Source organism: Streptomyces nigra (genome assembly GCF_003074055.1).
GTDB classification, from domain to species: Bacteria; Actinomycetota; Actinomycetes; order Streptomycetales; family Streptomycetaceae; genus Streptomyces; species Streptomyces nigra.
This window is the reverse complement of record NZ_CP029043.1, coordinates 5,589,069-5,646,127: the sequence shown is the minus strand read 5'-3', so window position 1 is coordinate 5,646,127 and position 57,059 is coordinate 5,589,069. Positions and strand designations below refer to the sequence as shown.

Annotated in this window: 50 protein-coding genes (2 of these 50 cut by a window edge); 16 read left to right on the top strand and 34 right to left on the bottom strand. The window is 72.2% G+C overall.

What is annotated here, in order from left to right; translation table 11 throughout:
• The 4 genes from DC008_RS26185 to DC008_RS26170 all read right to left on the bottom strand — a co-directional run.
• Positions 1–1,327, bottom strand: the 5' portion of a protein-coding gene (locus tag DC008_RS26185) for an ATP-dependent DNA helicase (RefSeq protein WP_108709042.1). It extends 701 nt beyond the left edge of the window; only the first 1,327 of its 2,028 coding nucleotides appear in the window; the start codon lies at positions 1,325–1,327; its stop codon lies off the left edge, out of view.
• Positions 1,328–1,502: 175 nt separating this feature from the next.
• Positions 1,503–2,264 (bottom strand): GNAT family N-acetyltransferase, encoded by a 762-nt coding sequence (locus DC008_RS26180; RefSeq protein ID WP_108709041.1) that lies wholly within the window; start codon positions 2,262–2,264, stop codon positions 1,503–1,505.
• A gap of 26 nt (positions 2,265–2,290) precedes the next feature.
• Positions 2,291–4,180, bottom strand: a complete 1,890-nt coding sequence (locus DC008_RS26175; RefSeq protein WP_425276551.1) for an IucA/IucC family protein — start codon at positions 4,178–4,180, stop codon at positions 2,291–2,293.
• Positions 4,181–4,387: 207 nt separating this feature from the next.
• Positions 4,388–5,872 (bottom strand): diaminobutyrate--2-oxoglutarate transaminase family protein, encoded by a 1,485-nt coding sequence (locus DC008_RS26170; protein WP_108709039.1) that lies wholly within the window; start codon positions 5,870–5,872, stop codon positions 4,388–4,390.
• 472 nt (positions 5,873–6,344) lie between these two features.
• Here DC008_RS26170 and DC008_RS26165 point away from each other — a divergent pair, with 472 nt between their 5' ends.
• Positions 6,345–7,565, top strand: a complete 1,221-nt coding sequence (locus DC008_RS26165) for a trypsin-like serine peptidase (RefSeq protein ID WP_108709038.1) — start codon at positions 6,345–6,347, stop codon at positions 7,563–7,565.
• Positions 7,566–7,642: 77 nt separating this feature from the next.
• On the opposite strand, the gene hflX is transcribed toward DC008_RS26165, so the two are convergent.
• The 6 genes from hflX to miaA all read right to left on the bottom strand — a co-directional run bounded on the left by hflX (position 7,643) and on the right by miaA (position 16,000).
• A complete protein-coding gene (hflX, locus tag DC008_RS26160; protein WP_108709037.1) occupies positions 7,643–9,136 on the bottom strand; it encodes a GTPase HflX in 1,494 nt (497 codons plus the stop codon).
• Between the two features lie 188 nt (positions 9,137–9,324).
• Positions 9,325–10,908 (bottom strand): M1 family metallopeptidase, encoded by a 1,584-nt coding sequence (locus tag DC008_RS26155; RefSeq protein ID WP_108709036.1) that lies wholly within the window; start codon positions 10,906–10,908, stop codon positions 9,325–9,327.
• A 123-nt stretch (positions 10,909–11,031) separates the two neighbouring features.
• Positions 11,032–13,215, bottom strand: coding sequence for a RelA/SpoT family protein (locus DC008_RS26150; protein ID WP_108710860.1), 2,184 nt, complete (start codon positions 13,213–13,215; stop codon positions 11,032–11,034).
• A 297-nt stretch (positions 13,216–13,512) separates the two neighbouring features.
• Complete coding sequence (dapF, locus tag DC008_RS26145; RefSeq protein WP_108709035.1) at positions 13,513–14,382, bottom strand: diaminopimelate epimerase; 870 nt, start codon at positions 14,380–14,382, stop codon at positions 13,513–13,515.
• Positions 14,383–14,449: 67 nt separating this feature from the next.
• Positions 14,450–14,953, bottom strand: coding sequence for a hypothetical protein (locus tag DC008_RS26140; protein ID WP_108709034.1), 504 nt, complete (start codon positions 14,951–14,953; stop codon positions 14,450–14,452).
• 108 nt (positions 14,954–15,061) lie between these two features.
• Positions 15,062–16,000 (bottom strand): tRNA (adenosine(37)-N6)-dimethylallyltransferase MiaA, encoded by a 939-nt coding sequence (gene miaA, locus DC008_RS26135; RefSeq protein ID WP_108709033.1) that lies wholly within the window; start codon positions 15,998–16,000, stop codon positions 15,062–15,064.
• A 181-nt stretch (positions 16,001–16,181) separates the two neighbouring features.
• Between miaA and DC008_RS26130 the strand changes: the two genes are divergently transcribed.
• Together DC008_RS26130 and DC008_RS26125 are read left to right on the top strand one after the other, a co-directional pair.
• Positions 16,182–16,487 carry a hypothetical protein gene (locus tag DC008_RS26130; protein ID WP_108709032.1) on the top strand — a complete coding sequence of 102 codons (306 nt, stop codon included), beginning with the start codon at positions 16,182–16,184 and terminating at the stop codon, positions 16,485–16,487.
• 25 nt (positions 16,488–16,512) lie between these two features.
• The gene (locus DC008_RS26125) at positions 16,513–16,842 is read left to right on the top strand and encodes an antitoxin (protein ID WP_108709031.1); all 330 of its coding nucleotides are present in this window, start codon (positions 16,513–16,515) and stop codon (positions 16,840–16,842) included.
• 79 nt (positions 16,843–16,921) lie between these two features.
• Here DC008_RS26125 and DC008_RS26120 read toward each other — a convergent pair whose 3' ends face one another.
• The 3 genes from DC008_RS26120 to DC008_RS26110 are packed head-to-tail and all read right to left on the bottom strand — an operon-like array spanning position 16,922 to position 19,654.
• The gene (locus DC008_RS26120; protein WP_108710859.1) at positions 16,922–17,638 is read right to left on the bottom strand and encodes a class III extradiol dioxygenase subunit B-like domain-containing protein; all 717 of its coding nucleotides are present in this window, start codon (positions 17,636–17,638) and stop codon (positions 16,922–16,924) included.
• Between the two features lie 55 nt (positions 17,639–17,693).
• Entirely contained in the window at positions 17,694–19,208 is a 1,515-nt protein-coding gene (gene miaB / locus DC008_RS26115; protein ID WP_108709030.1) for a tRNA (N6-isopentenyl adenosine(37)-C2)-methylthiotransferase MiaB, read from the bottom strand.
• Between the two features lie 41 nt (positions 19,209–19,249).
• Positions 19,250–19,654, bottom strand: a complete 405-nt coding sequence (locus tag DC008_RS26110) for a pyrophosphohydrolase domain-containing protein (protein WP_108709029.1) — start codon at positions 19,652–19,654, stop codon at positions 19,250–19,252.
• 95 nt (positions 19,655–19,749) lie between these two features.
• Here DC008_RS26110 and DC008_RS26105 point away from each other — a divergent pair, with 95 nt between their 5' ends.
• Positions 19,750–20,745: a TAXI family TRAP transporter solute-binding subunit gene (locus DC008_RS26105; RefSeq protein WP_108709028.1), complete on the top strand. Its 996-nt coding sequence runs from the start codon at positions 19,750–19,752 to the stop codon at positions 20,743–20,745.
• Between the two features lie 17 nt (positions 20,746–20,762).
• Here DC008_RS26105 and DC008_RS26100 read toward each other — a convergent pair whose 3' ends face one another.
• Together DC008_RS26100 and DC008_RS26095 are read right to left on the bottom strand one after the other, a co-directional pair.
• Positions 20,763–22,154 carry a sensor histidine kinase gene (locus DC008_RS26100; RefSeq protein ID WP_108709027.1) on the bottom strand — a complete coding sequence of 464 codons (1,392 nt, stop codon included), beginning with the start codon at positions 22,152–22,154 and terminating at the stop codon, positions 20,763–20,765.
• Between the two features lie 3 nt (positions 22,155–22,157).
• Positions 22,158–22,844, bottom strand: a complete 687-nt coding sequence (locus DC008_RS26095) for a response regulator transcription factor (RefSeq protein WP_055622140.1) — start codon at positions 22,842–22,844, stop codon at positions 22,158–22,160.
• A 283-nt stretch (positions 22,845–23,127) separates the two neighbouring features.
• On the opposite strand from DC008_RS26095, the gene DC008_RS26090 reads away from it, so the two are divergent.
• The 8 genes from DC008_RS26090 to DC008_RS26055 all read left to right on the top strand — a co-directional run bounded on the left by DC008_RS26090 (position 23,128) and on the right by DC008_RS26055 (position 29,715).
• Positions 23,128–23,904: an amino acid ABC transporter ATP-binding protein gene (locus DC008_RS26090; protein WP_055622141.1), complete on the top strand. Its 777-nt coding sequence runs from the start codon at positions 23,128–23,130 to the stop codon at positions 23,902–23,904.
• An 88-nt stretch (positions 23,905–23,992) separates the two neighbouring features.
• Entirely contained in the window at positions 23,993–24,835 is an 843-nt protein-coding gene (locus DC008_RS26085; protein WP_108709026.1) for a glutamate ABC transporter substrate-binding protein, read from the top strand.
• Positions 24,836–24,931: 96 nt separating this feature from the next.
• Positions 24,932–25,606, top strand: coding sequence for an amino acid ABC transporter permease (locus DC008_RS26080; protein ID WP_108709025.1), 675 nt, complete (start codon positions 24,932–24,934; stop codon positions 25,604–25,606).
• Positions 25,603–26,511 carry an amino acid ABC transporter permease gene (locus DC008_RS26075; RefSeq protein WP_108709024.1) on the top strand — a complete coding sequence of 303 codons (909 nt, stop codon included), beginning with the start codon at positions 25,603–25,605 and terminating at the stop codon, positions 26,509–26,511. The genes DC008_RS26080 and DC008_RS26075 overlap by 4 nt, the downstream gene beginning before the upstream one ends.
• Positions 26,512–26,757: 246 nt before the next feature.
• Entirely contained in the window at positions 26,758–28,407 is a 1,650-nt protein-coding gene (locus DC008_RS26070) for an FAD-dependent monooxygenase (protein ID WP_108709023.1), read from the top strand.
• A gap of 31 nt (positions 28,408–28,438) precedes the next feature.
• On the top strand, positions 28,439–28,630 hold the full coding sequence (locus DC008_RS36485) for a putative leader peptide (protein WP_108709022.1): 192 nt from the start codon (positions 28,439–28,441) through the stop codon (positions 28,628–28,630).
• A gap of 91 nt (positions 28,631–28,721) precedes the next feature.
• Positions 28,722–29,267, top strand: coding sequence for a cupin domain-containing protein (locus DC008_RS26060; protein ID WP_235072130.1), 546 nt, complete (start codon positions 28,722–28,724; stop codon positions 29,265–29,267).
• Between the two features lie 28 nt (positions 29,268–29,295).
• Complete coding sequence (locus tag DC008_RS26055) at positions 29,296–29,715, top strand: rhodanese-like domain-containing protein (RefSeq protein WP_108709020.1); 420 nt, start codon at positions 29,296–29,298, stop codon at positions 29,713–29,715.
• Between the two features lie 146 nt (positions 29,716–29,861).
• On the opposite strand, the gene recX is transcribed toward DC008_RS26055, so the two are convergent.
• The 9 genes from recX to DC008_RS26010 form a co-directional block, all read right to left on the bottom strand.
• Positions 29,862–30,665: a recombination regulator RecX gene (recX, locus tag DC008_RS26050; protein WP_235072128.1), complete on the bottom strand. Its 804-nt coding sequence runs from the start codon at positions 30,663–30,665 to the stop codon at positions 29,862–29,864.
• 3 nt (positions 30,666–30,668) lie between these two features.
• Positions 30,669–31,793, bottom strand: coding sequence for a recombinase RecA (gene recA, locus DC008_RS26045; RefSeq protein ID WP_108709019.1), 1,125 nt, complete (start codon positions 31,791–31,793; stop codon positions 30,669–30,671).
• 181 nt (positions 31,794–31,974) lie between these two features.
• Positions 31,975–33,369: an AI-2E family transporter gene (locus DC008_RS26040; protein WP_244221419.1), complete on the bottom strand. Its 1,395-nt coding sequence runs from the start codon at positions 33,367–33,369 to the stop codon at positions 31,975–31,977.
• 60 nt (positions 33,370–33,429) lie between these two features.
• A complete protein-coding gene (locus DC008_RS26035; RefSeq protein WP_108709018.1) occupies positions 33,430–33,624 on the bottom strand; it encodes a DUF3046 domain-containing protein in 195 nt (64 codons plus the stop codon).
• Positions 33,625–33,846: 222 nt separating this feature from the next.
• Positions 33,847–34,929, bottom strand: coding sequence for a lytic polysaccharide monooxygenase auxiliary activity family 9 protein (locus DC008_RS26030; protein ID WP_108709017.1), 1,083 nt, complete (start codon positions 34,927–34,929; stop codon positions 33,847–33,849).
• Positions 34,930–35,030: 101 nt separating this feature from the next.
• Positions 35,031–37,244: a glycoside hydrolase family 6 protein gene (locus DC008_RS26025; protein ID WP_108709016.1), complete on the bottom strand. Its 2,214-nt coding sequence runs from the start codon at positions 37,242–37,244 to the stop codon at positions 35,031–35,033.
• A 243-nt stretch (positions 37,245–37,487) separates the two neighbouring features.
• Positions 37,488–37,700: a hypothetical protein gene (locus DC008_RS35285; RefSeq protein ID WP_123954039.1), complete on the bottom strand. Its 213-nt coding sequence runs from the start codon at positions 37,698–37,700 to the stop codon at positions 37,488–37,490.
• Positions 37,701–37,812: 112 nt separating this feature from the next.
• Complete coding sequence (locus DC008_RS26015) at positions 37,813–38,910, bottom strand: glycoside hydrolase family 12 protein (protein ID WP_108710857.1); 1,098 nt, start codon at positions 38,908–38,910, stop codon at positions 37,813–37,815.
• 514 nt (positions 38,911–39,424) lie between these two features.
• Positions 39,425–40,438 (bottom strand): LacI family DNA-binding transcriptional regulator, encoded by a 1,014-nt coding sequence (locus DC008_RS26010; RefSeq protein ID WP_108709014.1) that lies wholly within the window; start codon positions 40,436–40,438, stop codon positions 39,425–39,427.
• A gap of 206 nt (positions 40,439–40,644) precedes the next feature.
• Here DC008_RS26010 and DC008_RS26005 point away from each other — a divergent pair, with 206 nt between their 5' ends.
• Positions 40,645–41,580 (top strand): hypothetical protein, encoded by a 936-nt coding sequence (locus tag DC008_RS26005; RefSeq protein ID WP_108709013.1) that lies wholly within the window; start codon positions 40,645–40,647, stop codon positions 41,578–41,580.
• Between the two features lie 28 nt (positions 41,581–41,608).
• On the opposite strand, the gene DC008_RS26000 is transcribed toward DC008_RS26005, so the two are convergent.
• The 3 genes from DC008_RS26000 to DC008_RS25990 form a co-directional block, all read right to left on the bottom strand.
• Positions 41,609–41,917, bottom strand: a complete 309-nt coding sequence (locus DC008_RS26000) for an AzlD domain-containing protein (RefSeq protein ID WP_055622156.1) — start codon at positions 41,915–41,917, stop codon at positions 41,609–41,611.
• Positions 41,914–42,669: an AzlC family ABC transporter permease gene (locus DC008_RS25995; RefSeq protein WP_108709012.1), complete on the bottom strand. Its 756-nt coding sequence runs from the start codon at positions 42,667–42,669 to the stop codon at positions 41,914–41,916. Before DC008_RS25995 ends, DC008_RS26000 begins: the two co-directional genes overlap by 4 nt.
• A gap of 70 nt (positions 42,670–42,739) precedes the next feature.
• The gene (locus tag DC008_RS25990; RefSeq protein ID WP_108709011.1) at positions 42,740–43,591 is read right to left on the bottom strand and encodes an AraC family transcriptional regulator; all 852 of its coding nucleotides are present in this window, start codon (positions 43,589–43,591) and stop codon (positions 42,740–42,742) included.
• A gap of 139 nt (positions 43,592–43,730) precedes the next feature.
• Between DC008_RS25990 and DC008_RS25985 the strand changes: the two genes are divergently transcribed.
• From DC008_RS25985 to DC008_RS25975, 3 genes are all read left to right on the top strand, one after another.
• Positions 43,731–48,608, top strand: coding sequence for an ATP-dependent helicase (locus DC008_RS25985; RefSeq protein ID WP_108709010.1), 4,878 nt, complete (start codon positions 43,731–43,733; stop codon positions 48,606–48,608).
• A gap of 149 nt (positions 48,609–48,757) precedes the next feature.
• On the top strand, positions 48,758–49,630 hold the full coding sequence (locus DC008_RS25980; RefSeq protein WP_108709009.1) for a DNA-formamidopyrimidine glycosylase family protein: 873 nt from the start codon (positions 48,758–48,760) through the stop codon (positions 49,628–49,630).
• 32 nt (positions 49,631–49,662) lie between these two features.
• Positions 49,663–50,427, top strand: a complete 765-nt coding sequence (locus DC008_RS25975; protein ID WP_108709008.1) for an SDR family NAD(P)-dependent oxidoreductase — start codon at positions 49,663–49,665, stop codon at positions 50,425–50,427.
• A 117-nt stretch (positions 50,428–50,544) separates the two neighbouring features.
• Here the strand turns inward: DC008_RS25975 and DC008_RS25970 are convergent, their stop codons facing one another.
• The 7 genes from DC008_RS25970 to DC008_RS25940 form a co-directional block, all read right to left on the bottom strand.
• A complete protein-coding gene (locus tag DC008_RS25970; RefSeq protein ID WP_108709007.1) occupies positions 50,545–50,814 on the bottom strand; it encodes a hypothetical protein in 270 nt (89 codons plus the stop codon).
• Positions 50,815–51,091: 277 nt separating this feature from the next.
• Complete coding sequence (locus DC008_RS25965; protein ID WP_019756312.1) at positions 51,092–51,472, bottom strand: helix-turn-helix domain-containing protein; 381 nt, start codon at positions 51,470–51,472, stop codon at positions 51,092–51,094.
• Positions 51,473–51,581: 109 nt separating this feature from the next.
• Positions 51,582–52,127, bottom strand: coding sequence for a CinA family protein (locus DC008_RS25960; protein ID WP_108709006.1), 546 nt, complete (start codon positions 52,125–52,127; stop codon positions 51,582–51,584).
• A complete protein-coding gene (pgsA, locus tag DC008_RS25955) occupies positions 52,124–52,915 on the bottom strand; it encodes a CDP-diacylglycerol--glycerol-3-phosphate 3-phosphatidyltransferase (RefSeq protein WP_108709005.1) in 792 nt (263 codons plus the stop codon). The genes DC008_RS25960 and pgsA overlap by 4 nt, the downstream gene beginning before the upstream one ends.
• Positions 52,912–54,381, bottom strand: a complete 1,470-nt coding sequence (rimO, locus tag DC008_RS25950) for a 30S ribosomal protein S12 methylthiotransferase RimO (RefSeq protein WP_108709004.1) — start codon at positions 54,379–54,381, stop codon at positions 52,912–52,914. The genes pgsA and rimO overlap by 4 nt, the downstream gene beginning before the upstream one ends.
• Positions 54,382–54,474: 93 nt before the next feature.
• Positions 54,475–55,311 carry a helix-turn-helix domain-containing protein gene (locus DC008_RS25945; RefSeq protein ID WP_108709003.1) on the bottom strand — a complete coding sequence of 279 codons (837 nt, stop codon included), beginning with the start codon at positions 55,309–55,311 and terminating at the stop codon, positions 54,475–54,477.
• A gap of 276 nt (positions 55,312–55,587) precedes the next feature.
• Positions 55,588–57,059 carry the 3' portion of a DNA translocase FtsK gene (locus tag DC008_RS25940; RefSeq protein WP_244221418.1) on the bottom strand. 1,276 nt of this gene lie beyond the right edge of the window, so only the last 1,472 of its 2,748 coding nucleotides appear in the window; the start codon falls outside the window, past its right edge; its stop codon occupies positions 55,588–55,590.

Here is a 57,059-nt window from a genome sequence, read left to right as displayed (position 1 = left end):
GGTAGTCGAACGGGGAGCCGACGTCCACGCCCTTCCACTCCGGGACGTCGTCGCCCTCGGTGCCCTCCGGCGCGGGGCCCAGGGAGGCACCGACGCCGTTGAAGTCCCCGCCCAGCTTCAGCGTGGCCGACGTCAGGACGACCGAGCGGTCGGTGAAGAGCTTCTCGCGCAGCAGACCGGACACCGACATGGGCGCCACCCGCAGCGAGGCGCCGAAGCGGTCGTGGCGCTCGTACCAGACGACGTCCCACTCGGAGCCGTTCGTGATCCGCTCGGCCACGTCGTGCACGGACTCCACCGAGGCCAGCGCCTGCTTGCGGACCGCGTCCTCGTCCTGCACGGACTTGTCGCGGGTGGCGCCGATGGCCGAGATGACCGTACGGCAGGCGTCGCGCAGGGCCATGAGGGCGTACCCCAGGTCCTCGGGGATCTCCTCCAGGCGGCCCGGCAGAGCGAGCTCCATCAGCCGCTCGAAGCCCTCGGCGGCGGTCTGGAGCTGGTCGGCTGCCTTCTCGTTGACGAGCTTCGCCGCGCGGCGCACCGCCCGGTTGACCTGCCCCGGGGTGAGCTCGCCCGTCGCCACGCCGGTGACCCGGGAGACGAGCTCGTGCGCCTCGTCGACGATCAGCACCTCGTGCTGCGGAAGCACGGGGGCGCCTTCGATGGCGTCGATCGCCAGCAGAGCGTGGTTGGTGACGACGACCTCGGCGAGCTTGGCCCGCTCGCGGGCCATCTCGGCGAAGCACTCGGCTCCGTACGCGCACTTGGTCGCGCCCAGGCACTCCCGTGACGACACCGACACCTGCGCCCAGGCACGGTCCGACACACCCGGCGTCAGATCGTCCCGGTCGCCCGTCTCGGTGTCGTCCGACCAGTCGCGCAGCCGCAGGAGGTCCTGCCCGAGCTTGCTGGTGGGCGCCGCCGCCTCGAACTGGTCGAACAGGCCCTCCTCCTCGTCCTGCGGCACGCCCTCGTGCAGGCGGTGCAGACAGAGGTAGTTCGACCGGCCCTTGAGCATGGCGAACTCGGGGCGCCGGCGCAGCAACGGGTGCAGCGCGTCCACCGTGCGCGGAAGGTCCCGCTCCACGAGCTGGCGCTGCAGGGCCAGGGTGGCCGTGGCCACCACGACCCGCTCCCCGTGGGCGAGCGCGGGCACCAGATAGCCGAGCGACTTACCGGTGCCGGTGCCCGCCTGGACCAGCAGGTGGGAATTGCCGTCGATCGCCTCCGCGACGGATTCGGCCATGGTCACCTGGCCGGGGCGCTCCGTGCCGCCGACGGCGGTGACGGCGGCATGCAGGAGTTCGGGGAGTGAGGGCTTCGTCATAGCGCGACCACCTTACGGCCCGGCACTGACAATCGGGCGATCACGGTTGGGGGGGCCGGACGGGATCAGGGCAGGCACCGTCTTCGCTCGGGATCAGCTGGGATCGGAAGAGCCCGTTTCGAGTGCCCTGAGGTCCAGAGATGATCGCTCATGGTCGGGAGAACCATGACGGCCGTCACAGCAGATGGCGCAGATTCCGGTCCCTGACCATGAGGGCCGCCCGCTTGCCCGGCAGGTCGATCTCCGAGGAGAAGCGGAATCCGGCGCCGAGGAAGGCCGCGACGGACGGGATGTTCCGCAGGTCGGGTTCCGCCACGACCCGGCCGCACGCCGGCCGTCTGCCGAACGCGAGGTCGGCGACCGCCCGTAGCAGCGTCCGGCCCAGGCCCCGCCCCCGGTCGGCGGGCCCGCCGATGAGGAGGTGGACACCGATGTCGTGGGGCCGGGCGGGATAGTGGCGGGCGAGCGGGTCGAGGTCGGCCCGGTAGATCTCCCAGTAGCTCATCGGCTTGCCGTCCAGCAGGCCCACGCACGGGACGCTCCGGCCGTCGCCGGAGAGCTGGACCCGCAGATGCCTCTCCGTCGTCTCCTCGGGCCCGGCGAGATCCCAGAACTCCGCGACGACCGGATCGTTCATCCAGCGCGTGAGGAGTGGAAGATCGCGTTCGACGCGGACCGGCACCAGGTGGAACACCCCGGCGGCGGTGCTGACCGGCCCCCAGTCGGCGACATGGCCGAGGAGGTCGGACATCCCGGCGAGCAGGTCGCCGGGGTTCTCGTCCCCGGCGTCGTCCGCCTCCGGGCCCGAGGCGATGAGGGTGACGAGTTCGTCCGGGAGTTCCAGGTCCAGGGTGTCCTCGCCGTCGGTGTCGGGCGGGGGGACGGGACCGGGGCCAGGGCCGGGGCCGGTGGTGGCGCTGGTGTCGGTGGGGGGCACGACGAGGTCCTCTCGGGAGCGCTGGGTCAGGGGTGCAGCGGGTTGGGGATGCCGACGTACACGGACTGGGTGTCGACCGGGCCGACGAGTTCGTCCAGGCCGTGCAGGCGGGTCAGCAGGTTGGCCTTGCAGCGCAGCACCGGGGAGTCGAGCAGCCGTGCGGGGAACGAGCTGCGCAGCCGGGCGGGGCCGGTGGCCACGTCGCCGAGGAAGCGGCGGAGCGCGGCGAGCAGCAGCCGTTCGTCGGCGAGGCCCTGGGATCCGAACGCGCCGATGAGCCCGAGGACGTTGTTGATGCCGAGGTAGTAGGCGAACCGTTCGTCGGTGACCTCGTCGGAGACGAACGTGTCGCTGAGTTCGCCGATGCCGGGGAGTTGTGCGTCGAGTTCCGCGCGGTGGGAGGCACGGAAGTAGTAGCCCTGGTTGTCGCGGTAGCGGGCGCCCGCGGGCCAGCCGTCGGCGTCGAGGAGGAGCAGGGTGTTCTGCTGGTGGGCCTCCAGGGCGATCCCCGCCTCGGAGTCCAGCCAGAGCACGGGCCGTACGACCTGTTCGAGGTAGCGCAGGAACCACTCGGCGGCGACCGCGCCGGGCGGCCGTCCGGTCCGGGCGGCGAGCCGCGCGACGACCTCCGCCAGCCGGGACGGTGCCGGTGGCGCGTCCGGGGCGGCCGCGGGGCCGTACGGGCGGGGCGACACCAGGCCCGCCACACAGGACACGTCGTCCGAGGGCGTGAAGGGGTTGTGCCGGATCATCACGTCGAGCCCGGTCACCGGTGAGCCGTCCGGTCCGTCGACGGCGAGCCAGGCCGGGTCGCGCACGATGTCGAAGCCCGGGTGCGCGGCCTGCCACCGCGTCCCGAGGCCGCCGCGCAGGAGCCGGTGCACCTCGACGCCCCGGTGCAGTTCCTTGCGGAGGTTCTCGCGGCGGGAGTTGGTGATGCGCAGACCGAGGGAGAGCTTGAGCATGGCCGCGGCGCCGGGGCGATGGACCGTGCGGACGGACGAGGTGGGGTGCCAGGGCGGCCCGTGGGTGCCGAGGTCGCGGAGCAGACCGGCGTCGAGGAGGGCCGCCGTGCCGGGGCGCTGCCGGACCTCCCGCAGTTGCCAGGGGTGCAGCGGCAGAGCGGCGTAACCGTCCGGCAGCGGCAGTCCGGGGCCGGCGAGCCGGGCCGTGAGCTGGGCGGCGGTGACGACCCGCCCGCCCTCGGTCCACGCCGAGTCGGTGGCGAGGAGGTCCGGCGCGACCGCCAGCCAGGCGAGCGGGAAGGAGCCGCGCGTCTCCGGCGAGTAGTCCCGCGTCTCCGCCTCGGACAGTCCTTCGCGGCTCTTGGGCGTGGGGTGGAACGGGTGCCCGAGGACGAGGGCCTGCTCGGCGGCGAGGAAGCGGTCGGTGCCGTCGTCCGGGTGGGCACGCCGGTCCTGGATGAAGACGGCCGTCCGGCGGACGGAGTCGGCGACGCGCGCGACGAGGTCGATGCTCTCGGCCGCCGGGTCGGTGCTGCACGCGGCCACCGGGCCGGTGATGCGCTCGGCCCCCGACTCAGTGGTGCACTCGCTGTTGGCCGCCGAGGAGCGCACGGCCGCCGCTTCCCGGGTCAGGAGTGCGGCGAGGGTGACGGCGTCGAGCGGCGGGTTGCCCTCGAGGGTGCCGGCCGGACGCGGAAGCCCGAACCGGTGCCATCCCGTAGGCGACCAGTGCTGGACCGGCACGAGCAGCGTCGTGCCGATGGTGGGCAACGGGAGGCGCAGGACGCCGTCGGACGGCGCCGGCACCCGCGTCTCGCGGACGTGGCAGCGGAGCAGGTTCTCCACGGCGGCCGCCTGGGCCGCCTGCCACGGGTCGGGGTGGTCCAGGAGGTCGGGGGCGCGCGAGGAGCGGGCCCCGATGGCGCGGTCGGGCGCGGGAGTGATCGTCACGGTGGGTCCTCTGCGGGGACGGGGGCTCTGGGGTGCGTGGGGGCGCCTTGGGGTGAGGCCGGGCGCGGGATGCGCCCGCGGTGGTGCGGGAGGCGGGGTGAGCCGTGCCGCGTGACGTGGCTGCGGTGGCCCCGGTGGTGTGGGGCCGCCGCGGGTGGTGGGGTGATGTGCCAGTGACCTTGGAGCGCGGGGCGGGGAAGCGTGCGCCTAGTCGGTGTGCGGAGCCCGGTCGCCCTGCCGTCCGGGCCCCGGGGGCCGCTGAGGTGCGGACGCGTGCCCGGCCTGGCCGCCCGACACGGCGTCCACCGCGTCGGCGAGCCGGTCCAGCACCGCGGCCGCCTGCTCGTCGGTGATGGTCAGGGGCGGCAGCAGCCGTACGACGCTGGAGTGGCGGCCGCCGAGCTCGACGATCAGGCCGCGGCGCAGGCACTCCCGCTGGATGGCGGCCGCCAGCCGGGGAGCGGCGGGCCGGGGCTGCTCCTCCGCCGGCCGGGCCGTCTCCGCGAGGGTGACGATCGGCTCCCCGGCGCTCACGGCCGGCGCCTCCGGGTCCACCACCTCGACCCCCAGCATCAGCCCCCTCCCCCGCACATCGCCGATGCAGGCGTGCTCGCCCGCGAGCCGCCGCAGCTGCCGCATCATGTGCGCGCCCAGGTCGGCGGCCCGTTCGGCGAGCCGGTTCTCACGGACGTGGGCGAGGGTGGCGGTCCCGGCGGCCATGGCGAGCTGGTTGCCGCGGAAGGTGCCGGCGTGGGCACCCGGTTGCCAGGCGTCCAGCTCCTCCCGGTAGACGATCACCGCCAGCGGCAGGCTGCCGCCGATGGCTTTGGACAGGACCATGACGTCGGGGGTGACCCCGCTGTGCTCCACGGCCCAGAACGCGCCGGTGCGTCCGACGCCGGTCTGCACCTCGTCGGCGATCAGGGGCACGGATCGGTCGGCGGTGATCCGCCGCATGCGCCGCAGCCAGGTGTCCGGCGCGGGCAGCACGCCGCCCTCCCCCTGGACGGGTTCGAGGATCATCCCGGCCGGTTCGGGCACACCGGACTTGGGGTCGTCGAGGACGGACTCGGTCCAGCGGGCGGCGAGTTCGGCGCCGCGTTCGCCGCCGACCCCGAAGGGGCAGCGGTAGTCCTGCGGGTACGGCAGACGCGCGACCCGTACGTCGCGGGCGCCCCCGGAGGCGGCGAGGGCCCCGCTGGTCATGCCGTGGTAGGCGCCGCTGAAGGCGAGGATGCCGTCCCGTCCGGTGGCGGCCCGGACGAGCGTGAAGGCGGCCTCGACGGCGTCGGTGCCGGCCGGTCCGCAGAACTGCACGCGCGCGTGGTCGGCGAGTCCGGGCGGCAGCGTCCGGAACAGCTCGGTGACGAAGGCGTCCTTGACGGGGGTGGCGAGGTCCAGGACGTGCAGGGGTGCCCCGGAGTCGAGGACCGCGCGGATGGCCTCCAGCACCACGGGGTGGTTGTGACCGAGGGCGAGGGTGCCGGCGCCGGACAGGCAGTCGAGGTAACGGCGGCCGTCCGCGCCCTCGATGGTCATGCCCCGGGCCCGGACCGGCACGATCGGCAGGGCGCGGGCGTAGGTGCGGGCCGCGGACTCGCGGGCCGACTGCCGCCGCAGGATCCCCTCGTGCGCGCTGCGCGCGTCCTCGGTCCCGGGCACTGTCCCGCGTACGGATTCGGTTACGGCCATGGCTCCCTGTCCTCCCGCTGTCCAGGGGCGAGCGGGTCTTGCGTGTCCTCGCCCGTCCCGACATACGCAGCCCCGCGAGCGTCCACTCGAAACTGCGGGGAACCGGGGACCGGGGACCGCACACGCACGGCCGGCCCCCACCGCTAAAAAGAGCGGGACGCGCGCCGGGTTACGGGTAACCCCACAATCTCTGCGCGAGGAGGGGGCACAGGGGCGGTCGCGGTGATGGCCGGACGCCGTCCCGGCGCGCTGACCTGCCCGGCTCGGCGGGCTGTGGCTGAACCGTTGCCGTTCCGTCGGAACTCTCCCACAGCGACCGCATAGTGTGTGGTGCCGTTCCACCGGGCCGCTTGCCGTACGCGCACGCCGCAGGGCGGACGATCGGCCCGCCGGCCGGACAAGTGATCGGACGGCGGCCGGCGCACGTATGCGAGAGCGGCACAAGTACCGTCACCTCAGGGGGAGTCACACCATGCGATCCATACGGCCGTCGTTCACCGCCCGCAGGGAGAAGAGCGCGCGCCGCGGCATCTCCCCGCTGCCGGTGGTCGCGCTCGCCGCCGCCCTCGTCCTCACCGCCACCGCCTGTGAGTCCGGGGAGGCCGACGCCGGGGGCGGAGGCAAGGCCACCGCGTCCGCCGCCGCCGGCGGCGAAGGCAAGATCACCATCCCGGACGACATCAAGGACAAGCTCCGCGAGCACGGGATCGACATCGACAAGTGGCGGGACGGCGACTGGAAGAACTGGGACCGCGACGACTGGCTGCGTGAGGCCAAGGACTACATCAACCCGATCATCGAGGACCTCTGGGACCCGGACCGGATGCGGGACGCCGAGGACCCGGACCGGGGCATCGACGAGAGCGACCTGTCGGGCGACCAGGGCGTGACCGATCCGACGCCGGACCCTGTGGACGCGCAGGCCGTACCGCCGAGTTACCACGCGAGCGTGCCCGAGGCGGGCAAGGTGTTCTTCGACGCCCCCGAGGGCACGATGGTCTGCTCGGCGACCGTCGTGAAGGACCCCGCGAACCCCGGCAAGTCCAACATGGTGTGGACGGCGGGCCATTGTGTGCACGCGGGCAAGAGCGGCGGCTGGTACCGGAACATCGCGTTCGTGCCGTCGTACAACGACGCCGGGCGCAGCGCGGCCGAGTTGGAGGGTGTCGCCAAGGAGGTGGCCGCTCCGTACGGCATCTGGTGGGCCGACTGGGCGCAGACCTCGGACCAGTGGATCGCGCAGGGCGGTCCGACCGGCGGTGCCGGTGCCCCGTACGACTTCGCGGTGCTGCATGTGAAGCCGGAGAACGGGGGCGGCAAGTCCCTGGAGGAGACCGTGGGTTCCGCGCTTCCGGTGGAGTTCGCCGCCCCGGCGGTGCCCAAGGTGAAGAGCGTCAAGGCGATCGGCTACCCGGCCGCGGCGCCGTACGACGGGCAGAAGCTGTATCAGTGCCAGGACCGGCCGGGCCGGCTGTCGCTGCGCGCGTCGGACCCGACGATGTACCGCATCGGCTGCACCATGACGGGCGGTTCGTCGGGTGGTGGCTGGGTCGCCACCGGTAACGACGGCAAGCCGGCGCTGGTGTCGAACACGTCGATCGGCCCGGTCGAGTCCGGCTGGCTGGCCGGTCCGCGGCTGGGCAAGGAGGCCAAGACCGTCTTCGACGGGGTCAGCGACAAGTTCGCCCGCTGATCCACGGCATGCGGAAGGCCCGCTCCCCCGAGGGGGAGCGGGCCTTCCGCATTGACGGTGTCCCTCGCCGGGACGGCTCAGCCGGCCGGCGTGGGCACGTACGGCGCGAGATCCGCCGCCAGCTCCTCGTGCACGCGGACCTTGAGCAGGGTGCCCTCCGGGGTGTGCTCCTCGGAGATCACCTCGCCCTCGGTGTGGGCGCGGGCGACGAGCTTGCCGTGGGTGTACGGCACGAGCGCCTCGACCTCGACGGACGGGCGGGGCAGCTCGTTGTCGATCAGGGCGAGCAGCTCGGTGATGCCCTGGCCGGTGCGGGCCGAGACCGCGATGGAGCGCTTCTCGATCCGCAGCAGCCGCTGGAGCGTCAGCGGGTCGGCTGCGTCCGCCTTGTTGATCACGACGATCTCCGGTACGCCGGTGGCGCCGACGTCCCTGATCACCTCGCGCACGGCGGCCAGCTGCTCCTCCGGGTCGGGGTGCGAACCGTCCACCACGTGCAGGATCAGGTCGGAGTCACCGACCTCCTCCATCGTGGAGCGGAACGCCTCGACCAGGTGGTGCGGCAGGTGCCGGACGAAGCCGACCGTGTCGGCCAGCGTGTACAGCCGTCCGCTCGGCGTCTCGGCCCGGCGCACGGTCGGGTCCAGGGTCGCGAACAGGGCGTTCTCGACCAGGACGCCCGCGCCGGTGAGGCGGTTGAGCAGAGAGGACTTGCCGGCATTGGTGTAGCCGGCGATGGCGACCGACGGCACCTTGTTGCGCCGGCGGGACTGGCGCTGGATGTCGCGGCCCGTCTTCATCTCCGCGATCTCCCGGCGCATCTTCGCCATCTTCTCGCGGATCCGGCGACGGTCCGTCTCGATCTTGGTCTCACCGGGACCACGGGTGGCGAGACCGCCGCCCTTGCCGCCGCCCATCTGACGGGACAGCGACTGACCCCAGCCGCGCAGCCTCGGCAGCATGTACTGCATCTGCGCGAGCGCGACCTGCGCCTTGCCCTCCCGGGACTTGGCGTGCTGGGCGAAGATGTCGAGGATCAGGGCCGTACGGTCGATGACCTTGACCTTGACGACGTCTTCGAGGGCGATGAGCTGACCCGGGCTGAGCTCACCGTCACAGATGACGGTGTCCGCGCCGGACTCCACGACGATGTCGCGCAGCTCCAGAGCCTTGCCGGAACCGATGAAGGTGGCCGCGTCGGGCTTGTCACGGCGCTGGATCACGCCGTCGAGCACCAGGGCACCGGCGGTCTCCGCGAGGGCGGCGAGCTCGGCGAGGGAGTTCTCCGCGTCCCGCACGGTCCCCGAGGTCCAGACGCCCACGAGGACGACCCGCTCCAGACGGAGCTGTCGGTACTCGACCTCGGTGACGTCCTCGAGCTCGGTGGAGAGACCTGCCACACGGCGCAGGGCCGCGCGGTCGGAGCGGTCGAACTGGTCGCCGTCCCGGTCTCCGTCGATCTCGTGGCTCCAGGCGACGTCCTCTTCCATCAGGGCATCGGCCCGAAGACCGTCGGGGTAGGTGTGCGCGAGGCGCTTCGACTCCTGGGAAAAGGAAGAAGAGGAGGTCATTGGGTCCTTACGTCGTTGGGGATTCCGTGGTGCGGCGACGGGGCAGCGGCCCGGACGCCACGCTCAGTGGTGCGTCGCAGAGCTGTTCCGTCAATGGTCACAACGCACGGGTACCCCGGGAGATTCCCGTGGCCCGTGCCGCGCCGACCGGACGATGGTCGCACGGCACGGGCCGTCTCGTCACCGGCTTATCGCCCGGCCGGTTTCCCGGCCTTCGCGTGACCGCCCGGCTTCCGGGTGGCGGGCTTGCCCTTGGTCGCCGCCTTCGCGGGGTCGGCGGCCTTCCAGTCGGGCCGGCCGGGCATCGGCGGGGTCTTCTTCCCGTACAGCCAGGCGTGCAGGAAGCCCTCCAGATGCCGTCCGGAGACGTCCTCGGCGAGGGCGACGAAGTCCGCCGTGGAGGCCGAGCCGTCCCGGTTGCGGCTCACCCAGGCGCGCTCCAGACGGTCGAACGCCGTGGCGCCGATCTCCTCCCGGAGGGCGAACAGGACGAGGGCCGCGCCGTCGTACACGTTGGGCCGGAAGATGCTGGTCTTCTTCCCCGGCTGGGGCGCCTTCGGGGCCGCGGGCGGCCCGCCGGCCGCGCGCCAGCGGTCGGAGGCGGCGTAGGCGGCCTTCATCCGCGCCTCCATCGGCCGGTCCGCCTTCTCGGCCGCGTACAGGGCCTCGTACCAGGTGGCGTGGCCCTCGCTGAGCCACAGGTCGGACCAGCTGCGCGGGCTGACGCTGTCGCCGAACCACTGGTGCGCCAGCTCGTGCACCATGATCGACTCGACGTACCACTTGGGGAACGCGGGCTGGGTGAACAGATCCCGCTCGAAGAGGGACAGCGTCTGCGTCTCCAGTTCGAAACCGGTCGTGGCGTGCGCCATGAGCAGGCCGTACGTCTCGAACGGGTAGCGCCCGACCTTGCCCTCCATCCAGGCGATCTGGCCGGGCGTCTTCTTCAGCCAGGGTTCGAGCAGCTTCACGTCCTTCGCGGGCACGACGTCCCGGACGGGCAGGCCGTGCGGGCCGGTGCGGTGCAGGACCTTGGAGCGGCCGATGGAGACCTGCGCGAGCTCGGTGGCCATGGGGTGCCGGGTGCGGTACGTCCAGGTGGTCGACTTCGCGGAGCGCTCCACGTCGGTGCGCAGACCGTTGGCCACGGCGGTGTAGCCGGTCGGCGCGGTGACCCGGATGGTGAAGATCGCCTTGTCGGAGGGATGGTCGTTGCACGGGAAGACGACGTGCGCGGCGTCGGCCTGGTTGGCCATGGCGAGGCCGTCGGCGGTGCGCACCCAGCCGCCCTCGCGCTTGCTCCCGTACACGGGGTCGCTGGTGTGCCGCACGGTGATGCGCGTCCAGCTGCCCTCGGACAGCTCCTCGGCCGGGGTGACGACGAGGTCCTCGCCCGCCTTCGAGAAGGTGGCGGGTTCGCCGTCGACCACGACCGAGTCGACCTTGCCGTGCGCGAAGTCGAGGTTGAGGCGCTTCAGGTCGGCGGTCGTCCGGGCGTCGATGGTGGTGACGGCTTTGAGGGGCTTGTCGTTGGCGCCGGAGTAGGTGAAGGAGAGGTCGTACGAGGCCACGTCGTAGCCGGGGTTCCCCAGGTGGGGGTAGAGCCGGTCGCCGACGCCGAGGGGGGTGGCTGGGGCGCTCGCGGCGAGCAGGCAGAGGGAGACGACGGGGGTGAGCAGGGCGGGCACCTTCAGGCGCCTGCGGGGTGCGGATCGGGGGCGAGGAGCGCCAGGGGCCGGTCGCTGAGCCTCGCTGCGGGAGGTGAGCAGCATGGACCACGGCTATCAGCGCACGGCGACGGGACGTGGACGGCGCGCGACCGCCCCACCCGAACGGGTGGCCCACCGTCTCTTCACCGTCCGGTCAGGCGCGCTGTCTCGTCAGGCACCGTCCGGTCAGGCGCGCTGTGCCGGGGCGTGGGCACGGCTGACGTCGTACACGCCCGCGACGTTGCGCATGGCGCGCATCAGGCCGGGGAGCCGGCCGGCGTCGGGGAGCTCGACGGTGTAGGTGTGGCGCACGCGCTGCTGGGTCGGGGGTTCCACGGTCGCCGAGACGATCTCGGCGCCCTCCTGCGCCATCGCTTCCGTGAGGTCCGCCAGCAGATGCGGCCGGACGAACGATTCGGCGACGAGGGTGACCCGGCACTCCGTGGCGTCCCCCCAGCGCACGCCGACCTCCGCGCGCCCGGCGCCGCGCATACGCGCCACGGCGGTGCACCCTGCGCGGTGGACGGTGACCGCTCCCCCGCGTACGGCGAAGCCGGTGATCTCGTCGGGCGGTACGGGCGTACAGCAGCGGGCGAGGCGTACGGCGGCGCCGGGCCGGTCGGCCAGGACACCGGAGGCGGGACGGCCGCCCGTGCCCTCGGCGCCGGGGCGGAACGCCGGTTGCTCCTTGGCGCCGGGGGCGTTCTCGGCGGGCTGTCGGAACGGCGCGCCGTCCTCGCTCTGGTCGGCTCCGGTCTCGCCCGGCGCGGGATGGGAGGCGATCCAGCGCTGGATGGCGATACGGGCGCCGGGGGTGTGCGCGTGCTCCAGCCACTCCCGGGAGGGCTCGGAGGCCGGGTCCTGCCCCATGAGGAGCTGCACGCTGTCACCGTCGCGCAGCACGGTGCTGAGGGTGGCCAGCCGGCCGTTGACCCGTGCGCCGATGCACGCGTGCGCGTCCTCGCCGTACTGGGCGTAGGCGGCGTCCACGCAGGTGGCGCCCTCGGGCAGGCCGAGGGTGCCGCCGTCGGGCCGGAAGACGGTGATCTCGCGGTCCTGAGCGAGGTCCTCGCGCAGGGTCGACCAGAAGGTGTCGGGGTCGGGCGCGGCCTCCTGCCAGTCCAGGAGGCGGGAGAGCCAGCCGGGGCGGGTGGGGTCGGCGCGCTCGCCGTCGCCGTCGGCGGCCTGCTCGTCGGCGGGTCCGGCGTAGGGGTTGCCGAGCGCGACCACTCCGGCCTCGGCGACCTTGTGCATCTGGTGGGTGCGGATGAGGACCTCGGCGACCTGGCCGTCCTCGCGGGCCACGGCGGTGTGCAGCGACTGGTACAGGTTGAACTTGGGGACGGCGATGAAGTCCTTGAACTCCGAGACGACCGGCGTCATACAGGTGTGCAGTTCGCCGAGGACGCCGTAGCAGTCCGCGTCCTCGTTCACCAGCACCAGCAGCCGTCCGAAGTCGGCGCCGCGCAGCCGGCCGCGTTTTCGGGAGACGCGGTGCACGGACACGAAGTGCCGGGGCCGGATGAGGACTTCGGCCTGGATGCCGGCCTCGCGCAGGACCGTGCGCATCTCGTCGGCCATCTCGGTGAGCGGGTCGTCGGCGCGGGCGGCGTTCTCCGCGATCAGCCCGCGGGTGTGCTCGTACTCCTCGCGGTGCAGGATCGCGAAGACCAGGTCCTCCAGCTCGGTCTTCAGCGCCTGGACGCCGAGCCGCTCGGCCAGCGGGATGAGGACGTCGCGGGTGACCTTGGCGATGCGGGCCTGCTTCTCGGGGCGCATCACGCCGAGGGTGCGCATGTTGTGCAGCCGGTCGGCGAGTTTGATCGACATGACGCGCACGTCATTGCCGGTGGCGACGAGCATCTTGCGGAAGGTCTCGGGCTCGGCGGCGGCGCCGTAGTCGACCTTCTCCAGCTTGGTGACCCCGTCGACGAGGAAACGGACCTCCTCGCCGAACTGCTCCCCGACCTGATCGAGCGTCACGTCGGTGTCCTCGACGGTGTCGTGGAGGAGGGAGGCCGTCAACGTCGTGGTCTCGGCGCCGAGTTCGGCGAGGATGAGGGTCACGGCGAGCGGGTGGGTGATGTACGGCTCACCGCTCTTGCGCATCTGGCCGCGGTGCGAGGACTCCGCCAGCACATAGGCCCGGCGCAAGGGTTCGAGGTCGGCGTCGGGGTGGTGGGCCCGGTGCGCGTCGACGACATGGCTGATGGCGTCGGGGAGCCGGCCGCGTGCGGTGGGGCCGAGGAGCGCGGCCCGTCCGAGGCGGCGCAGATCGATGCGGGCGCGGGACTTCCTGCGGGGCACGGCAGGCGTCACGGCGCCTGATACCGGGCCGGGCGTCGCGGAATTCGTGGCCTCCGCACTCATGGGCACCTCCGGCTGCGTGGACCGGCGGACGGGGTTCCCCATGACGGACTCGGCACAGGGGATGGCGACTTCTCCCCGTCCGGGCCGGTGCTTGATGCTACCGAGCCCACCACGCGCTTCCGACCGCCTCCCGCCGAGCGTGAAACGGATCACCCATTCGAGCGAGGCTTCGCGGGTTTACGGTTTGCGCCATCCGGACGGGCCCGGTCCACGCCGTCGAACGCGCCGGGGCCGTGCGGGCCCCGAAACGCCGGGCCCGGAGGCCGTCCGGCCCACACGCGGGATCGACGGAGGGCCTCAGCGGACGAATGATTCCAGCCATTCCGCATCCAGCTCGCCCTCGGCCACGATCACGGCGGGGCCCGTCATCTCGATCTCGCCGTCCGGCCGCTCGGTGATGACCAGGGTGCCGCCGGGGACGTCCACGGTGTACGTGGCCGGGGCGCCGGTGACGGTGGGGTCGGCGCCGTCCCGGCGGGCGGTGGCGACGGCGACCGCGCAGGCGCCGGTGCCGCAGGAGCGGGTCTCGCCGGAGCCCCGCTCGTGGACGCGCATCGCGACGTGCCGGGGGCCGCGGTCCACGACGAACTCGACGTTGACGCCGTCCGGGTAGGCGGAGGCCGGGCTGAACGGCGGCGCCTCGTTCAGCGACCCGGCGTCCGCGAGGTCGTCGACGAAGGCCACGGCGTGCGGGTTGCCCATGTTGACGTTGTGGGCGGGCCAGCTGTGGTCGCCGACGCTGACGGTGACGTCTCCCTCGGGGAGGCGGGCCCGGCCCATGCCGACGGTGACGCCGCCGTCCTTGTCGATGTGCACGGTCTTCACGCCGCCGCGGGTGGCCACCGCGAGATCGCCCTCGCCGGTGTGCCCGGCGCGCTGGAGGTAGCGCGCGAAGACCCGTACGCCGTTGCCGCACATCTCCGCGATCGAGCCGTCGGCGTTGCGATAGTCCATGAACCACTCGGCCTCGGCCGCCAGGTGCCGGGCCTCGGGGTGCGCCTCCGACCGCACGACGTGCAGCAGGCCGTCGCCGCCGATGCCCGCGCGGCGGTCGCACAGGGCGGCGACGGCGGCCGGGGGCAGCTCGATGACGTTCTCCGGGTCGGGGACGATCACGAAGTCGTTCTCGGTGCCGTGACCCTTGAGGAAGGCGATCCGCGTGCTCATCCCTCGATCGTACGGTGCGGGTCGGACACCCTGTGCGGAGAGGAGGGGGGAGCCCCCGGGGCCCGGCTCAGCGCAGGCGCGCCACGCGCCACACGGCCAGCGCGACGATCGCCGCGACCAGCAGGCAGTACGCCCCGACCACGCGCCAGTCCGGCCGGCGGCCGGAGCCGCGCGGCGGCAGACCGGGCCAGGTGTAGCCCACGCGGCGGGCGGCCATCATGCCCCAGCCGGCCGCGCACAGGCAGATCAGCAGCCCCAGCATGGCGATCACTGCGCCGCTGTCGCCGAAGTCGAAGGCGAGCGGGAAGGCGAACATCAGGGAGCCGACCGCGCCCAGGCCCACGATGGGCGCGAGCTGCCACAGGCGCAGACGGCGCTGCGGGCGGAGCTCGACCTCGACCTCGGGACCGCCGGTGTACATCTCCTCCGGCGTGGGACCGTCGTCGGTCACGCCGCCGTCGGCGTCGTCGGGTCCGTCCGGGCTCAGACGCTCGCCGTCGGGTTCCCGGTCACCGGTGTCGGTGGTCAGGTTCTCCGTGCCTTGTGCGGTGTCGCGAGGGCCGGCCTCCATCGCCACGCGCCCTCCCAACTCGGACTCCACTTGGTCGATCGAAGCTCGATGATGGCACGGTGGCGCAGGCCCGGATGACGACCGGAGCGTCCCGATGCCATCACGTGATCAGGCTGTAACCGGTCGTTCGACCAACGCCAGGGCGAGATGCGGAAGTTCCGTGAGATCTGCCGCAGCCCCACTCAACCAGTGCACCCGCGGGTCGCGCCTGAACCATGAATCCTGACGGCGCGCGAAGCGTTTGGTGGCACGGACGGTCTCGGCGCGGGCCTCGTCGAGGGTGCACTCCCCCGCGAGCGCCGCGAGCACCTGCTGGTAGCCGAGCGCGCGCGACGCCGTACGCCCCTCTCGCAACCCCTTCGCCTCCAGTGAGCGCACCTCGTCCACGAGCCCGGCGTCCCACATCCGGTCGACGCGGCGCGCGATGCGCTCGTCGAGCTCGGGGCGGCCCACGTCGACGCCGATCTGGACGGTGTCGTACACGGAGTCATGACCGGGGAGGTTGGCGGTGAAGGGCTGTCCGGTGATCTCGATGACCTCCAGGGCGCGGACGATCCGGCGGCCGTTGCCGGGCAGGATCGCCTGCGCGGCGGCGGGGTCGGCGGCCGCCAGACGTGCGTGCAGCGCCCCGGAGCCGCGCAGCGCCAGCTCCTCCTCCAGCCGGGCCCGGACCTCGGGGTCGGTGCCGGGGAACTCGAGGTTGTCGACGGCGCCCCGGACGTACAGCCCCGAGCCGCCGACGAGGACGGGCCAGCGTCCCTCGGCGAGCAGGGCGTCGATCCGCGCGCGGGCGAGGCGCTGGTACTCGGCGACGGAGGCGGTGACCGTGACGTCCCAGATGTCCAGCAGGTGGTGCGGGACCCCCTGGCGCTCCTGCGGCGTCAGCTTGGCGGTGCCGATGTCCATCCCGCGGTAGAGCTGCATGGAGTCGGCGTTGACGACTTCGCCGCCGAGTCGCTGCGCCAGGAAGACGCCCAGATCGGACTTTCCGGCCGCGGTGGGTCCGACGACGGCGATGACGCGCGGGGAGGGGGGTGCACTGCTCACCGCCCCAGTCTCGCAAACCTCAGGGGGTGGTCTCGAACGAGTTACGTGACGGGCCGTGCGCGGATTCGTTGCCTGTTGCGAGGATTCGGCGCCCTTTCGGAGGGCGCGGCGACCCGGGGGCGCAAACGGACGCACCGGACGACGCGGGATTTCGCCCGCACGAGTACCGTATGGAGTGGATATGGGCGTTTTCGCACGGATTTTTGGCAGGTCGAAGGCGTCGGAGGAGGCGTCCCCCGCTGAGGCCGAGGCCTCCACGGTGACCGCCGATTCCGAGGCCGTGGCGGCGGAGGCGGCGGATGCTGCGGAGCCGACGGCTTCGTCCGGAGCGGAGGCGGAGGAGACGGCCCCCGCGGCAGCGGCCGCTGAGACCGACGGGACGGATGGGACCGACGGGACCGGTACCGACGAGGGTGTCGAGATCCCCAAGCAGCAGTCCGCCGACGAGGCCGCCGACAGTGAGGCCGGTGAGGGCGCCCGCAGGTGACTGCCCCGCGCGGGAAGGGTGAAGCATGGGTCTGATGGACAATCTGAAGGCGAAGATCGGTCCGGCCAAGGACAAGGTCTCCGACTTCGCTCAGCGGCACGAGGACAAGGTGCACCACGGCCTCGACAAGGCCGCCAAGGTCGTCGACGAGCGGACCAAGGGCAAGTACAGCGACAAGATCCATTCAGGCACCGGCAAGGCGCACGGGGCCATGGAGCGGATCACCCACAAGGGCGACGGCCCTTCCGCGGGCGGCCCCTCCGCAGGTGGCCCTTCCACGGGTGGCCCTTCAGCGAGTGGCCCCTCCACGGGTGGTGGCACACCACCGCCGGACACACCGCCGCCGACCACCTGACCGGCGCATACGGCGGACGGCCGCGCAGCCCCCGGAGACATCCCGGGGCCGCGCGGCCGTCCGCCGTCTCCGTGGGACGTCAGGACCAGGTGGCGACCAGGTATCCGACCCCGTACGGCGCGTCCTCGTACAGCAGGGCACCCGCGAGGTCCGCATCCTCGGCGGCTCCCGCCAGGACCTGCCACGGGGCCCGGCCCGCCGCCTGCAGCTCGCGGGCCAGGTCGATGTCGAGCGCCTTGAGGGCGGGCACGTCCGCCGAGCCCAGCGCACGGGCGACGGACGCGTCGAAGGGCGCGGCCCGCTCGTCCAGATAGCCGGGCGCCTTGAGTGTGCGGCAGGCGCTGGCGTCGCCCATCACCAGCAGGGCCACCCGGCCGGCCCGGGCGGCGATCTCCCTCCCCGTCCGGACACACCGCTCGGCGCTCGTCGGTTCCGCCACGGCGAGTCCCTCTATCGGGGCGTCCGCCCAGCCGGTGCGCTCCAGCAGCCAGGCGGCGACGGCGAGGGACGGCGGCAGCACGTCCTTCGACGGCGCGTCCGCGGTCGCCGTACCCAGGCGTACGCCGACGTCCGCACCGAAGCCCCGGAAGGAGCCGGGTGTGCCCTGCGCGTAGGCCCCGGACCCGCTCTCGTCGGCGGGTCCGACGACCAGCAGCAGGTCGGGCCGGGCGGCGGCGAGCACCCCGAGCGCGTCGGCGCACGCGTCACGCGCGGCGTCCAGCTCGGGGGCGGCGCCCGCCGCGACCTCGGGCACGAGAAGCGGCGGGCACGGGCAGACTGCGGCGGCGACAAGCATGATCGGCAGCCTACTGCGGCGCCCCACGGCCGCTGGGGACGGCTCCCGGGCGCCGTCAGTCGATCGCGCAGCCCCCGGTGACCACCGGCAGCGGCTCGGGCACGCCCACCTTGGGCAGGCCCAGCAGCACACCGGCCGGCTCGGCCTGCTCGGCGGCGTTGCGCTTCTCCCAGGCGTCGCCCGCGCGCGTGCGGCGTACGTCGAGGACGGGGCCCTCGGCGAGGAGGTGGTGCGGGGCGGCGTAGGTGATCTCGACGGTCACGACGTCACCGGGGCGGACCTCCTGGTCCGGCTTGGTGAAGTGGACCAGGCGGTTGTCGGGGGCACGGCCGGAGAGACGGTGCGTGGCGTCGTCCTTGCGGCCCTCGCCCTCGGCGACCATCAGCTCCAGGGTGCGGCCGACCTGCTTCTTGTTCTCCTCCCAGGAGATCTCCTCCTGGAGGGCGACGAGACGCTCGTAGCGCTCCTGGACGACCTTCTTGGGGATCTGGCCGTCCATGGTCGCGGCGGGGGTGCCGGGGCGCTTGGAGTACTGGAACGTGAACGCCTGCGCGAAGCGGGCCTGGCGGACGACGTGCAGCGTCTGCTCGAAGTCCTCCTCGGTCTCGCCGGGGAAGCCCACGATGATGTCGGTGGTGATCGCGGCGTGCGGGATCGCGGCGCGGACCTTCTCGATGATCCCGAGGTAGCGGTCCTGGCGGTAGGAGCGGCGCATCGCCTTCAGGACGGTGTCCGAGCCGGACTGGAGCGGCATGTGCAGCTGCGGCATCACGTTCGGCGTCTCGGCCATGGCGGCGATCACGTCGTCGGTGAAGTCGCGCGGGTGCGGCGAGGTGAAGCGGACGCGCTCCAGGCCGTCGATCTTCCCGCAGGCCCGCAGCAGCTTGCTGAACGCCTCACGGTCGCCGATGTCCGAGCCGTACGCGTTGACGTTCTGCCCGAGCAGGGTGATCTCGCTGACGCCCTCGGCGACCAGCGCCTCGACCTCGGCGAGGATGTCGCCGGGGCGGCGGTCCTTCTCCTTGCCGCGGAGGGCCGGGACGATGCAGAAGGTGCAGGTGTTGTTGCAGCCGACGGAGATCGAGACCCAGGCCGCGTAGGCGCTCTCGCGCCGGGTGGGCAGCGTGGAGGGGAACTCCTCCAGCGACTCGGCGATCTCGACCTGCGCCTCCTCCCGCACGCGCGCGCGTTCCAGCAGGACGGGCAGCTTGCCGATGTTGTGCGTGCCGAAGACCACGTCGACCCAGGGGGCCCGCTTGACGATGGTGTCCCGGTCCTTCTGGGCGAGGCAGCCGCCGACGGCGATCTGCATGCCGGGCCGGCTCGCCTTCTTCGGGGCGAGGTGGCCGAGGTTGCCGTACAGCTTGTTGTCGGCGTTCTCACGGACCGCGCAGGTGTTGAAGACGACGACGTCGGCGTCGCCGTCGGAGCCCTCGGGGGCGCGCACGTACCCGGCGTCCTCCAGCAGACCGGACAATCGCTCGGAATCATGGACGTTCATCTGGCACCCGTAGGTGCGCACCTCATACGTCCTGACGTCCACGGCCTGGCTCCGGTCACTGCTGCTCATGGGACAAGGGTATGCGGTCCTACCGACACCTCATTCACCCGTTAGGAGGGGCCCGGCGCCCAGCCCTGGCGGCGCAGGACGGCGCCCACGTCCGGTGCCTCGTAGTGGTCGCCCTTGAGGACCTTGCCGTCGGCCCTGCGCGCGACCCGGCCGTCCGGGCCGAGCTTGGTCATGTTGGAGCGGTGGATCTCGGCCAGGACGGCGTCCAGGTCGATGCCGTGGACGAGGGCCGTGCCGTAGGCGACGTACACGACGTCCGCCAGCTCGTGCGCGAGCCGGTCCAGCGGGCCGGTCACGGCGACCTCGGCGACCTCCGCCGCCTCCTCGGCGAGCAGCTCTCCCCGGTGGGCGGCGAGCTCCGGCGCCACCTCCGTCGGGGTGGTGCGGGCGTCGAGCCCGAAGGCCAGGTGGAACTCACGGACCAGGTCGGCGGGAGAGGAACTCATGCGGCCGACTCTAGCGAGCGGGCCGGGCCCGGTCCGGGCTCCGGCTGTGACCTCGGCCCTGGTCAGGGCGTGCCCCGGCTGGCAGGATCGCGGCCATGTCCACCGCACTCTCCCGCATCAGCCGACGCCGGGCCCTCCAGGGCGGGGCCGCCGGCCTGGTGACCCTCGGGCTGCTGCTGTGGTGGGTGCTGCCGCTGGGCGAGGACCCGCCGAGCGGGACGATCACCTTCAGCACGGGCACGCGCGCGGGGGTGTACCAGGAGTACGGCGAGCTGCTGCGCGAGGAGCTGGCCAAGGACATGCCCCAGCTGAAGGTGCGGCTGCTGACGAGCGACGGTTCGCAGGAGAACGTCCAGCGGGTCGCGACCGGCCGGGCCGACTTCACGATCGCCGCCGCCGACGCGGTGGACACCTTCAAGGTCGGCGGCAAGCCGGTCGCCGGCCGGCTGCGCGGGGTGGCCCGCCTCTACGACGACTACGTGCAGCTCGTGGTGCCGCCGGACTCGGACATCCGGTCCGTCGCCGACCTCAAGGGCAAGCGGGTGGCCATAGGGCTGCCGGACTCCGGGGTGCGGCTGATCGCCACCCGGGTGCTGGAGGCGGCGGGCATCGACCCGGTCAAGGACATCACGCCCCGCTCGGACGGCATCGACACCGGGCCCGCACGGCTCGGCAAGGAGCTCGACGCGTTCTTCTGGTCGAGCGGGGTGCCGACGGACGGCCTGGAGAAGATCGCGGAGACGTCGTCCTTCCGCTTCGTGCCGATCGACGCCGGTCTCGTCGCCAAGGTGCACGCCCAGGGCGACGCGGCCCACTTCTACCGCGCGACGAACATGCCGGAGTCGGCGTACCCCACCGTCCAGAACGGCAGCACGGTGCCGACCATCGCCGTCTCCAACCTGCTGATCACCCGCAAGGACATGGACCCGCGGCTCACCGAGTGGCTGACCCGGACGGTCATCAAGAGCCGGGACGGCATCGGAGCCCATGTGCACTCGGCGCAGCTCGTGGATCTGCGTACGGCGATCTACACGGATCCCCTGGGCCTGCACGAGGGCGCCCGGCGGTACTACCGGTCGGTGAAGCCCTAGCGCGACGCCGACCCGCTCTACACGGTCGGGCCGGTCCTCGGCAGCGTCACCGTCACCCGCAGGCCGTGCGGCTCGTGATGGGCGTACGCGATGGTGCCGCCGCCCGCCGCGAGCAGGGCCCGCGAGATCGACAGGCCGAGACCGGAGCCCTTCACGTTCTGGTGGCGTCCGCTGCGCCAGAAGCGGTCGCCGATCCGGGCCAGCTCCTCGTCGGTGAGACCGGGGCCTCGGTCGGCCACCTCGATCGTCGACGTGTCGCCGTCGGCCGCGACGGTCACCTCGACGCTCTCGTCGGGCGGGGTGAACTTGACCGCGTTGTCGATGACGGCGTCCAGCGCGCTGGACAGGGCCACCGGGTCGGCCCAGCCCGTGGTGGCCGGGCAGGTCCCCCGCAGACGTACGCCCTTCGCCTCGGCGGTCGGCGCCCAGGCCGCGACCCGCTCGGCGGTCAGCGCGCCGATGTCGGTCAGCCGGACGTCGGCCTCGGTGTGCTCGGCGAGCGCCAGGTCGAGCAGGTCGTCCAGCACCTGCGCCAGCCGCCGCCCTTCGGCCTGGACGGAGGCGATCTCCTCGTTGCCCTCGGGCAGCTCGAAGGCGAGCAGCTCGATCCGCAGCAGCAGGGCGGCGAGCGGGTTGCGCAGCTGGTGGGAGGCGTCGGCGACGAAGGCGCGCTGCTGCTCCAGGACGTCCTCGACGTTGTCGGCCATCTCGTTGAACGACCGGGCGAGCCGACGCAGCTCGGGCGGTCCGCTGGCCACCGCGACCCGGGATTTCAGCCGTCCGCTGGCGATCTCGTGGGTGGTGACGTCCAGGACCCGGACCGGTCGGAGCACCCAGCCGGTGAGCCGGAGCGCGGCGCCGACGGCGACCAGCATGGCGGCGGTCAGACCGGCGCCGATGATCAGCCAGCCGTGCAGGATCCGGGACCGCATCGGCCCGGTGGGCGAGTCGGTGACGACGACGGCGACGACGTCGCCGTCCCGGATCACCGGTGAGGCGATGACGAGCCGGCCGCGCTGCCAGGGCCACACCTGCTGCGGGTCGTGGCTGCGCCGGCTGAGCAGGGACTCCTCGAAGGCGTCGCGCACCTCGCCGGAGCCGGGCAGGAACCAGGTGCTCGGCCCGCTGGCCAGCGGGGTGTCGTTGGGCAGGAAGACCCCGGCGCGGATGCCGTAGACCTCGTGGTAGTTCTCCAGCTCGCGGCTGAGGACGCGCAGGACGTCCCGGGAGCCGGTGGCGGCGTCGGTGGCGGGGCGGGCGATGGCCGCGAAGTACGCCGTGTCGTCGATCCTGTCGACGACGACCTTCTGCTGCTGGGCGGCGGCCAGACTCACCGCGAGGGGCACGCCGAGCGCGAGCAGCACGGCCGCCATCAGCACGATGAGCAGCGGGAGCAGCCGAGTGCGCACCCGCTACGCCGCCGGGGCCACGAGCCGGTACCCGACCCCGCGCACGGTCTCGATCAGCGCCGGCATCCGCAGCTTGGCCCGCAGCGACGCCACATGCACCTCGAGGGTGCGCCCGGTCCCCTCCCAGCTCGTCCGCCACACCTCGCTGATGATCTGCTCCCGGCGGAAGACCACGCCGGGGCGCTGCGCGAGCAGGGCGAGGAGATCGAACTCCTTGCGGGTGAGCTGGACGACCGAGCCGTCCACGCTGACCTGGCGGGTGGGCAGCTCTATGTGCACGGCGCCGAGGCGCAGCACACCCTCGCCGCCCGTCGCCGCGTCCTCCGGCACGCTGCGCCGGCTGACCGCGTGGATCCGGGCGAGCAGCTCCCCGGTGTCGTAGGGCTTCACGACGTAGTCGTCGGCGCCGAGGTTCAGCCCGTGGATGCGGGAGCGGACGTCGGAACGCGCGGTCACCATGATCACCGGGGTGCTGGTGCGCTTGCGTATCTTGCCGCAGACCTCGTAGCCGTCCTGGTCGGGCAGGCCGAGGTCGAGGAGGACCACCCCGAAGCCGTTGCCCTCGGGGACGAGCGCCTGAAGGGCCTCCTCGCCGCTGCGCGCGTGGGTGACGTCGAAACCGTGCCGGGCCAGGACCGCGGACAGCGCGGCGGCGACGTGGTTGTCGTCCTCGACGAGAAGCAGTCTCATCCGTGCCTCCTTCGATTCACCGGGCGTACGGTTACGACAGATACGGATCGGGGGACCCGCGCGTGCACATGGCAGTCACGCTGATGGACGAGGACGGCGTCAAGAGGGTTCCGGTTGCTCGCTGTTTCCGTTATGCAGCCGGTACTCGCCGGTTCGCCGGTACTACGACACGTGTCCGATCGCTATCGGATCGTGATGCTCAGATTCACCTCAGAACTAATGACGCAGGTCGGGAACCGTCACTACTGTCCTCCGAAACCGAGGAGGACGGAGCCTGAGAGCGATGACCGAAGTATCGGTGGCCAAGGACGACGTTGCCGCGTCCGGCGACCTTGTGGTCCTGAAAGATGTGAACAAGCACTTCGGCGCGTTGCACGTGCTCCAGGACATCGATCTGACGATCGCCCGCGGCGAGGTCGTCGTCGTCATCGGGCCCTCCGGGTCCGGCAAGTCCACCCTGTGCCGCACCATCAACCGCCTCGAGACGATCGACTCCGGGTCGATCACCATCGACGGCAAGCCGCTGCCCCAGGAAGGCAAGGAGCTGGCCCGGCTGCGAGCCGACGTCGGCATGGTCTTCCAGAGCTTCAACCTCTTCGCGCACAAGACCGTGCTCGAGAACGTGATGCTGGGGCAGATCAAGGTCCGCAAGGCGGACAAGAAGAAGGCCGAGGAGAAGGCCCGGCAGTTGCTGGACCGCGTGGGCGTGGGGACCCAGGCGGACAAGTACCCGGCACAGCTCTCCGGCGGTCAGCAGCAGCGTGTCGCCATCGCCCGGGCCCTGGCCATGGACCCGAAGGTCATGCTCTTCGACGAGCCCACATCGGCGCTCGACCCGGAGATGATCAACGAGGTCCTCGAGGTCATGCAGCAGCTGGCCCGTGACGGCATGACCATGATCGTGGTCACCCACGAGATGGGCTTCGCGCGCTCGGCCGCCAACCGGGTGGTCTTCATGGCCGACGGCAAGATCGTCGAGGAGGCCGTGCCCGACCAGTTCTTCAGCGCCCCGCGCAGCGACCGCGCCAAGGACTTCCTGTCCAAGATCCTGCACCACTGACGGACTGCGCCTCGCAGCCGACGCCCTGCGTCACCCGCCGGCCCGTCTTCAGGGCACGTGTCTCTTCATCACACAAAGGATGTTCACCATGAAGCTCCGCAAGGTCACCGCCGCGGCCGCCACGGCACTCGTCCTCACCCTCACCGCCACCGCGTGCGGCGGCGACGGGGACAGCGAGGGCGGGTCGGGTTCCGGTGGGGGCGACAAGATCAAGATCGGCATCAAGTACGACCAGCCTGGTCTGGGGCTGAAGGAGCCGGGCGGTTCCTTCTCCGGCTTCGACGTGGACGTGGCGACGTACGTCGCCAAGGAGCTCGGCTACGAGCCCAACCAGATCGAGTTCGTCGAGACGAAGAGCGCCGACCGCGAGAACGCGCTCGCCCGTGGCGACGTGAAGCTCATCGCGGCCACCTACTCGATCACCGACGAGCGCAAGGAGAAGGTCGACTTCGCCGGCCCGTACCTGCTGGCCCACCAGGACCTGCTCGTCAAGGCGGACTCGGACATCAGCGAGGCCACCGACCTCAACGGCAAGAACCTGTGCTCGGTGACCGGCTCCACCTCGGCCCAGAACGTCAGGAACGACTTCGCCCCCAAGGCCAACCTCAAGGAGACCGGCGGCTACTCCGAGTGCCTCGCCGGCCTCCAGAGCGGCTCCGTGGACGCTCTCACCACGGACGACTCGATCCTCGCCGGCTACGCCGCGCAGGCGCAGTACAAGGGCAAGTTCAAGCTCGCCGGCCTCAAGCTGAGCAACGAGAACTACGGCATCGGTGTGAAGAAGGGTGACACCGAGACCGTGAACAAGGTCAACGCCGCCCTGGAGAAGATGGTCAAGGACGGCGCCTGGGAGAAGGCCGTCAAGGACAACTTCGGTCCGGCCAACTACAAGTACGAGCCCGCGCCGAAGATCGGCAACATCGTCAAGTAGCGCACGGGTCCACCGGCGCGCCGCCGTCCACCGCGATCAGGGCGGCGGCGCGCCGCGCTATCCACACACGCCACCCACCCGGAAGCGCGGGAGATCGTGTTCGATTTTCTTTCTGATTACAACGACCCGACCCTGTTGGGTGCCTTCTGGATGACGGTGAAGCTCACGTTCTTCTCCGCCATCGGCTCGATGATCCTGGGTACTGTCCTGGCCGCCATGCGAGTCAGCCCTGTCCCGCTCATGCGCGGGTTCGGCACGGCCTACGTGAACATCGTCCGGAACATCCCCCTGACGGTCATCATCATCTTCACCTCGCTCGGACTCGCCGACATCTTCGGCGTGACGATGGGCGCCTCCGACTTCGGCGTCCGGGGCTTCCGTCTGGCGATCCTCGGATTCGTCGCGTACACCGCGGCCTTCGTCTGCGAGGCGATCCGTTCCGGCATCAACACCGTGCCGATGGGACAGGCCGAGGCGGCTCGCGCCATCGGGCTGACGTTCACTCAGACGCTCCGGCTCATCATCCTGCCGCAGGCCCTCCGCTCGGTCATCGGCCCACTGGCCAACGTGCTGATCGCCCTGACGAAGAACACCACGGTGGCGGCCGCGATCGGCGTGGCCGAGGCCGCGTACCTGATGAAGACGATGATCGAGAACGAGGCCGAGACGGTGCTCATCGGCGCGGTCTTCGCCTTCGGTTTCGTGGTACTGACCCTGCCCACCGGCCTGTTCCTCGGCTGGCTGAGCAAGCGACTGGCGGTGAAGCGATGAGCTCCGTTCTCTACGACGCTCCGGGCCCCCGCGCCAAGCGGCGCAATGTGATCGTCTCGGTGATCTTCTTCGTCCTGCTGGCGCTGCTCGTGTGGTTCGTGTGGCGCACGATGGACGAGAAGGGCCAGCTGGAGTGGGCCCTGTGGAAGCCGTTCACCGAGTCGCCGGCGTGGACGACCTATCTGCTGCCGGGCCTCGCCGACACACTGACGGCCGCCGCGCTGGCCATGGTGATCGCCCTTCCGCTGGGCGCGTTCTTCGGTATCGCGCGCCTCTCCGACCACCGGTGGGTGCGGCTTCCGGCCGCTTGGGTGGTCGAGTTCTTCCGGGCCATCCCGGTCCTGCTGCTCATGCTGTTCGCCAACGAGTTCTACAACCGCTGGACCGACGTCAGCAGTGAGCAGCGACCGCTGTACGCGGTCGTCACCGGTCTCGTGCTCTACAACGCGTCCGTCCTCGCCGAGGTCGTACGGGCCGGCATCCTCTCCCTGCCCAAGGGGCAGTCGGAGGCCGCCATGGCGATCGGCCTGCGCAAGAGCCAGACGATGCGGACCATCCTGCTGCCGCAGGCCGTCACGGCCATGCTGCCGGCCATCGTCAGCCAGCTCGTGGTCATCGTGAAGGACACCGCGCTGGGCGGCGTGATGATCGGGTTCACCGAACTGCTCAACGCGCGGGCGACGCTGGCGGCGTTCTACGCCAACGTCATCCCCAGTTTCGTCGTCGTGGCGGTCATCTACATCGTCCTCAACTTCATCCTCACCAGCTTCGCCAGTTGGCTGGAGAAGCGGCTGCGGCGCAGCAAGCGGGGTACGGGTGCGGTGCTGAGCGCCGAGGACATGGAGGAGCTGAACCCGGCGGCCACGGGTGGCACCTTCGGGACCGGCGCCGGAGGGTCCATCTGACCTCTGGTCAGATTGCAGGCGCGCGCGGAGGGCAGTGGCTTGATGGCCACTGCCCTCTCTGCACTCCCGCACCCGCAGGGCCCAGCCGCCCCACCCCATGTCCGATGACATGATCGCCACTGCCTTCCGTCACTTGACGCAAACACTGGCAATGGGTTGCATACGTTCTGTGATCGTGCACCCTGCTCCATCTTCTTGTTCACTCGCGTCCCTCGGGACACCGTTGCGGGCAGGGGGCGCCGCGCCGTGGACCCGGTGATCATCGTCGGCGCGGGGCCCGTCGGGCTCACCCTCGCCCTGGCACTGGCCCGTCAGGACGTGCCCTGCGTCGTGCTCGACGAGGGCCCCGGCAAGGACGAACCCCGTCTCGCCCGCACCGTCGTCCTGCGCGAGGACACCACCGCCCTCGTGGAACGCCTCACCGGCGCCCCCCTCGGCGCGCTCGGCACGCGCTGGGCCGGATGGCGGGCGATGCGGCGCAAGCAGGTGACACGCGAGGTCTCGTTCGAGGACGCCGCCGGGCCCGAGGGCCACCCGAACCCCGCCCCGCTGCACATCGCCCAGCACGCCCTCACCGGCGCCCTCCGCACCGCCCTCGCGAACGAGCCGCTCGTCAAACTCGCCGTGGACAGCCGCCTGGACTCGATGGAGCAGGAGCCCTCCGGAGTCACCGTGCACACCCGCGGCCCGCAGGGCACCTGGTGGCGCGGCAGTTACGTCGTCGGCTGCGACGGCCCCCGCTCGACCGTCCGCAAGCTCCAGGACATCCGCTTCCCCGGCCGCACCGCCGTGGAGCGCCACGCCGTGGCCGCACTCCGCGTGGAACTCCCCTGGAAGGGCCACGGGTTGCTCCACCGGACGCCGCCCTGGCGGACGACCGCCCCCTCGGCCGGCGAGATCACCGGACGCCCGCTCCCCGACGGCGTGTGGCGCCTGGACTGGCTGCTGCCGCCCGGCAAGGACCTCGTCACCCCCGAACTGCTCGTGACGCACATCCGGGAGACGCTCGCCGGCTGGTGCGAGGGCACGACACCGCCGTACGACCTGCTCGACACCGGTGTGCACACCGTCCACCACCGGCTCGCCCGCCGGTGGCGCGCGGGCCGCGTGTTCCTCGCGGGCGACGCCGCGCACTGTCTCGGCACCCTGGGCACCCACGGCCTGGACGAAGGACTGCGCGACGCCGACAACCTCGCCTGGAAACTGGCGTCCGCCTGGCACCACGGCTCGCACGAGGCACTGCTCGACTCCTACCAGACCGAGCGGCGCGCCGCCGTCGCCGCCCGCCTGCGGGCCGCCGACCAGGCCCTGCCGCTGCTGCGCTCCGGCGGCGGGCTGCGGACGCTCGTACCGGGTTCGGCCCGGGGCCACGAAGCCCTGCTCATGGACGGGCACCTGGGCCAGGGCGTCATCGGCGCGCCCGGCACGTACGCCGACTCCCCGCTCGCCCCGGGCGAACTGGAGGGCGAGGTCCCCGTCGACACACCGCGCGGCGCCCCCGTCGCGGACGTGCGGGTCACGGCGGAGGACGGCTCGTTCGCCCAGCTCCGGGACCGGCTCGGGCGCGGCGCGCTGCTGGTCGTCCTGATCGCGCCGGGCACCGGCGTGTGGGACCGCAAGCACTGGGCGACCGCCGGCATCATGCCGCGACTGGCGGCGGCGGTGACGGCCCTGCCGTACCCCGCTGAACTGCTGGTCGCCGAGAGCTATCCGGGAGCGGCCGCGCACTCGGTCCTGCTGGTGCGCCCCGACGGGCATCTCGTGACCGCCCTCGGCGGGGTACGGCCCGCGGACCTCTACGCGGCGGCCGAGACCGCCCTGGGGGGACCGGTCGCGGCGCAGGCACAGGCCGGAGCGGGGGCAGGGGCGGAACGGGCGGGCGCCGGTTCCCGCTGACCCCTGCTCCCCGCCCACTCTCGCTTCCGTCATGCCGACTTCGTACAAGGGAGCGACACTCACCGTCACTGTCCGGTCCGGTCCGCATAGTGACGGTGAGTTGACCGGCCCCGACCGGCGTGGTGTACTCCCGATCGTGACCGACACCTGTGTGCGCCTGTGGCGGAGGGTCCATATGGACCTCGTCCGCTATGCGGGCTGCGTGTGTCGTCCGTCCTGCTGAATTCGCCATTCCCCCGCCGCGCTTCTCAGTGCTCCCCGCATGCCTTTCGCTGCCGCGCGCTCTTCGCGAACTCCCCTCAGGACGGTGTCCCTTGTCTGTCTCCCCTGCCGCCGTTGCCCCCTCCCAGCACACCTCCCCGGCCTCCGCGCCGACGCAGGCCGACCTGCTCGACTTCGTACGGCGTGCCGCGGCCGACGCCGAGTTGATCGCCTCGCTCCCGCTCGACCCCGAGGGCCGCACCTGGGTACGGCTCGAAGGACCCGGTGGCAGCGAGGCCTGGCTGATCGGCTGGCCTCCCGGCACCGGCACCGGCTGGCACGACCACGCCGAGTCGGTCGGTGCGTTCGTCACCGCGTCCGGCGAACTCACCGAGCACTCGCTGGCCGTCCGGCTGCCGTCCGGCGGCTGGAAGACGCTGGAGCTGGCGGACGATGTGAACCGCTCACGCCGGCTCCCGGCCGGCAAGGGCCGCGCCTTCGGCCGTCACCATGTGCACGAGGTCCTCAACGCCTCGACCGAGCAGCACGCCATCTCCGTGCACGCCTACTACCCGCCCCTGCCGCTGATCCGCCGGTTCAGCCGCACCGGTCCCGTCCTGCGCCTGGAGCAGGTCGAGCAGCCGGAAGACTGGCAGTGACGGGGTGGGCGAGCGGAGGGGAGCGACGGTGAGCGCTACGGAGAACGGTGAGGAACGGCCCGTCGGTATCGACGCGTTGCTGGAGCGCGTGCGCGCCGGCTACCAACGGATCGAACCGGCGGACGCCTACGAGGCCTTCGAGGGCGGCGAGGCCCTGCTGGTCGACATCCGGTACGCGGCCCTGCGCGAGCGGGACGGTCTGATCCCCGGCGCGCTGGTCGTCGAGCGCAACGAACTGGAGTGGCGGCTCGACCCTCAGGGCAGCCATCGCGTCCCCGAGGCGACACGTCATGACCTACGGGTCGTGGTGCTCTGCAACGAGGGCTACGCGTCGAGCCTGGCCGCCGAATCGCTCCACCGCCTGGGCCTGCACCGGGCGACGGACCTGGTCGGAGGCTTCCAGGCATGGCGCGCGGCAGGCCTACCGGTGACGCCGGGCCCCTCCTAGGCGCCGACCCGAACCGGCGCCTAGCCAACTCGTACCGGCAGCTGGCTACCCGTACCGGTATCCAGCCATCCCGAACCGGCGCCCGGCCGGCTCACACCCGACCCCTCACACCCGACCCGGTTCCCCGGTCCGTCCCCCCACTCGTCTCAGACCCCCTCGTCCCCCAGAAACTCCGTGTCCTCGCCCTCCTCCTCCAGGGCCTGCCGGACCACCCGCAGGGCCATCCCCTCGGGGTAGCCCTTGCGGGCCAGCATGCCCGCGAGGCGGCGCAGTCGCTTGTCGCGGTCGAGCCCCCGTGTGGAGCGCAGCTTGCGGGCCACGAGTTCGCGGGCGGTCGCCTCCTCCTGCTCGGAGTCGAGCTGGGAGACGGCCTCGTCGATCAGCGCGGAGTCGACGCCCTTGGTGCGCAGTTCCCGCGCGAGCGCCCGTCGGGCGAGCCCCCGGCCGTGGTGCCGGGACTCCACCCAGGCGTCCGCGAACGCGCTGTCGTTGATGAGCCCGACCTCCTCGAACCGCGACAGCACCTCCTCGGCGGCGTCGTCCGGGATCTCCCGCTTGCGCAGGGCGTCGGCGAGCTGCTTCCGCGTGCGCGGGGTCCCGGTGAGCAGGCGCAGGCAGATCGCCCGGGCCCGCTCGACCGGGTCCCCCGGGGGCGTCCCCTCCTCGGCCCTCGACGAGGGTGAGGCGCCACCGTCCTCACCGGACGGCTCCGTACGTCCGCGCCGACGTCGCCCGCGCGGGCCTTCCGGGCCGTCCGATCCCCATGCCCCGCCTGCCCCGCCGCGGTTGCGGCCGCGGCGGGCGCCACGGGGGGCAGCGGCGCCGTCGTACGCCGTGCCGTCCTCCGGCCAGGCTCCGCTGTCGATCCCCCCGTCCGTGTCATGGGCCGTGTTCCCGCCCGGGGCCACCGGGGGGTCGGTGTACTCGGCCCAGTCCGTTCGCCGTGTCACGGATCAGCTCTTGGCAGCCGCGGCCTTGGTCTTGGCCGTCTTGGCCGTCGCCGGGGCGGGCACCGACTTCGCGGCGTCGTCCGAGGCGGTGGCGGCAGCGTCCGTGCCGGTCTCAACGGCGGGCTCCTCCGGACGCACGCCGACGCCCAGCTTCTCCTTGATCTTGCGCTCGATCTCGTTCGCGAGATCGGGGTTGTCCTTCAGGAAATTGCGCGCGTTCTCCTTGCCCTGGCCGAGCTGGTCGCCCTCGTACGTGTACCAGGCGCCGGCCTTGCGGACGAAGCCGTGCTCCACGCCCATGTCGATCAGGCCGCCCTCGCGGGAGATGCCGTGGCCGTAGAGGATGTCGAACTCGGCCTGCTTGAAGGGCGGCGCCACCTTGTTCTTCACGACCTTGCAGCGGGTGCGGTTGCCGACCGCGTCCGTGCCGTCCTTCAGAGTCTCGATACGGCGGATGTCGATGCGCACCGAGGCGTAGAACTTCAGCGCCCGGCCACCGGTCGTGGTCTCCGGGGAGCCGAACATCACGCCGATCTTCTCGCGGAGCTGGTTGATGAAGATCGCCGTCGTCTTGGACTGGTTGAGCGCGCTGGTGATCTTCCGCAGGGCCTGGCTCATCAGACGGGCCTGCAGACCGACGTGGCTGTCGCCCATCTCGCCCTCGATCTCCGCGCGCGGGACGAGCGCGGCGACGGAGTCGATGACGATGAGGTCGAGGGCGCCGGAGCGGACCAGCATGTCCACGATCTCGAGGGCCTGCTCGCCGTTGTCCGGCTGGGACAGGATCAGGTTGTCGATGTCGACGCCGAGCTTCTTGGCGTACTCGGGGTCGAGCGCGTGCTCCGCGTCCACGAACGCGACCTGGCCGCCGGCCTTCTGCGCGTTGGCCACGGCGTGCAGGGTCAGGGTCGTCTTACCGGAGGATTCCGGTCCGTAGATCTCCACCACACGGCCGCGCGGCAGGCCGCCGACGCCGAGGGCGACGTCGAGGGCCGTCGATCCGGTCGGGATGACCTCGATCGGCTCCTTCGACCGCTCGCCCATGCGCATGACCGCGCCCTTGCCGAATTGCCGTTCAATCTGTGCGAGAGCGGCATCCAGGGCCTTCTCGCGGTCGGTTCCTGCCATGGGTTCCACCCGGTTTGCTTGAGTCGATCGCTTCACGTCAAAGACGCTAACGCCTGCCACTGACAACGCGCCCCGACGCCCGTCCAGCCTGTGGATAACTCGGGGACATCTCCCTCGAAACCGTGGCGAAACGCCCACCGAGTGGCCTGCCGGAACCTCCATAAGAATGGATGTTCGATTTTCATGTCAAGCGCGCCACGCCCGCCCGGGCAGCCCCCTCAGAACGACCCCGCGCCGGACTCCCCCGAGCCCCCGGACTCCCCCGAACCTCCGACTTCCCCGGACGATCCCCCGGATTCCCCGGATCCCCGGGAGTCCCACGTTCCGGCCCCTCGTCCCCCGACGGCCGGTCCCCCGACGGCCGGCCCCACGCCTCCCGCATCCGCCCGAGCAGCCCGCGCCCGGCACCCCGGTCCCGGTGTCCGTGGACGCGCGGATCGTCCGTGACGTCGTACCGCTTGACGTAGGCACCCAGGAACGCCTGCAGCGTGGCGACCGCCGGGATGGCGATCAGGGCGCCCACCGCACCCAGCAGGGCGGTGCCGGCGATGACCGACCCGAACGCGACGGCGGGATGGATGTCGACCGTCTTGGAGGTCAGCTTGGGCTGCAGGACGTAGTTCTCGAACTGCTGGTAGACCACGACGAAGATCAGCACCCACAGCGCGTACCAGGGGTCGACCGTGAACGCGATCAGCATGGGCAGGGCGCCCGCGAGATAGGTGCCGATGGTCGGGATGAACTGCGAGACCAGACCCACCCACACGGCGAGCACGGGCGCGTACGGCACGTCCAGACCGGCCAGCAGGATGTAGTGGGCTATGCCCGAGATCAGCGCCATCAGACCGCGCGAGTACAGGTAGCCGCCGGTCTTGTTGACGGCGATCTCCCAGGCCCGCAGCACCTCGGCCTGCCGGGCCGGCGGCAGCACGGAGCACAGGGCACGCCGCAGGCGCGGCCCGTCCGCGGCGAAGTAGAACGAGAACAGCGTGATCGTCAGCAGCTGGAAGAGCCCGCCGAGCACCTGGGCGGAGACGTCCAGGACACCGGTGGCGCTGTTCTGCACGTAGTTGCGCAGCCAGTCGGAGCGGAGCAGGCCCTCCTGGACGTCCACCCGCCGCAGCTCGGTGTTGAAGTGCGTGTTGACCCAGTTGATGACGGAGTCGAGGTACTCCGGGAAGTCCTCGACGATCTTGATGATCTGCCCCGCGAGCATCGATCCCAGCAGGGTCACGAACCCGGCGGACGCGATGATCACGCCGAGGAAGACGACGCCGGTGGCCAGTCCCCGGCGCATGCCGCGGGAGGCCATCCAGCTCACCGCGGGCTCGATGGCGAGGGCCAGGAAGAACGCGATGAGGATGTTGATCAGCAGCCCGGTGAGCTGGTGGAAGGCCCAGCTGCCCAGCTGGAACACACCGACGAGGGCCAGCGTCAGCACCAGGGCGCGCGGCAGCCAGCGCGGCATGCGCGCGTCCGGCCCGGCACCGCCCTCACCCGGGGGCGGGGTGGGAGGTGTCGTGCCGAACGGGGAGTCCTGCCGGGGAAGCCGCCCGGTCTCGTCAGTGCGTGCCACGGAGCAAGTCTCGCCCACGGCGGTGACAATCGGACCCGCCCCTGCGATCTCTGCGACCGGTCAGCGCTTCTCCCCCGGGACGTTCATGACCTCGCAGACCACGCGCCACACGTCCTTGGCGTCCCAGCCGGAGCCCAGCGCCTCGTGCACCGTGCGTCCGCCGAGCTCCGTCATCACGTGATCGCGCGCGAACGTCTCGGCGTATCCCGCACCGAAGTGCTCCGCCATCCGCTCCCAGAAGACCGTCAACCGCATGAGTCCCGCTCCGTACCCGCCATCATCTGCACGTTTCCCATTCTCCACGCCCCCGCTCGTACGCGGAGCCCCGCATGTACGCAGGGTAGAGCCTGGACCTCATCGGCACTCCGCCGTTGGTGAACGGCCGCCGACGCCCTGGCCCCACCCGCCGGCCGGCCGCCCGCGCACACGAGGGCGCCGGCCCCCGGAGGTCGGGAACCGGCGCCGGGGAAGGGCCCGTTACGGGGTGACGCAGCCGATCGAGCCGACGGGCAGGTCGTTGCCGGTGGAGGTGGCGGTGAAGCCGAAGGTGACGCTGCCGTCCGGTGGGATGCTCCGGTTGTGGTCGACGTTCCTGACCGTGACCGTGCCGTCGCTTCCGGTGCTCAGCGTGCCGTTCCACACACTGCTCAGCCGCGTCCCGTTGCCCGGCTGCCAGCGCACGGCCCAGCCGGTGAGCGCGGCCGTGTTGTGGTTCATCACCTCGACGGATCCCTGGAAGCCACCGCTCCAGGAGTTCGTCACGGAGTAGACGGCCATGCAGCCGGTGTGCGGGTCGGTCGGGGTGGGAGTCGGCGTGGGCGTCGGAGTCGGCGTTTCGCCCGAGCCGCGGATACCTGTCACCTCGCCGTTTCCGCCGTCGAAGACGATGTCGGAGCAGGAGAAGAAGTTCTCCTGGCTGTCCGAGCGCACCCACTGGATGAACAGCACCGCGTCACCGGAACGGCCCGCGGGGAGGTTCAGGTTCCAGTGGTAGTGCCCGGACTCGCTGCCCGGCGAGCCCGACTGGGCGGGGTTGGTGACGGTCTGGATGAGTTCCAGGTCGTCCCAGCCCAGCCCGGTGCTGGGCGAGTAGCCGGGCTTGGACAGGTAGACCCGGAAGTCGCCCGGGTGGGCCGCCCAGTTGCTGTACCGGACCTGCATGCTCTTCCCGGAGGTCAGATGCGTGCGGGGCCAGTCGGAGCGGGCGGCGTTGTAGCCCGTGAAGTTGTACGGGGAGCGGTCGCCGGCGCTGCACAGCTTGCCGTCCGGCACGTAACCCGCGCCGCGCCCTCCCGCGTTGGAGTCGAGCACGGCGAACCAGTTGTAGAGAGCCGTCGATCCGCTCTCCGCCAGCGCCGCCTTGCACGCCGGGTTCGTCGGGTCCAGGGCGCCGGTACCGGTCTTGGCGTCCAGATAGCAGAGATAGGTCCGCGATCCGGGCATCATCGCCACCCCGTGCGCCTGCGCGCTGCCCTGCCCGAGCAGGGCCAGGCCGAGCCCGCCGAGCAGGGTGGCGAGCACCGCCGCCCAGGAGAAGAGCCGGTTTCTGCGTCGAACCATGGTGCCTCCTGTCGTTCTGTCGCTGTCCGCTGTGGGGCCCCCGCCCGCCCGGGGTCGTGGTCGCTCCGGGCGGGCGGGGGAGCGTGGGGGAGGTACGCGGATCAGGCGGGGGGTGCGCCCCAGGCCAGGGCACTGCCGAGGTAGCCGGGGATCGCCGGGGCGTCGGTGTAGGTCGTGGCGGTGCCGCGGCTGTGGTCGTCGGTCTCGTCGAACGCGGACCAGTCGGACTTGGCCATCCGGACCTGGATGTCACCGGTGTCGCGGCCCGCGGCGAGGGAGCCGGCCGAGAAGCCGACCTCCAGGTAGGCGTCCGCGCCCGCGACCGGGGAGCTCAGCGGGACGACCCTGAGCTTGACGTTGGAGCAGCCGACCGCGGCGTAGTCGCACCAGGCGCTCACCGTGGACGAGCCGCCGTCCCGGGTGAAGTAGTAGCGGGCGGTCACCCCGGTCAGGTCGAGGGCGGCGCTGCCGGTGTTGGTGATCCGCAGGCCGGGCCGGATGGCGTTGTCGGTGGCCGAGGAGTCGTTGTTCTTGTAGGCGACCTTCAGCCCGCCGGACGGGTCGGGACCGCCGCCGCCCGACTCGGTGGTGACGCTCAGCGCGGTGGAGGCGGCGGAGACGTTCCCGGCCGCGTCGCGGGCCCGCACGGTGTAGCCGTAGGCCGTGGCGGCGCTCAGCCCGGTGTCCGTGTACGTGGTGCCGGCGGTCGTCGAACCCACCCGGGTGCCGTCGCGGTACACGTCGTATCCGGTCACGCCCACGTTGTCGGTGGCCACGGTCCAGGCCAGGGAGACACTGCTCGCGGTCTTGGCGGTGGCGCGCAGGCCGGTGGGGGCGGTCGGGGCCGTGGTGTCGCCCGGGTCGGTGCCGCCCGTCGGCACGGCGGGGTAGGCGTTGCGCACCAGCATCAGGAACTGGTTGTGGAACCAGTGGCCGGCCAGCGGTGCGTCGGGCAGCGCCCCGGTCTTGTTGTTTCCGGCGTTGGACGCGGTGTAGTCGGGGTCGCACATCGGGTCCGCGTGCTTGCCCTCCTCATTGGGGATGTCCTCGCTGGCCCCGTCGGACTCCCCCGGCGGCTTGATCCACAGGAAGGCGTCGAGGTGCGAGTCGGGGTATCCCGAGGGCGCGGCCTGCGGTGGCTGTCCGAGTCCGGCTCCGCTCGTGTTGCACCACAGTCCGCGGTGGGCGCGGCGGTCGACCTTCGACTCGTTGACATAGGTGTCGAGGGAGGTGCTGGTGCTCTCCGCGGTGGGCCGCGCGGTGCCGCCCCAGCCGTTGCGGGAGGTGTCGATCACCAGGCCGGTGGAGGCGGGCCACCCCGCCGAGACCAGCGCCCGGTGCACATTCCTCGTGAAGTCCACCTCGTCGAAGTTCGGGTTCCACTCGTAGTACTTGCCGGACTTGACCGGGTTTCCGCCCACCGTCTTGTCGGGGTCGGTGAGGAACGGCTCCTCCAGCGGCGTGTAGTTGGCGACATTCGTGATCAGCCCGTCGACGCTGCTCAGCCCGGCCGCGGTACCCCGGGCCACCTCGGTGTACTGCTGCACGGTCTGGGTGAGGTTGTTGTCCCAGCCGAGCCAGCCGGAGTGCGCGTAGTCCAGGTACGTGTACACGTTCGGGATCGCGTGCAGCTTGTCCAGGGCGTACTGGACGCCCTTGACGTACAGGCCGCTGCTCTTGGCCTGGGCGCACTCGGGGTCGGAGGTGTTGGTGACCAGATTGGGCAGGCTGTCCGGCTCGATGACCGTGGTGATGCGGATGTCCTGGTACTTCGGGTTCTTCATGACGTCCGCGATGACGTCGATGTACTCGCTCTTGTAGCGGTCCAGACCCGCCTGCGTGAGCGGGAGTTCGCCGCTGGAGGCGAGGGCGGCGCAGTCCCGTCCCGGCAGGTCGTACACCACGAAGGTGGCGGTGATCGGCTGTCCGGGCTTCTTCTGGGCGAGCGCCAGGTCGAGGTGGTCGGCCAGGCTCTTGCGTCCCGCGTTGTCCTCACCGCCGTGGACGGCCGCGATCCGGTCCATCCAGACGGCGGTCGGATAGCTCTTGACCTTCTCCATCTTCGCCTTGAGCGTGGCATCGGAGGTCTGCGTGATGGACGTGTCCACGAGCTCGGCGTAGTCGGGGTTGACGTAGAAGGTCGCCCCCGCGAAGGGGTTGTCGACATGGGCTTCCGCCGCTGCGGCGGGCTGTCCCGCGATCTGGCCCGCCGCCCCGAGCATCAGGGTGGCCAGGGCGGTGGCCAGGGCTGCCGACCTTCGTCGGCGCCTGCGCGGTAACGACGAGGTGCCGTCGGCTCTGGTCGGATCGGTCATCGTGCCCTCCTCGGTGGTGGGTGCGGGTGCGGGAGTGCCGGTCGTGCGTCAGGACCCGGCGCACCGCGGAGCGGGGGGTGCCCCCCGTACCGCTCGCGGTGCCGGCCGGACGAGGTGGTGGCGAGAGGAGCTGGGGTGCTCACGGCCCTGCTCGCGGTGGAGCCGGACGAGTGTGTGGCGAGAGGAGCTGGGGTGCTCCCGGTCCCGTTCGCGGTGCGGCCGGACGAGGCGCTGGCGCCCCGGCTACAGGGCGTCCCGGGCAGCGGCCCGGTCGCCGGGGCCCTGGCAGGCGGCTGCCCGGTCGCCGGGGCCCTGGCAGATGGCGGCCCGGTCGAGCGGGTCCCGGCAGGCAGGGGCGGCGGCCGTCGGGGCCTCACCGGTCGGGGCGAGGGCCGCGGCGCGCGGCACTGCGGCGGTCGGGGGGCCGCGTAACGGCAGGACGGGGCTCGGGCTCATGGGGGGGGTGGGCCTTTCCGGGCGCGGGCCGGAGGGGGGAGAGGGCCTGCCACCGTCGGTGCGGGAAGGCGGGGCAGGCCCGGAGAAGGCCGGTGCGGCGCACCGGCGCCGGTCACGCGCTGGTGCAGGCGGTGCCGTTCAGGCTGAATCCGGTGGGCTTGCCGAACGTGCCGCTGTAAGTGCCCTGGAAGCCGAAGGTCTGGCTGCCCCCGGCGGCGATGCGCGCGTTGTGCGCCGCGGGGCTCGCCGTCACCGCGCCGGAGGAGCCGGACAGGTCGGCGTTCCAGGAGCTGGTGACGCGCTGTCCGGAGGGCAGGGTGAAGCCGAGCCGCCAGTTGTCCACGGCGACGGAACCGGTGTTCTTGACCGTGACGTCGGCGGTGAAGCCGCCCTGCCAGACGTTGGCCGCGTAGGTCACCTGGCAGGCCGTGGCGGGCTCACCGGGGCCGCCCGGGTCACCGCCGCCGCCGACGTTGACGGTGGAGGAGAAGGAGTTCACGGCCAGTCCGGCGCCGTTCTGCCAGGGCTCGAACCCGGCCTGCACACTGGTCAGGTACCAGTCGCTCTGCGCCATGCCCCGGGCGACGGTGTGGTCGACGAAGTCCATGACGTCGAAGCTCCAGGCGCCGATCGCCGAAGGTGCGACGAAGGAGATCACGTCGTTGGAGCCGTTGCTCCCGGTCCACACCTCCCAGGAGCGCCCGCCCACGGAGGCGGTGCCGACCGGAGAGCCGATCGGCTGGATCGACCCGACGCGGTTGAACCAGATCATGATCTCGGTCCGGTTGACGCCGTCGGTGCGGGGCGTCGGGTCCAGCCAGATGTCGTACGAGGCGTTGTAGACGGCGTTCGACACATAGCCGTACGAGATGCTGCTGGGTGCGCTGGAGATGGCGCTGACCCGCGCCGGGAGGGTGGTCCCCGGCGAACAGTTCGTGTAGTGACAGCCGTTGAAGATCGACGGGTACGACTTCGGTGCGCCGTTGGTCGGGACCGAGCCGTCCGCCTGGGTCACCCGGAAGCCGGCGTCGGTGGCGGTGACGCACTGGGCGGCGCTGGTGCCCCAGCGGTTGTTCTGGACGACGTAGCGCCCCTGGACGACGGCCGATCCGAACTGCTCGCAGATCACGGTGTCGGCGGCCTGGGCCGGCGGTGTCGCCACGACGAGCGCCGCTACGGCGGCGAGAGCGGAGAGCAGCGCGGCTAACAGGCCGCGCGCGGTGCCAGGTCGTGTCCGTAAAGTCGCGTCGTCCGCCCGTAGGGCGGGCCGAGCGGCGTCCGGTGCGTGCTCTCGGCGCGCCGGACGGGCTCCCGCGTACTGGTTGTACGCGGGTGGCCGGCCGGTGCGGCGAGAGGGGGTCCCCCCTGCTCGAAGAGCTTGGGGGAGCGTGCCGGGCGTCGAACGGCAGGCGGGACTTTGCGGACACGGCCTAGGGCTGTGCGGTGACGGTCGCATGCGGGTGCCTCTCGGAAGAAGATCCGGACAGGTCGCGTCTCACGGAGGATCCGGACGGATCATTTCGGGAGCGCTCCCACCTCCCACTGATGGGAGCGCTCCCACTCACCATCCGAGTCCGGACTGTAGGAGCCGCGCATGTCCCTGACAACCCCATGCGCAAGGACTGTGGCGACGGATTTCCGAAGCCGCACGTCAGCCCGAGGGCGCGTATGAGACCGCCCGAGGTTTTGGGAGCGCTCCCGAAATGTTGCGGAACAAATGGGGCTCAGGCGGAGCCGCGCACCACCAGTCGCGTGCGCAGGATGACGTGCCGCCACGCCACCTCGGGCTGCTCCATCTCCTCCAGCAGCAGCCGCACCATGGTCCGCCCGATCTCCTCCATCGGCTGGCGGACCGTCGTCAGCGGCGGGTCGGTGTGCTGGGCGAGCGGGAAGTCGTCGAAGCCGATCACCGCGACGTCCTCGGGCACCCGGCGCCCGGCGGCCCGCAGCACGCCCAGCGCTCCGGCGGCCATGGTGTCCGAGGCGGCGAACACGGCGTCGACGTCCGGGTGCCGCTCCAGGAGTTCGGCCGTCGCCCGGCGCCCGCTGCCCTCGCTGAAGTCGCCCTCGACGACCAGCGGCTCCAGACCCGCGTCGGCCAGGGCTTCGCGGTAGCCGCGCAGCCGGCACTGGGTGACGTACATGTCGAGCGGACCGGTGACCGCGCCGATCCTCGTGCGCCCGCCACGCACCAGGTGCTTCACCGCGTCACGGGCACCGCCCACGTTGTCCGCGTCGACGTAGGTGACGTTCTCGTCGCCCGAGCGGCGCCCGAGCAGCACCGTGGGCAGTCCGGCCTCGGCGAGCATGTCCGGCAGCCGGTCCTCGCTGCGTACGGACATCAGCAGGACCCCGTCCACCCGTCCGCCGCGGGCGTACTCCACGAGGCGCCGCCGCTCGGCGCCGGTGCGCACCAGGGTGAGCAGCAGCTGGACCGAGGCATCGGCGAGGGCGTCGCGGACCGACTGGACGATCTCCGCGAAGAAGGGTTCCCCGAACATCCGCCAGTCCCGCTCGGTCATGACCAGCGTCACGGCGTCCGCCCGCCTGCCGGCCAGGGAGCGGGCCGCCAGGTTGGGGACATAGCCCAGTTCGGCGATGGCCCGCTCGACGGTCCGGCGCGTCGAATCCTTCACGCCCGCCGCGTTGTTGACGACCCGCGAGACGGTCCCCCGCCCGACACCGGCCAGGGCCGCGACCTCTTCCAGTGTCGGCGAACCAGGGCGCTGCCTCCCCATAACCACCCCCAAGGGCACCCGATCCTACGGGCCGTGAGCGCGCATGATCGAGGCCCGAGTGACCTGTGAATCCGGGCGAGGGGTCACGGTCCGCGGGCAGGCACCCGTGGCGACCGTCAACCGGACGCGTCCGGTGTCCCGCCCCTGAGAGTGGGCCTTCGCCGCTCCCCCTTGCCGGAACCGCTTTCCGCCCTACGGTCTGACGCATGCCCGAACCAGGAGCCACCCCGCTCAGCCAGGCGCCTCCCCCGGCGCGCTCCGCGCTGTTCCACGCCGAGCAGTTCGTCTGGCTGACCGCGCGCGTGCTGGAACAGCGCCTCTTCGCGTACGACTTCCTGAACGGCGCGGCCGACCCGGTGGAGACCGCGCTGGACGCCTATCGCAACGACGACGGCGGGTACGGCCACGGTCTGGAGCCCGATCTGCGGGGACCGGTCAGCCAGCCGCTGCACACCGGCCGCGCACTGCAGGTGCTGGACGCGATCGGGCGGTGCGGCGGACAGCGGGTGGACCGCGTCTGCCGCTATCTCACGGCGGTCTCGGCACCGGACGGCGCTCTTCCCACGGTCCACCCCAGCCTGCGCGGCTATCCGGCGGCGCCGTCGCTCCCGGTCGTGGAGCCGGCGCCCAGCTCGCTGCTGGCCACGGGGCCGGTGGTCGGTCCGCTGCACCGCAACGAGGTCTGGCACGCGTGGCTGTTCCGGGCGACGGACTTCTGCTGGCAGGCGGTCGAGGCCCTGGAGAAGTCCCATCCGTACGAGGTCGAGGCGGCGCTGGCCTTCCTGGACGCGGCTCCCGACCGCCCGCGCGCGGAGGCGGCCGCCGACCGGCTCGGCCGTCTGGTGCGCGAGCAGCGCCTGGTGGACCCGGACCCGGGCGGCGCCGACGGTTCCCCGCTCGCGGAGGGCGCCACGCATTTCCCGCACGAGTACGCGCGCCGTCCGGACTCCCTCGCGCGCGCGTGGTTCACGGACGACGAGATGGACCGCTCCCTCGACCGGCTCACCCAGGATCAGCGGGAGGACGGCGGCTGGCCGACTCGCCGCCACCCTTGGGCGCCCGGGATCGCCCTGGAGACCCGCCCCATGGCGACGATCGAGGCTCTGCGCACCCTCAGGGCGTACGGCCGCCACATCGGCTGACCGCCGCCCCTGTCGAAGACATTCATGGTCAGCCCCCGATGGCCCGTACCCCCGCCGTCACCAGGACGGCCGCCGCGACGACGAGCAGGAAGGGCGCCCGCAGGATCAGCATGACGGCGGCAGCGGCGAGCCCCGCCACACGCGCGTCCAGAACGAGTTCCCGGCCGTCGGCGAAGGTCTGCTGGGCGGTGAGCGCCGCCAGCAGGGCGACCGGCAGCAGCGCGGCGAGTCGCCGCACGAGGGGCCGTTCCAGAGCGCCCGCGGGCACGAGGAGCCCGATGAGCTTGACGGCGTAGCAGCCGAGCGCGGTGGCGGCGATCGCGATCCAGACGTTCATCGTCCCTCCTCCCGGGCGTCGCCCGGCTCTTGTTCATCGCGCCGCTCCTGTACGTCGCCCCGGCGGCGCCCCCGCGCCCACAGCACGACCGGCGCCGCCAGCGCGGCCACGAGGACCGGCACTCCGGCGGGCAGCACGGGCAGCAGTCCCAGCCCCAGCACCACGGCCAGCCCCGCGACGGCACGCTCGGTCGTGGACTTGAGCATCGGCGCGAGCAGGGCGAGGAACACGGCGGGCCCGGCCGCGTCGAGCCCCCAGGCGTCGGTGTCGCCGATGGCCTCGGCCCCGAGGGCGCCGAGCAGGGTCGTGAGGTTCCACAGCACGTACAGGCTGAGCCCGGTCACCAGGAAGCCGATGCGGGCACTGCGCCGGGTCGGCTGTGCCAGCGTGACGGCCGTCGTCTCGTCGATCACCCACTGCGCGGCGAACGGCCGCACCGCGCGCGTGAGGCGCAGCACCTGGGACAGGCGCAGCCCGTAGAAGGCGTTGCGCACCCCCAGGAAGAAGGCGCCGGCGGCCGCGGTCAGAGGGCTGCCGCCCGCCGCGAGCGCCCCGACGAGCGCGAACTGGGAGGCGCCCGTGAAGACCAGGAGGCTGAGCGCGCAGGTCTGGGCGAGGGTGAGGCCGCTGCCCGCGGACGTCACCCCGAAGGCGAAGCCGGACAGCCCGACGGCGACGCCCACGCCGAGGGCGTCCCGCACCACGGCGGCGTCGGGCTTGCTCCGCCCGCCGTCGGGGTCCCCGTCCCGCACGGGGCTCGGGTTCGGGACCGGATCTGCACCGGGTTCTGCGATGAGTTTCCGTTCTGACACGTCCGCAACGCTAGGACGGCTCCCGCCAGGCGTCTTGTACGTTCTTGCGCTCGCGCTGGTAGGCGCCGGGCGGTACGCCGACGATACGGCTGAAGTGCCGGTTCAGGTGGGGCTGGTCCGTGAAGCCGACGGCGAGCGCGGCCTCGGCGGGTGAGACGCCGGCGTCCAGCATCCGGCGGGCGCGCCGCACGCGCGCGTCGGTCAGCCAGGTGTGCGGCGGCATCCCATAGGTGTCCCGGAACGCCCGCAGCAGGGCGAACGGGCCGGTGCCCAGGTCGCCGGCGAGCTTCTCCAGGCTGGGCGGCTCGGCCATGCGCAGTTCGAGCACCTCACGCGCGCGTGCCGCGACGCCGGCGCCCGCCGACCGCACCTCGCGCTGCGGCAGCGGTCCTCCGTTCAACCGCAGCAGCCGCGTCACGGCGACCCGCAGCAGGGTGTCGGCGGCCAGCGCGTTGCCCTCGTCGGCGGCCCGCAGCACCTGGTGCACCAGGGACACCGCGTACGGATCGTCCAGCACGGGCCGTACGAACCCGGGCGTGCCCTTGATCGAGGTCGTCTCGGCGGCGATCTCGGCGACGACCTGCGGGGAGGGGTAGACAGCCCCGTAGCGCCAGCCCTCGGGGACGCCGGCCCGTCCGGTGTGCGGGGTGTCCGGGTTGACCAGGGCGAGGGTGCCGGCCCCGGCGTACTGGTCGGCGCCCCGGTGGTGGAAGACCTCCACGCCGTCGGCGATGGCGGCGATCACGAAATGCTCGTGGGTGTGCCGGACGAACGCCTTGCGGATGTAGTGGGCGCGCAGCAGGTCGACGCCGGGCAGCTCGGCGTACCGCCAGTGCCGCGCCCTCTCGCCCTGCCCCGCCATGTCTCCATTGTCCGTGACCTGCGGTGCTCCCTCGCCCGCACCCCGGCCGACCCACCCGAGGTGGACCGCCCGCGGTCCCGGCTCGGCGGCGTTCGCCCAGGTCAGGCGTATTGTCAGTGCCCGGGTGCAGGATGGATGCATGGTCAGCGATCCGCAGCGAGCCCTCGACGGCTTCTCCCCCGCGACCCGTGGCTGGTTCACGGGTGCCTTCTCCGCGCCCACCGCGGCACAGGCGGGCGCGTGGCAGGCCATCCACGAGGGCTCGGACGTGCTGGTCGTGGCCCCCACCGGTTCCGGAAAGACCCTGGCCGCGTTCCTCGCCGCCCTGGACCAGCTGGCCTCCACTCCCCCTCCGGCCGATCCGAAGAAGCGCTGCCGGGTCCTGTACGTCTCACCGCTGAAGGCCCTCGCCGTCGACGTGGAGCGCAATCTGCGCAGCCCGCTGACCGGCATCCGCCAGGAGTCCGTGCGCCTCGGCCTGCCCGAGCCGGAGATCAAGGTCGGCATCCGCTCCGGCGACACCCCGGCGGCGGAGCGCCGGGCGCTGTCGACCCGGCCCCCGGACATCCTGATCACCACGCCCGAGTCCCTGTTCCTCATGCTGACGTCGGCGACCCGTGACGCGCTGACCGGCATCGACACGGTGATCCTGGACGAGGTTCACGCCGTGGCCGGCACCAAGCGCGGCGCCCATCTCGCGCTCAGCCTGGAGCGCCTGGACGAGCTCCTGCCGAAGCCGGCGCGGCGGATCGGCCTGTCCGCGACGGTCCGCCCCGTCGACGAGATCGCGCGCTATCTCTCCCCGCACCGCAAGGTGGAGATCGTCCAGCCGGCGTCGGGCAAGGAGTTCGACCTGTCGGTCGTCGTCCCCGTCGAGGACCTGGGCGAGCTGGGCGGCTCCCCGGTGGCCGACGGCTCCGAGGGCAAGGAGCGCCCCTCGATCTGGCCGCATGTCGAGGAGCGGATCACCGACCTCGTCCAGTCGCACCGCTCCACGATCGTCTTCGCCAACTCCCGCCGTCTCGCCGAGCGTCTGTGCAACCGCCTGAACGAGATCGCCTACGAGCGGGCCACCGGCGAGACCCTGGTCGAGCACCACTCCCCGGCGGAGCTGATGGGCGGCTCCGGCGCCGCCCAGGGCGCGCCCGCGGTCATCGCCCGCGCGCACCACGGCTCGGTCTCCAAGGAGCAGCGCGCCCTGGTGGAGGAGGACCTCAAGGCGGGCCGTCTGCCCGCGGTCGTCGCCACCTCCAGCCTCGAGCTGGGCATCGACATGGGCGCGGTGGACCTCGTCGTCCAGGTCGAGTCGCCGCCGTCCGTGGCCTCCGGCCTGCAGCGCGTGGGCCGCGCGGGGCACCAGGTCGGTGCCGTCTCCACCGGCGTGGTCTTCCCGAAGTACCGGGGCGACCTCGTCCAGGCCGCCGTCGTCACCGAGCGCATGCGCACCGGCGCCATCGAGTCCCTGCGCGTCCCGGCGAACCCGCTGGACGTCCTCGCGCAGCAGCTGGTCGCCATGACGGCCATGGACACCTGGCAGGTCGACGACCTCCTCGCGCTGGTCCGCCGGGCCGCGCCCTTCGCGTCGCTGCCCGAGTCGGCGTTCACGGCGGTCCTCGACATGCTCGCGGGCCGCTATCCGTCCGACGCCTTCGCGGAGCTGCGCCCGCGGGTGGTGTGGGACCGGGTCGCCGGCACCATCACCGGCCGTCCTGGCGCCCAGCGCCTCGCCGTCACCTCCGGCGGCACCATCCCCGACCGGGGCCTGTTCGGGGTGTTCCTCGCCGGGTCCGACCCGAAGAAGGGCGGCGGCCGGGTCGGCGAGCTGGACGAGGAGATGGTCTACGAGTCCCGTGTCGGCGACGTCTTCACGCTCGGCACCAGCTCGTGGCGGATCGAGGACATCACACGGGACCGCGTCCTGGTCTCCCCCGCTCCGGGCGTGCCGGGCCGGCTGCCGTTCTGGAAGGGCGACCAGCTGGGCCGCCCGCTGGAGCTGGGCCGCGCGGTGGGCGCGTTCCTGCGCGAGGTCGGTTCGCTGTCCAAGGAGGACGCCCGGCTGCGCCTGGTCACCGCCGGCCTGGACGCCTGGGCCGCGGACAACGTGCTGTCGTACCTGGACGAGCAGCGCGAGGCGTGCGGACACGTCCCCGACGACCGCACGATCGTCGTCGAGCGTTTCCGTGACGAGCTGGGCGACTGGCGTGTGGTCGTGCACTCCCCGTTCGGCGCGCAGGTCCACGCCCCCTGGGCCCTGGCCCTCGGCGCGAAACTGTCCGAGCGCTACGGCATGGACGCGCAGGTCATGCACGCCGACGACGGCATCGTGCTGCGGCTGCCGGACGCCGACCTCATGGGCCTCGACCTGCTGGACCAGGAGCCCGGGAGGGCCGGCCGGGAGTACGACTCCGACCAGGCGCCGGTGGGCGCGGCGGACGTCGTCTTCGACAAGGGCGACGTCGACCAGGTCGTCACCGACCAGGTGGGCGGCTCGGCGCTGTTCGCGTCCCGTTTCCGCGAGTGCGCGGCGCGCGCGCTGCTGCTGCCGCGCCGCAACCCCGGCAGGCGCACTCCCTTGTGGCAGCAGCGTCAGCGCGCCGCGCAACTGCTGGAGGTGGCGAGCGAGTTCGGTTCGTTCCCGATCGTCCTGGAGGCGGTCCGAGAATGCCTCCAGGACGTCTTCGACGTCCCGGGGCTCGTGGAGCTGATGGGCGACCTGGAGGCCCGCAAGGTGCGGCTGGTCGAGGTCACGACCCCCGAGCCGTCCCCCTTCGCCCGCTCCCTCCTCTTCGGATACGTCGCCCAGTTCCTCTACGAGGGGGACTCGCCGCTCGCCGAGCGCCGCGCCGCCGCCCTGTCGCTCGACTCACGGCTGCTGGCCGAGCTGCTCGGCCAGGCGGAGCTGCGCGAGCTGCTGGACGCCGAGGTGCTCACCGAGCTGGAGCGCGAGCTGCAGTGGCTCACCGAGGACCGCCGGATCAAGGACGTCGAGGGCGTCGCGGACCTCCTGCGCCTCCTCGGACCGCTCACCGACGCCGAGCTGGCCGAGCGGGGCGCGGAGCCGGCCTGGGCGCAGGAGCTGGCCGGCGCCCGCAGGGCCATCAAGGTGCGGATCGGCGGCGCCGACCACTGGGCGGCGATCGAGGACGCGGGCCGGCTGCGCGACGCGCTGGGCACGGCGCTGCCCGTCGGCGTCCCGGAAGCCTTCACCGAGCCGGTCAAGGATCCGCTCGGCGACCTCCTCGCGCGCTACGCCCGCACCCACGGCCCGTTCACATCGGCCACGGCGGCGGCCCGCTTCGGCCTGGGCGTGGCGATCACCGACGGCGCGCTGCAGCGGCTGGCCGCGAGCGGGCGTGTGGTGCAGGGCGAGTTCCATCCCGCCGGCATCGGTCAGGAGTGGTGCGACGCCACAGTGCTGCGGCGGTTGCGCCGCCGCTCCCTCGCGGCGCTCCGGCATGAGCTGGAGCCGGTGCCGCCGGGCGCCCTCGCCCAGTTCCTGCCGCAGTGGCAGCACATCGGCAAGGGGCACGGCCTGCGCGGCATCGACGGACTGGTCCGCGCCATCGAGCAGTTGCAGGGCGCGTCCGTGCCCGCGTCCGCGCTGGAGAAGCTCGTCCTGCCCTCCCGGGTCGCCGGCTACCAGCCCGCGATGCTCGACGAACTCACCGCCGCCGGCGAGGTCGTATGGGCGGGGGCGGGCTCGCTGCCGGGAAAGGACGGCTGGGTGTCCCTCTACATGGCGGACGCGGCCCCGCTGCTGCTGCCGCAGCCCCACCCCCTGGAGCTGACGGCCCTCCACCAGTCGATCCTGGACACCCTGTCCGGCGGCTACGGCCTGTTCTTCCGTCAGATCGCCGACCAGATCCGCGCCACGACTCACCCGGAGGCCACGGATCCACAGCTCGCCGACGCCCTCTGGGACCTCGCCTGGTCGGGCCGGCTGACGAACGACACGCTCGCGCCGCTGCGCTCCCTGCTGGGCTCGGGCCGCACCGCCGGGTCCACGGCACACCGCGCCAAGCGCACCGTCCCGCGCGGCCGTTACGGCTCACTGACCGCCGCAGCCCGCACCGCGTCCCGCACCGGCCCGCCGACCGTCGCCGGCCGCTGGTCCCTGCTGCCGGCGCAGGAACCGGACGCGACCGTGCGGGCGCACGCCCTGGCCCGCACCCTCCTGGACCGGCACGGCGTGGTGACGCGCGGCGCGGTCGCCGCCGAGGGCGTCGAGGGCGGCTTCTCGGCGACGTACCGCGTCCTGGCCGCCTTCGAGGAGAGCGGCCAGGCCCGCCGCGGCTATGTCGTGGAGGGCCTGGGCGCCGCGCAGTTCGCGATGGACGGCGCGGTGGACCGGCTGCGCGCAGTGTCCAACGCCCGCGACCGCGGCGAGGACCTGCCCGGCCCCCCTACCACGGGCACGGACGGCTCCGGCGGCACCCCGAGGGACACGGACGGCGGCCCGTCCTACGACATCCCCGACCTCGACCACGACTTCCTCGACGCGCACCTGGACCGGCTCAAGCCGGACGAGTACGTCTCACCCCTGGACCGCGCGGCCGACAACCGCCGCCCGCCCGGCGGCCCATGGCAGAACGGCGCTCCGGCCCGCCGCAACCGCCCCGCCCCGGGCAGCAGGGCCGTCGTCCTCGCCGCGGCCGACCCGGCGAACGCGTACGGCGCCGCCCTCCCCTGGCCCGAGCCGCCCACCGGCGCCGGGCACAAGCCGGGCCGCAAGGCGGGCTCCCTCGTGGTCCTCGTGGACGGCGAGCTCACCCTCTACATGGAGCGCGGTGGGAAGACTCTGCTCGCCTGGCCGTCCACCCCGGACACCGAACCCGCCGACGACCCCCGTCTGCGGGCCGCAGCCGAGGCCCTGGCGACCGCCGCCCAGGCGGGTTCGCTCGGCACGGTCACGGTGGAGCGGGTGAACGGCGCACAGGCCCTGACGTCCCCCGTGGGCACGCTCCTGGAGGCGGCGGGCTTCATCGCGACCCCGAGAGGCCTCCGCCTCCGTGCCTGAGCCCAGCCGCACCCCCAGGAAGACTTCCGCCTCCGTGCCGGAGCCCAGCCGCGACCCCAGGGAAGACTCCGCCTCCGTGCCTGACGCCGCCCCCTCCCCCGCCCCGGCTCACCACCATGCTCCCCGCCCCCTCATGTCACCCTTGAGACATGCCCGAAGGTGACACGGTCTGGCAATCCGCGAAGCGGCTCCACACCGCCCTCGCGGGCCGTGTGCTGGCCCTGAGCGACTTCCGGGTACCGAAGTTCGCCCTGGTCGACCTGGCGGGCCGTACCGTCCTGGACGTCACCGCCCGAGGCAAGCACCTCCTCACCCGGGTCGAGGGCGGGATCACGATCCACTCGCACCTCGGCATGGAGGGCTCCTGGCGGATCTTCGCCGACGAACAGCTCTGGACGGGCGGCCCCGTCCACCAGATCCGAGCCGTCCTGACCACCACCCCCGACCCCGGCGCGGCCACCCCCGAGGCGCGCCCGGCCCGTACGGCCGTCGGGTACCGCCTCCCCGTCCTGGAGGTCCTGCGCACCACGGAGGAGGACACCGTGGTCGGGCACCTCGGCCCCGACCTCCTGGGCCCCGACTGGGACCCGGACCGCGCCCTGGCCAACCTGCTCGCCGACCCCGACCGCGCGCTCGGCGAAGCCCTGCTGGACCAGCGCAATCTCGCCGGCGTCGGCAACGTCTACAAGAGCGAGATCTGCTTCCTGCTGCGCGTCACCCCCTGGCTGCCGGTCGGCGCGCTCCCCGCCGAGCACACCGCCCAACTGCCGCTGCTCGGCAAGAAGCTCCTGGAAGCCAACCGCGACCGCCCGGTCCGCAAGACCACGGGCCTGCGCGGCCAGGACCTCTTCGTGTACGGCCGCGCCAGACGCCCCTGCGCACGCTGCGGCACCCGGATCCGCGTGGCCCAGCAGGGCGACGGCTCCCGCGAACGCCCCACGTACTGGTGCCCGAACTGCCAGGCGGGCCCGGCCCCGACCGGTACATCCCGCCTTGGAGACCAGGCCCGCCCGACCAGTTGACGACCCATCAGATACGCCCCTACGGTCCCCTCATGCCCGTCACGGCGTACGACCTCACCGGACGCACCGCCTTCGTCACCGGCGCCGCAGGAGGCATCGGTCGCGCCTCGGCCGTCCTGCTCGCGCAAGCAGGCGCCACCGTGCACTGCGCCGACCGCGACGCACAGGGCCTGCACGAGACGGCGGACCTGATCAAAGCCGACGGAGGCAGCGCCCGCACCCACCACCTCGACGTGACGGACCGCGCCCGGCTCCACCAGGCCGTCGCCTCCTGCGAACGGCTGGACGTGATGGCCGCGATCGCCGGGATCATGCACAGCAGCCCCGTCCTGGAGACCCGTGACGAGGACCTGGACCGCGTGCTGAGCGTCAACTTCAAGGGAGTGCTGTACGCCTGTCAGGAGGCGGCCCGCGCCATGCTCGACCGTCGGATCGCCGGCAGCATCGTCACGATGGCCTCGGGCGCCGTGGACACCGGAGCACCAGGGCTGCTCTGCTACGGCGCCGCCAAGGCGGCGGTGGTCCAGCTGACGAAGACCCTCGCGGCGGAGCTGGGCCCGCACGGCATCCGTGTGAACGCGGTCGCTCCGGGCTGGATCCGCACCCCGATGACCGAACGGCACGACGACGCCGTACAGGCGCGGACGGAGTCGTCCATGGCTCGTAGGTCACCGCTGGGCCGGGTCGGCGAACCGGAGGACGTCGCCCACACGGTGCTCCATCTGGCGTCCGACGCCTCGTCGTTCACCACGGGGCAGATCCTGCGTCCGAACGGCGGCGTGGCGATGCCGTGGTAGCGCGCCCACGCACCTCCGCGCACCCCGCGCGCTCCCGCACAGCCCGCACTACCCGCACCTCCGTACGCCCTACGCCTCCCCCACACGCCCCACCGCCCTCTGCCCCGGCCAAGCCCCCTACGCCCTCTCCACAGGCCCCGCAGACCCCGCGCGCCGCCCCACCCTCCCCGCCCGCCAAGCCCGCACCCACTGCCGCGCATCCACGGCCCCGTCCGCCTGCTCCTTCGGCTCACAGTGCACCGGCAGCAGGCTCAGCCCCCAGCCGCCGGCGGCGACGGCCGCCTCCAGCGCTCCCGCGCCCGGCACGCACACGAGCCGCACCACGGCCCACCACCACAGCGCCCCGCCCGCGAGGGCCACCCCCCAGCGCGCCATGGGCCGTGCCATCCGCTCACCTCCAGCCCGGCGCCGGATCCAGCCCCGACAGAGGCACACCGACGGCCCGAGCGCACGGCGCCGGCGACCTGGTCACCGCGCGTCATGCGCCGTCACACGTCCACCCTGACCGGCGCAGAGCACCTCGGCAAGCGCACCCCGACGGCTCACGGGAGCCCGGACAGCACGAAACCCCGACCCGCACTCTCCAGATCCGACTGGAGGAGCCCTGGCCGGGGCCTCACACGACACTTAGCGCATGGTCAGTTCACACGCTCGGGTGGCACCGTCACGCGGCGACGACGTCGACCGCTTCGGACGGCGCCTTGATGGTCACCCGTTCCGGTGGCACACCGGTCACCGATACGGAACCCAGCATCGGACGCACCGACGTGGGTACAGGCTCGCTGGGGGTGGCCGCAGCAGACTGGGCCAGCTCGGCGAGGGCGAGCTCGTCGCTCACTTCCCGCATGAGCTCGGACATCCGTACGTCCAGCGCGTCGCAGATCGCGGCGAGCAGCTCGGAGGAAGCCTCCTTCTGCCCCCGCTCCACCTCGGAGAGATAGCCGAGTGAGACTCGGGCGGACGAGGAGACTTCGCGCAGAGTACGGCCCTGGCGCTGGCGCTGCCGACGCAGCACGTCACCCAGCAGGCGACGGAGCAGAATCATCGGTGGCTCCCTCCTCGGACCGCGTAGCCGCATCCTTCTCGCCCCACCGTACCGCCTTGCGCCGCGGCCGTGCGGGGAGCGATGTCGTGTTCACTCAGGGCTGCAAACATCAAAACCCCCCGTTCCGTTCCGTATCCTGTGCCCGCTCATTCCCACTGTGTTCGCCCGCCAGCTCCCTCAGAAGCAGTGCGAGCACGCTCCGTACACTCTCCATACGAATTTCCGCCCGGCCGCCGTTCAACCGCAGGGCCTCCACTTTTCCGCCACCGGCGGAACCGGAATCCGGGCGGACCGGCCCGTCGACGGCCACGAAGACGGTGCCCACGGGCTGTCCGTCCTGCGGGTCCGGCCCGGCCACACCGGTCGTGGCGATGCCCCAGTCGGCTCCCAGCGCCTTGCGCGCACCGGCCGCCATCTGGGCCGCGACCTGCGGGTCCACCGCTCCGCGCTGCTCCAGCAAAGTGGCGTCCACGCCGAGCATCCGGTGCTTGAGCTCGGTGGCGTAGGCCGTCACCGATCCGCGGAAGACCTTGGACGCCCCCGGAACGCCGGTGATGTCCGCCGCGACCAGGCCGCCGGTCAGCGACTCGGCGACGGCAAGGGTCTCGCCCCTCACCGTGAGTAGTCGCACGACGTCCGCGGCGCGAGAGTTCACGCTTCGGTCTCCTCCAACGCTGCCCTGCGCTCCGCGATTCCCTGCCGCCGCAGCACAATGGCCTGTCTCACATAGTCCAGCCCGGTCACCACCGTCAGCACGACGGCGGCGGCCATCACCCACCAGCGCAGCGTCGCCAGCCAGCCCGTCAGCGCCAGGATGTACATGCCGACGGCCACGCCCTGCGTGAGCGTCTTCAGCTTGCCGCCGCGGCTCGCCGGGATGACGCCGTACCGGATGACGATGAAACGCAGCAGGGTGATCCCGAGTTCCCGGCCGAGGATCACACCCGTGACCCACCAGGGCAGGTCGCCGAGGGCGGACAGGCAGATGAGGGCCGCGCCCATGATCGCCTTGTCGGCGATGGGGTCCGCGATCTTGCCGAAGTCGGTGACCAGGTCGTACGCCCGCGCCAGATGCCCGTCGAACAGGTCGGTGATCATGGCGATGGCGAAGGCCGCCCAGGCGAACGAGCGCCAGGCGGGGTCGTAACCGCCGTCGGCCAGCATCAGCATGACGAACGCCGGCACCAGGAGCAGCCGGAGCATGGTCAGCAGATTGGCGATGTTCCAGATGCTGGCCTGGTTGACGGCCGCGGCCGCGATCTTGCCGCCGCGCACGGGCCGGGCGTCGCCCTCGGCGCCCTGGTCGGCACCCGCGGGCCGGGCCGCACCGGCCTTGGACGCACCCGTCGGGTTCGCCTTCCCCGTCGTACCCACCGCGCTCACCTTGCCCGTCGCACCCGCCGGGGAGGGGCCGCCCGCGGCGGACGCCGGAACTCCGGTCATCTGCCCGCCTCCTCACTACACGACAACGCGCCGTCGAGGGGTTCGGCCACCAGGTCGACACCTTCGGTGCCGACCACCTTCGCCTCGACCATACGACCGATGCTCAGGCCCGCGCCGCTCGTGAGCAGCACCTGGCCGTCCGTCTCCGGCGCCTGGTGCGCACCGCGCCCGTACACGCCGTCCTCGTCGATGGACTCGACCAGCACGTGCACGGTCTCGCCGAGGCGCTCCTCGGCGCGCTGGGAGACCAGCTCCTCGGCCAGCCGGGACACCCGGGCCAGCCGCTCGGCGACGACGTCCTCGGGCAGCTTGCCGTCGTAGGTGGCGGCCTCGGTGCCCTCCTCGTCGGAGTAGCCGAAGACGCCGATCGCGTCGAGCCGGGCGCCGTTCAGGAAGCGCTCCAGCTCGGCGAGGTCGGCCTCGGTCTCGCCGGGGAAGCCCACGATGAAGTTGGAGCGCACACCGGCCTGGGGCGCCTTGGCGCGGATGGTGTCCAGCAGCTCCAGGAAGCGGTCGGTGTCGCCGAAGCGGCGCATCGCGCGCAGCACGTCGGGCGCGGAGTGCTGGAAGGAGAGGTCGAAGTAGGGGGCGACCTTCGGCGTCGAGGTGAGGACGTCGATCAGGCCGGGCCGCATCTCGGCCGGCTGCAGATAGCTGACGCGGACGCGCTCGAGACCGTCGACCTCGGCGAGCTCGGGCAGCAGGGACTCCAGCAGACGGATGTCGCCGAGGTCCTTGCCGTACGAGGTGTTGTTCTCGGAGACCAGCATGATCTCCTTGACGCCCTGCTCGGCGAGCCACCGCGTCTCGTTCAGCACGTCGCTCGGGCGGCGCGAGATGAAGGAGCCGCGGAAGGACGGGATGGCGCAGAACGAGCAGCGCCGGTCGCAGCCGGAGGCCAGCTTCACCGAGGCGACCGGGGCGCCGTCGAGACGGCGGCGCAGGGGCGCGCGAGGACCGGAGGCCGGGGCGAGCCCGTCCGGAAGGTCGACGGGGGCGTGCCCGGGCAGTGCGACACCGGCAGCGGACTCCTGCCGTTCGGCCGGGCTGATCGGCAGGAGCTTGCGCCGGTCGCGCGGGGTGTGGGCGGCGTGGATGCCGCCGGACAGGATGGTCTGCAGGCGGTCGGAGATGTCGGCGTAGTCGTCGAAGCCGAGCACGCCGTCGGCCTCGGGAAGGGCCTCGGCGAGGTCCTTCCCGTACCGCTCGGCCATGCAGCCCACCGCCACGACGGCCTGGGTTCTCCCGTGGCCCTTGAGATCGTTGGCCTCCAGGAGGGCGTCGACGGAGTCCTTCTTGGCGGCGTCGACGAAGCCGCAGGTGTTGACGACGGCGACGTCCGCGTCGGCGGCGTCCTCCACGAGGTCCCAGCCGTCCGCCTCCAAGCGGCCTGCGAGCTCCTCCGAGTCCACCTCGTTGCGGGCGCAGCCAAGAGTGACCAGTGCGACGGTACGGCGTTCAGGCATGGGCTCAAGACTACTTTGTCTCAGTGACAGCCCATGTCGACGGGGTTGGCCGATCCCGGCCGCCCCCGTCGCGGCGCTCCCCGCCGGCCAGGCCTAGCCGGCCTGCGGGTCGCCCTTCGTGTAGGTCAGGCGCTCGACGGCGCCCGGCTGCCAGTCGTCCTCGATCTTCTTGCCGTTGACGTACAGGTCGATCGCGCCGGCGTCGCCGAGGACCAGGTTGATCTTCTCGCTGTCCTGGAAGGTCTTGGTGGCGCCCTGCTTGAGCAGGCCGTCGAAGAGCAGCCGGCCGTTGTGGTCCTTGGCGGCGACCCAGCTGCGTCCGTCGGCGGCGCTGACCTGCACGGTCACCTTGTCCTGCGGAACGGCGGCGATGGCGCTGTCGGACGGCTCGGGCTTGGTGTCCTTCGGCTTGTCGGTCTTGGGCGTCGGGGTGCCCTTGTCGGCCGACGGCGTGGAGCCGCCCTCGGCGACGGGGGTCTTCCCGCCCTCGCCGTCCCCCTTGAAGGCGGTGAAGCCGACGAACCCGATCACGGCGACGATCGCGGCGACCATGGCCGCGGTCCAGTTCGGCCCACGCCGCTCCGGACGGATGCGCTCCGCCTCGAACAGGGGGGCGGCCGGGGTCGGCGCGGGGCGCCCGCCGTGGGAGGCGTCGTACTGGGCGAGCAGCGGGGCGGGATCGAGGTGGACGGCCTTGGCCAGGGTCCGGATGTGGCCACGGGCGTACACGTCGCCGCCACAGGGGGCGAAGTCGTCCGCCTCGATGGCCTGCACGATGGCGATGCGGACCCGGGTGGCGGTACTGACGTCGTCGACGGTCAACCCGGCGTCGAGACGGGCCTGCCGCAGGGCATGGCCGATCGAGGGGCGGGAGTCGTCGGACTCGTCGTCGAACGGACGCTCGTCTTCAGGGGAGTTGCCGATGGACACGGGGGCGCCTTTCGAGCGTTGAGCCACCTGTGCTGGAGGTTCAGTCTAGGGGGGCGACAAAAGGGTGAGGCAAGCGGGCGGTGGGACTTTGTACGCCATCGGTAGGGCCCGACACGCCGATGGCGGCCAAGAGTTTGTCGTTTCGCTCAACTTGACGTACGCCGAAGGGAAACGGTTGCTCAATGATCCCCTACGGGTGAGTCACGATCAGGCATCGACTCATCGCCTACCCGACCCGCTCCCCGCCAAGGGTTCGCTTTCCCGTGGGGGACACATTCAAGCCTCCCCGCGGATCACCGCGAGCACGCCGTCCAGCTCGTCGGCCTTCACGAGGACGTCACGCGCCTTCGACCCCTCGCTCGGCCCCACGATGCCCCGCGACTCCATGAGGTCCATCAGGCGCCCCGCCTTGGCGAACCCGACCCGCAGCTTGCGCTGGAGCATGGACGTCGAGCCGAACTGCGTGGACACCACGAGTTCCGCCGCCTGGCACAGCAGGTCGAGGTCGTCGCCGATCTCCTCGTCGATCTCCTTCTTCTGCTTGGTCCCGACGACCACGTCGTCCCGGAAGACGGGTGCCATCTGGTCCTTGCAGTGCCGGACGACCGCCGCGACCTCCTCCTCGGTCACGAAGGCGCCCTGCATACGGGTCGGCTTGTTCGCGCCCATCGGCAGGAACAGGCCGTCGCCCTTGCCGATGAGCTTCTCGGCGCCCGGCTGGTCGAGGATCACGCGGGAGTCGGCGAGGGAGGACGTGGCGAAGGCGAGCCGCGAGGGCACGTTCGCCTTGATCAGACCGGTGACGACATCGACGGACGGCCGCTGCGTGGCGAGCACCAGGTGGATGCCGGCCGCGCGCGCGAGCTGCGTGATGCGGACGATGGCGTCCTCCACGTCCCGCGGCGCGACCATCATCAGGTCGGCGAGCTCGTCCACGATGACCAGCAGATACGGGTAGGGCTGCAGCTCGCGCTCACTGCCCTCCGGGGCCTTCACCTTGCCGGCGCGGACGGCCTCGTTGAAGTCGTCGATGTGCCGGTAGCCGTACGCCGCCAGGTCGTCGTACCGCAGGTCCATCTCGCGGACGACCCACTGCAGCGCCTCGGCGGCCCGCTTCGGGTTGGTGATGATCGGCGTGATCAGGTGAGGGATGCCCTCGTACGCGGTCAGCTCGACGCGCTTGGGGTCGACGAGGACCATGCGGACGTCCTCGGGGGTCGCGCGGACCATGATCGACGTGATCAGGCAGTTGATGCACGAGGACTTGCCGGAACCGGTGGCTCCGGCGACCAGGACGTGCGGCATCTTCGCGAGGTTGGCCATCACGTAGCCGCCCTCGACGTCCTTGCCGAGCGCGACCAGCATCGGGTGGTCGTCCTCGGCGGCGGCCGCGAGCCGCAGCACGTCACCGAGGTTGACCATCTCGCGGTCGGTGTTCGGGATCTCGATGCCGACCGCCGACTTGCCGGGGATCGGGCTGATGATCCGCACGTCCGGGCTGGCGACGGCGTACGCGATGTTCTTGGTCAGCGCGGTGATGCGCTCGACCTTGACGGCCGGGCCCAGCTCGACCTCGTAGCGCGTGACCGTCGGCCCGCGCGTGAAACCGGTGACGCGGGCGTCGACCTTGAACTCGGTGAAGACGGTGGTGAGCGACGCGACGACGGCGTCGTTGGCGGCGCTGCGCGACTTGCCGGGTCCGCCGCGTTCGAGCAGGTCGAGCGACGGCAGCGCGTAAGTGATGTCGC

What these genes read in the sequence shown, in the direction of transcription:
- DC008_RS26110 (WP_108709029.1), bottom strand. Translation starts at nt 19,654, where the DNA reads ATGAGTTCCTCTCCCGCCGACCTGGTCCGTGAGTTCCACCTGGCCTTC.
- DC008_RS25980 (WP_108709009.1), top strand. Translation starts at nt 48,758, where the DNA reads ATGCCCGAAGGTGACACGGTCTGGCAATCCGCGAAGCGGCTCCACACC.
- recA (WP_108709019.1), bottom strand. Translation starts at nt 31,793, where the DNA reads ATGGCAGGAACCGACCGCGAGAAGGCCCTGGATGCCGCTCTCGCACAG.
- DC008_RS26105 (WP_108709028.1), top strand. Translation starts at nt 19,750, where the DNA reads ATGTCCACCGCACTCTCCCGCATCAGCCGACGCCGGGCCCTCCAGGGC.
- pgsA (WP_108709005.1), bottom strand. Translation starts at nt 52,915, where the DNA reads ATGACCGGAGTTCCGGCGTCCGCCGCGGGCGGCCCCTCCCCGGCGGGT.
- DC008_RS26155 (WP_108709036.1), bottom strand. Translation starts at nt 10,908, where the DNA reads ATGCTGCTCACCTCCCGCAGCGAGGCTCAGCGACCGGCCCCTGGCGCT.
- DC008_RS26140 (WP_108709034.1), bottom strand. Translation starts at nt 14,953, where the DNA reads ATGGAGGCCGGCCCTCGCGACACCGCACAAGGCACGGAGAACCTGACC.
- DC008_RS26095 (WP_055622140.1), bottom strand. Translation starts at nt 22,844, where the DNA reads ATGAGACTGCTTCTCGTCGAGGACGACAACCACGTCGCCGCCGCGCTG.
- DC008_RS26120 (WP_108710859.1), bottom strand. Translation starts at nt 17,638, where the DNA reads ATGCTTGTCGCCGCCGCAGTCTGCCCGTGCCCGCCGCTTCTCGTGCCC.
- DC008_RS26075 (WP_108709024.1), top strand. Translation starts at nt 25,603, where the DNA reads ATGAGCTCCGTTCTCTACGACGCTCCGGGCCCCCGCGCCAAGCGGCGC.
- DC008_RS36485 (WP_108709022.1), top strand. Translation starts at nt 28,439, where the DNA reads ATGCCGACTTCGTACAAGGGAGCGACACTCACCGTCACTGTCCGGTCC.
- DC008_RS26085 (WP_108709026.1), top strand. Translation starts at nt 23,993, where the DNA reads ATGAAGCTCCGCAAGGTCACCGCCGCGGCCGCCACGGCACTCGTCCTC.
- dapF (WP_108709035.1), bottom strand. Translation starts at nt 14,382, where the DNA reads ATGAGCACGCGGATCGCCTTCCTCAAGGGTCACGGCACCGAGAACGAC.
- hflX (WP_108709037.1), bottom strand. Translation starts at nt 9,136, where the DNA reads ATGACCTCCTCTTCTTCCTTTTCCCAGGAGTCGAAGCGCCTCGCGCAC.
- DC008_RS26035 (WP_108709018.1), bottom strand. Translation starts at nt 33,624, where the DNA reads ATGCGGTTGACGGTCTTCTGGGAGCGGATGGCGGAGCACTTCGGTGCG.
- DC008_RS25975 (WP_108709008.1), top strand. Translation starts at nt 49,663, where the DNA reads ATGCCCGTCACGGCGTACGACCTCACCGGACGCACCGCCTTCGTCACC.
- DC008_RS35285 (WP_123954039.1), bottom strand. Translation starts at nt 37,700, where the DNA reads ATGAGCCCGAGCCCCGTCCTGCCGTTACGCGGCCCCCCGACCGCCGCA.
- DC008_RS26165 (WP_108709038.1), top strand. Translation starts at nt 6,345, where the DNA reads ATGCGATCCATACGGCCGTCGTTCACCGCCCGCAGGGAGAAGAGCGCG.
- DC008_RS26170 (WP_108709039.1), bottom strand. Translation starts at nt 5,872, where the DNA reads ATGGCCGTAACCGAATCCGTACGCGGGACAGTGCCCGGGACCGAGGAC.
- DC008_RS25970 (WP_108709007.1), bottom strand. Translation starts at nt 50,814, where the DNA reads ATGGCACGGCCCATGGCGCGCTGGGGGGTGGCCCTCGCGGGCGGGGCG.
- DC008_RS26150 (WP_108710860.1), bottom strand. Translation starts at nt 13,215, where the DNA reads ATGAGTGCGGAGGCCACGAATTCCGCGACGCCCGGCCCGGTATCAGGC.
- DC008_RS26125 (WP_108709031.1), top strand. Translation starts at nt 16,513, where the DNA reads ATGGGTCTGATGGACAATCTGAAGGCGAAGATCGGTCCGGCCAAGGAC.
- miaB (WP_108709030.1), bottom strand. Translation starts at nt 19,208, where the DNA reads ATGAGCAGCAGTGACCGGAGCCAGGCCGTGGACGTCAGGACGTATGAG.
- DC008_RS25990 (WP_108709011.1), bottom strand. Translation starts at nt 43,591, where the DNA reads ATGGCGGGGCAGGGCGAGAGGGCGCGGCACTGGCGGTACGCCGAGCTG.
- DC008_RS26010 (WP_108709014.1), bottom strand. Translation starts at nt 40,438, where the DNA reads ATGGGGAGGCAGCGCCCTGGTTCGCCGACACTGGAAGAGGTCGCGGCC.
- rimO (WP_108709004.1), bottom strand. Translation starts at nt 54,381, where the DNA reads ATGCCTGAACGCCGTACCGTCGCACTGGTCACTCTTGGCTGCGCCCGC.
- DC008_RS26000 (WP_055622156.1), bottom strand. Translation starts at nt 41,917, where the DNA reads ATGAACGTCTGGATCGCGATCGCCGCCACCGCGCTCGGCTGCTACGCC.
- DC008_RS26130 (WP_108709032.1), top strand. Translation starts at nt 16,182, where the DNA reads ATGGGCGTTTTCGCACGGATTTTTGGCAGGTCGAAGGCGTCGGAGGAG.
- DC008_RS25985 (WP_108709010.1), top strand. Translation starts at nt 43,731, where the DNA reads ATGGTCAGCGATCCGCAGCGAGCCCTCGACGGCTTCTCCCCCGCGACC.
- DC008_RS25965 (WP_019756312.1), bottom strand. Translation starts at nt 51,472, where the DNA reads ATGATTCTGCTCCGTCGCCTGCTGGGTGACGTGCTGCGTCGGCAGCGC.
- DC008_RS26090 (WP_055622141.1), top strand. Translation starts at nt 23,128, where the DNA reads ATGACCGAAGTATCGGTGGCCAAGGACGACGTTGCCGCGTCCGGCGAC.
- DC008_RS26030 (WP_108709017.1), bottom strand. Translation starts at nt 34,929, where the DNA reads ATGGTTCGACGCAGAAACCGGCTCTTCTCCTGGGCGGCGGTGCTCGCC.
- DC008_RS26005 (WP_108709013.1), top strand. Translation starts at nt 40,645, where the DNA reads ATGCCCGAACCAGGAGCCACCCCGCTCAGCCAGGCGCCTCCCCCGGCG.
- DC008_RS26025 (WP_108709016.1), bottom strand. Translation starts at nt 37,244, where the DNA reads ATGACCGATCCGACCAGAGCCGACGGCACCTCGTCGTTACCGCGCAGG.